The 48517-nt window shown below is 65.0% G+C and carries 42 protein-coding genes and 1 pseudogene (1 of these 43 running past the window's edge); 20 read left to right on the top strand and 23 right to left on the bottom strand.

The annotated features are described in order from the left end of the window. Positions 1-446: 446 nt before the first annotated feature. The 5 genes from ACIRRA_RS37820 to ACIRRA_RS37800 all read left to right on the top strand — a co-directional run bounded on the left by ACIRRA_RS37820 (position 447) and on the right by ACIRRA_RS37800 (position 4449). Positions 447-755, top strand: a complete 309-nt coding sequence (locus ACIRRA_RS37820; RefSeq protein ID WP_402778556.1) for a hypothetical protein — start codon at positions 447-449, stop codon at positions 753-755. Positions 756-1395: 640 nt separating this feature from the next. Then, complete coding sequence (locus ACIRRA_RS37815; RefSeq protein WP_402778553.1) at positions 1396-1722, top strand: hypothetical protein; 327 nt, start codon at positions 1396-1398, stop codon at positions 1720-1722. 9 nt (positions 1723-1731) lie between these two features. Continuing rightward, positions 1732-1854 (top strand): hypothetical protein, encoded by a 123-nt coding sequence (locus ACIRRA_RS37810; protein ID WP_402778550.1) that lies wholly within the window; start codon positions 1732-1734, stop codon positions 1852-1854. Positions 1855-2033: 179 nt separating this feature from the next. Then, on the top strand, positions 2034-2750 hold the full coding sequence (locus ACIRRA_RS37805; protein ID WP_402778548.1) for a TetR/AcrR family transcriptional regulator: 717 nt from the start codon (positions 2034-2036) through the stop codon (positions 2748-2750). A gap of 100 nt (positions 2751-2850) precedes the next feature. Next, a complete protein-coding gene (locus ACIRRA_RS37800; protein ID WP_402778545.1) occupies positions 2851-4449 on the top strand; it encodes an MFS transporter in 1599 nt (532 codons plus the stop codon). 287 nt (positions 4450-4736) lie between these two features. Here the strand turns inward: ACIRRA_RS37800 and ACIRRA_RS37795 are convergent, their stop codons facing one another. The 3 genes from ACIRRA_RS37795 to ACIRRA_RS37785 all read right to left on the bottom strand — a co-directional run bounded on the left by ACIRRA_RS37795 (position 4737) and on the right by ACIRRA_RS37785 (position 6319). Next, positions 4737-5204, bottom strand: a complete 468-nt coding sequence (locus ACIRRA_RS37795; protein WP_402778542.1) for a MarR family winged helix-turn-helix transcriptional regulator — start codon at positions 5202-5204, stop codon at positions 4737-4739. 46 nt (positions 5205-5250) lie between these two features. Then, a complete protein-coding gene (locus ACIRRA_RS37790; RefSeq protein WP_402778539.1) occupies positions 5251-5673 on the bottom strand; it encodes an SRPBCC family protein in 423 nt (140 codons plus the stop codon). 109 nt (positions 5674-5782) lie between these two features. Continuing rightward, positions 5783-6319, bottom strand: coding sequence for a hypothetical protein (locus ACIRRA_RS37785; RefSeq protein ID WP_402778536.1), 537 nt, complete (start codon positions 6317-6319; stop codon positions 5783-5785). Between the two features lie 317 nt (positions 6320-6636). Between ACIRRA_RS37785 and ACIRRA_RS37780 the strand changes: the two genes are divergently transcribed. From ACIRRA_RS37780 to ACIRRA_RS37770, 3 genes and pseudogenes are all read left to right on the top strand, one after another. Beyond that, positions 6637-7209: a hypothetical protein gene (locus ACIRRA_RS37780; RefSeq protein ID WP_402778533.1), complete on the top strand. Its 573-nt coding sequence runs from the start codon at positions 6637-6639 to the stop codon at positions 7207-7209. A gap of 24 nt (positions 7210-7233) precedes the next feature. Then, complete coding sequence (locus ACIRRA_RS37775; RefSeq protein WP_402778568.1) at positions 7234-8529, top strand: MFS transporter; 1296 nt, start codon at positions 7234-7236, stop codon at positions 8527-8529. A gap of 115 nt (positions 8530-8644) precedes the next feature. After that, a pseudogene (locus tag ACIRRA_RS37770) lies at positions 8645-9259 on the top strand (discoidin domain-containing protein); the annotation flags it as partial. Here ACIRRA_RS37770 and ACIRRA_RS37765 read toward each other — a convergent pair. Then, complete coding sequence (locus tag ACIRRA_RS37765) at positions 9224-10246, bottom strand: zinc ribbon domain-containing protein (RefSeq protein ID WP_402778565.1); 1023 nt, start codon at positions 10244-10246, stop codon at positions 9224-9226. The pseudogene ACIRRA_RS37770 and the gene ACIRRA_RS37765 sit on opposite strands and share 36 nt — an antisense overlap. Before the next feature lie 1264 nt (positions 10247-11510). After that, the gene (locus tag ACIRRA_RS37760; RefSeq protein ID WP_402778523.1) at positions 11511-12149 is read right to left on the bottom strand and encodes an IS607 family transposase; all 639 of its coding nucleotides are present in this window, start codon (positions 12147-12149) and stop codon (positions 11511-11513) included. On the opposite strand from ACIRRA_RS37760, the gene ACIRRA_RS37755 reads away from it, so the two are divergent. Together ACIRRA_RS37755 and ACIRRA_RS37750 are read left to right on the top strand one after the other, a co-directional pair. Continuing rightward, a complete protein-coding gene (locus ACIRRA_RS37755) occupies positions 12103-12348 on the top strand; it encodes a galactose oxidase-like domain-containing protein (RefSeq protein ID WP_402778562.1) in 246 nt (81 codons plus the stop codon). The two genes, ACIRRA_RS37760 and ACIRRA_RS37755, sit on opposite strands and share 47 nt — an antisense overlap. A 138-nt stretch (positions 12349-12486) precedes the next feature. Continuing rightward, positions 12487-13983 (top strand): MFS transporter, encoded by a 1497-nt coding sequence (locus ACIRRA_RS37750; RefSeq protein ID WP_402778520.1) that lies wholly within the window; start codon positions 12487-12489, stop codon positions 13981-13983. Positions 13984-14625: 642 nt separating this feature from the next. Here ACIRRA_RS37750 and ACIRRA_RS37745 read toward each other — a convergent pair. Further along, complete coding sequence (locus ACIRRA_RS37745) at positions 14626-14850, bottom strand: hypothetical protein (protein ID WP_402778517.1); 225 nt, start codon at positions 14848-14850, stop codon at positions 14626-14628. A gap of 1002 nt (positions 14851-15852) precedes the next feature. On the opposite strand from ACIRRA_RS37745, the gene ACIRRA_RS37740 reads away from it, so the two are divergent. Continuing rightward, entirely contained in the window at positions 15853-16191 is a 339-nt protein-coding gene (locus ACIRRA_RS37740) for an Lsr2 family protein (RefSeq protein ID WP_402778515.1), read from the top strand. Here ACIRRA_RS37740 and ACIRRA_RS37735 read toward each other — a convergent pair. From ACIRRA_RS37735 to ACIRRA_RS37725, 3 genes are all read right to left on the bottom strand, one after another. Further along, the gene (locus ACIRRA_RS37735) at positions 16188-16466 is read right to left on the bottom strand and encodes a hypothetical protein (RefSeq protein WP_402778513.1); all 279 of its coding nucleotides are present in this window, start codon (positions 16464-16466) and stop codon (positions 16188-16190) included. The genes ACIRRA_RS37740 and ACIRRA_RS37735 overlap by 4 nt on opposite strands. Positions 16467-16856: 390 nt before the next feature. After that, positions 16857-17651: a LuxR C-terminal-related transcriptional regulator gene (locus ACIRRA_RS37730; RefSeq protein WP_402778511.1), complete on the bottom strand. Its 795-nt coding sequence runs from the start codon at positions 17649-17651 to the stop codon at positions 16857-16859. 764 nt (positions 17652-18415) lie between these two features. Then, on the bottom strand, positions 18416-18736 hold the full coding sequence (locus ACIRRA_RS37725) for a helix-turn-helix transcriptional regulator (protein WP_402778508.1): 321 nt from the start codon (positions 18734-18736) through the stop codon (positions 18416-18418). A 47-nt stretch (positions 18737-18783) separates the two neighbouring features. Here ACIRRA_RS37725 and ACIRRA_RS37720 point away from each other — a divergent pair, with 47 nt between their 5' ends. Beyond that, complete coding sequence (locus ACIRRA_RS37720) at positions 18784-19095, top strand: helix-turn-helix domain-containing protein (RefSeq protein ID WP_402778505.1); 312 nt, start codon at positions 18784-18786, stop codon at positions 19093-19095. Positions 19096-19236: 141 nt separating this feature from the next. Further along, positions 19237-19485 carry a hypothetical protein gene (locus ACIRRA_RS37715; RefSeq protein WP_402778502.1) on the top strand — a complete coding sequence of 83 codons (249 nt, stop codon included), beginning with the start codon at positions 19237-19239 and terminating at the stop codon, positions 19483-19485. Between the two features lie 192 nt (positions 19486-19677). Here the strand turns inward: ACIRRA_RS37715 and ACIRRA_RS37710 are convergent, their stop codons facing one another. Then, positions 19678-21366: a hypothetical protein gene (locus ACIRRA_RS37710; protein WP_402778499.1), complete on the bottom strand. Its 1689-nt coding sequence runs from the start codon at positions 21364-21366 to the stop codon at positions 19678-19680. Between the two features lie 864 nt (positions 21367-22230). On the opposite strand from ACIRRA_RS37710, the gene ACIRRA_RS37705 reads away from it, so the two are divergent. Then, on the top strand, positions 22231-23631 hold the full coding sequence (locus ACIRRA_RS37705) for an MFS transporter (RefSeq protein WP_402778496.1): 1401 nt from the start codon (positions 22231-22233) through the stop codon (positions 23629-23631). 887 nt (positions 23632-24518) lie between these two features. Here ACIRRA_RS37705 and ACIRRA_RS37700 read toward each other — a convergent pair. After that, the gene (locus ACIRRA_RS37700; protein WP_402778493.1) at positions 24519-24833 is read right to left on the bottom strand and encodes a hypothetical protein; all 315 of its coding nucleotides are present in this window, start codon (positions 24831-24833) and stop codon (positions 24519-24521) included. Positions 24834-25323: 490 nt separating this feature from the next. Between ACIRRA_RS37700 and ACIRRA_RS37695 the strand changes: the two genes are divergently transcribed. From ACIRRA_RS37695 to ACIRRA_RS37680, 4 genes are all read left to right on the top strand, one after another. After that, a complete protein-coding gene (locus ACIRRA_RS37695; RefSeq protein WP_402778490.1) occupies positions 25324-28335 on the top strand; it encodes a Tn3 family transposase in 3012 nt (1003 codons plus the stop codon). 102 nt (positions 28336-28437) lie between these two features. Beyond that, complete coding sequence (locus ACIRRA_RS37690; RefSeq protein WP_402778487.1) at positions 28438-29841, top strand: IS1380 family transposase; 1404 nt, start codon at positions 28438-28440, stop codon at positions 29839-29841. 187 nt (positions 29842-30028) lie between these two features. Then, positions 30029-30178, top strand: coding sequence for a hypothetical protein (locus ACIRRA_RS37685; RefSeq protein ID WP_402778484.1), 150 nt, complete (start codon positions 30029-30031; stop codon positions 30176-30178). Positions 30179-30698: 520 nt separating this feature from the next. Continuing rightward, positions 30699-30941 carry a hypothetical protein gene (locus tag ACIRRA_RS37680; protein WP_402778481.1) on the top strand — a complete coding sequence of 81 codons (243 nt, stop codon included), beginning with the start codon at positions 30699-30701 and terminating at the stop codon, positions 30939-30941. A gap of 175 nt (positions 30942-31116) precedes the next feature. Here ACIRRA_RS37680 and ACIRRA_RS37675 read toward each other — a convergent pair whose 3' ends face one another. The 5 genes from ACIRRA_RS37675 to ACIRRA_RS37655 form a co-directional block, all read right to left on the bottom strand. Continuing rightward, a complete protein-coding gene (locus tag ACIRRA_RS37675) occupies positions 31117-32172 on the bottom strand; it encodes a hypothetical protein (RefSeq protein ID WP_402778478.1) in 1056 nt (351 codons plus the stop codon). A gap of 114 nt (positions 32173-32286) precedes the next feature. Beyond that, a complete protein-coding gene (locus tag ACIRRA_RS37670; protein ID WP_402778475.1) occupies positions 32287-32445 on the bottom strand; it encodes a hypothetical protein in 159 nt (52 codons plus the stop codon). A gap of 160 nt (positions 32446-32605) precedes the next feature. Then, complete coding sequence (locus tag ACIRRA_RS37665; RefSeq protein WP_402778472.1) at positions 32606-32944, bottom strand: Lsr2 family protein; 339 nt, start codon at positions 32942-32944, stop codon at positions 32606-32608. 130 nt (positions 32945-33074) lie between these two features. After that, positions 33075-33623: a hypothetical protein gene (locus ACIRRA_RS37660; RefSeq protein ID WP_402778469.1), complete on the bottom strand. Its 549-nt coding sequence runs from the start codon at positions 33621-33623 to the stop codon at positions 33075-33077. A gap of 138 nt (positions 33624-33761) precedes the next feature. Further along, positions 33762-34436 (bottom strand): MerR family transcriptional regulator, encoded by a 675-nt coding sequence (locus tag ACIRRA_RS37655; RefSeq protein ID WP_402778467.1) that lies wholly within the window; start codon positions 34434-34436, stop codon positions 33762-33764. Between the two features lie 261 nt (positions 34437-34697). Between ACIRRA_RS37655 and ACIRRA_RS37650 the strand changes: the two genes are divergently transcribed. Then, a complete protein-coding gene (locus ACIRRA_RS37650) occupies positions 34698-35057 on the top strand; it encodes a DUF1707 domain-containing protein (protein WP_402778465.1) in 360 nt (119 codons plus the stop codon). Between the two features lie 7 nt (positions 35058-35064). On the opposite strand, the gene ACIRRA_RS37645 is transcribed toward ACIRRA_RS37650, so the two are convergent. Beyond that, positions 35065-37395 (bottom strand): tetratricopeptide repeat protein, encoded by a 2331-nt coding sequence (locus tag ACIRRA_RS37645; RefSeq protein WP_402778463.1) that lies wholly within the window; start codon positions 37393-37395, stop codon positions 35065-35067. Between the two features lie 234 nt (positions 37396-37629). Further along, positions 37630-39234 carry an amino acid permease gene (locus ACIRRA_RS37640; protein WP_402778461.1) on the bottom strand — a complete coding sequence of 535 codons (1605 nt, stop codon included), beginning with the start codon at positions 39232-39234 and terminating at the stop codon, positions 37630-37632. Between the two features lie 200 nt (positions 39235-39434). On the opposite strand from ACIRRA_RS37640, the gene ACIRRA_RS37635 reads away from it, so the two are divergent. Further along, a complete protein-coding gene (locus ACIRRA_RS37635) occupies positions 39435-40469 on the top strand; it encodes an SPFH domain-containing protein (protein WP_402778458.1) in 1035 nt (344 codons plus the stop codon). An 80-nt stretch (positions 40470-40549) separates the two neighbouring features. Here the strand turns inward: ACIRRA_RS37635 and ACIRRA_RS37630 are convergent, their stop codons facing one another. The 5 genes from ACIRRA_RS37630 to eccE form a co-directional block, all read right to left on the bottom strand. Continuing rightward, entirely contained in the window at positions 40550-45376 is a 4827-nt protein-coding gene (locus ACIRRA_RS37630) for an NAD-glutamate dehydrogenase (RefSeq protein ID WP_402778456.1), read from the bottom strand. 152 nt (positions 45377-45528) lie between these two features. Further along, positions 45529-46137: a hypothetical protein gene (locus tag ACIRRA_RS37625; protein WP_402778453.1), complete on the bottom strand. Its 609-nt coding sequence runs from the start codon at positions 46135-46137 to the stop codon at positions 45529-45531. Positions 46138-46229: 92 nt separating this feature from the next. After that, positions 46230-47261, bottom strand: coding sequence for a hypothetical protein (locus ACIRRA_RS37620; protein WP_402778450.1), 1032 nt, complete (start codon positions 47259-47261; stop codon positions 46230-46232). Between the two features lie 80 nt (positions 47262-47341). After that, a complete protein-coding gene (locus ACIRRA_RS37615) occupies positions 47342-47680 on the bottom strand; it encodes a helix-turn-helix transcriptional regulator (RefSeq protein WP_357004644.1) in 339 nt (112 codons plus the stop codon). 35 nt (positions 47681-47715) lie between these two features. Next, on the bottom strand, positions 47716-48517 hold the final stretch of the coding sequence (gene eccE / locus ACIRRA_RS37610; RefSeq protein ID WP_402778446.1) for a type VII secretion protein EccE. The gene runs 911 nt beyond the window's last position; only the last 802 of its 1713 coding nucleotides appear in the window; its start codon lies off the right edge, out of view — the gene reads right to left on this strand; the stop codon is at positions 47716-47718.

Genomic DNA, 48517 nt, shown 5'->3' with positions numbered 1-48517 from the left:
AGCTTTACGGGCACCCGGTCGAGACTACCCTCGGATGTTACGAGACTACCACGAGGGTATCCGATACGCCCGAATGATGGAGAACCTCCGCACCCACAAGATGAGCAGCGACGCCGCCGATCGGACGCCGACCTGAACTGATCGGGAGAACTGAGCACGTCAATTCAGATTGACATCGTCTGGTCTGCTGTGACCGATCGTCATATCTGTCGCCGGGGATGACGTCCGAGCTGGGGTTGATGCGGGGCTGATCACGGTATCTGTCACCAGATTTCCAACCTGGATGTCACCGGTCAGGGTTCGTCGATCGGAAGTCCGGTGTCGGGGTCTGTTCCATCCGTGTTTACGATGCCCCGCTGGATCATTCCTGCGATGACCCGTCCGAGAGTGGCGAGGTCGGTTTCGGCGAACAGGGCGAGGTCTTCGACGGGGTATGGTCCTCGGCCGTGGCGCTCGACAACGCGCCAGACGCGGCGGAATACTACGAGGTCCTGCGCCTGCTCGACGATCTGTTCCAGCTCCTGGATGCACAGATCGAGCTGAGATACATCGTGGTGCTGAGCGACTTCGTGGGCACGGCCGGCCCGGGCTGTCGCCAGCGCCTGTTCCAGGTGCGCGGCGATGTCGGCGAGTTGCGCACCGCGACGGTCGTCCACATCTCCAGCGTCGTCTTCGCATCGTGCGTCGTCCAGCTCTGCAGACGCTGGCGGTGCGCGCGGCTTCGTTGCTCGGTGACAGAAACCCTGCACAAGTGACAGATATGGCGATCAGTCACATCTGCGTGTGTGCGAGTGCGATTCGCCATCCCGACGTCAGTGCTCTGACCTGCAGATTCGTCATCGAATGTCAGTAGCTCTCGTCACCGGAATGCCAGTAACGGGTCGCGGTGACCTGCGGTCTTCCGAGCGAGAATCGTGCGCGCGCGGGATTCGTAAGTGCGGATGTCTGTTGGGATGCGGATTCGCCCTGTGGTGGCTGCGGCGGGGCGTCATCCAGGGGACTGCTCTGCTGCCCTAGCGTGTGCTCGCGTCACCGTCGGAGATGCGGATGCGCCGCCAACCACCTACCTTCCCTCGATACGCCGCATCCTGCTCGGGGCTGTGAGCTCTATCGCCCTTGTCGGCCCGCACCGCCCGCTGCGGCCAGCGTCTTCCTGCTGATCGAGCACGCCTCGCTCGGCTACAACTCGTTCAAGGCCGAAGTCGTGGGCGTGTTCGCGGTGCGACCTGACGCTCGCGTGCGGCCAACCCGACCGTTGTCCAGCAGTGAAACCGAACGCCCAAAATCCGACATCACCGCTGTTCCAGGCCATTTCGTTGTATTTCGCGCGATTACTACCGGGACCCCGATGAGGGAACACCAGCTCACCGAGTACAACGCATGGGAGGCCAACCAATGAGCGACCCGACCAACCAGGGCTACCCGCGCAACGACGAGGACGCCGCAGCATTCCTCAACGGCCTGACCTTCGACGACACCGCCCCCGTCCCGGAGCTGCCGCCGACCGCCGACGAGATCGAAACCGGCATGGTCACCACCTCCGTGAAGCTGCCCGCCGAACTGCGGCAACGCGTCAAGGCGACCGCCGCCGAGCACTGCATCACCGCGAGCATGCTGATCCGCCAGTACATCGAGATGGGTCTGGCCGCCGAGGACCCCAATCGCATGATCCGGTTCGCCGATGTGGTCCGGGTCCTGTCCAGCCTGCCCGAAACCGCATAAGCACCCGCGGTGAGCGGCGAACGTCTGGACCTCGCCCACGAAGACGAACGACTCCGCTTCGGAGTCGGCAAGACCGGCACCACGCTCGGGCATTGGGCCCGGTGGGGCAACTCGGCCAGCACCACTCCCTGAATAATGCCAACAGCGGCGGCGGATCCGGCAAGAAATAGACATAGTCACAACCATTTTCGTGATGCCCCGGGCCTACGCCTGGGGCGTCACTGCGTTAGCGCCGGATTCCGGCCGGTTGAGCCACTACCCCCGGATAGAACTAGTTGACCAAAATTGGAATCTGGTCATATAGTCAGAACATGCGTGATGTACAACGCCTCCGAGCGGGTTCCGACGCGCGGCAGGCGCGCGCCGAGCGGATCCTCGATGTCACCGCCGAGCTGTTGCAGGTGCACGGCTACCGCCGGGTCACCGTCGACGATGTGGCCAAGCGCGCAGGGATCGGCAAGGGAACGATCTATCTGCACTGGAGAACCAGGGAAGCGTTGCTGTGGGCGGTTCTTCAGCGCGAGACCGGACGGCTGATGGATCGGCTGATCACCGAGCTGTCCGATGATGCGGAGCTGGCACTGCCGCACCGGCTGATGACCGCGATATTCCTCGAGGTATCGCACCGGCCGCTGGTCAAGGCGCTGCTGCTCTCCGATGTCGAGATACTGGGAACGCTCGCACAGGACGAGGCTGTTGCCGCGGCCCAGCAGGAATTGGCGGGCAATAAGAACTACTTCGAGATGGTTCGTGATCAAGGCCTGCTGCGGGCGGACCTGGGCGTCGATGAAGCGGGATGCATTCTCGACGGTGTCATCCGAGGCTTCTTCGCGGCGACGGAATCCCCCGAGCACACCGGACTGTCGCTCGACGAGCGGGCCGGCCTGCTGGCCTACGTGCTGCGCCGCACGTTGGAGAACGACACGCCGCCACCAGTTCGAGCGGTCCAGGCACTGAGCGTCCAGGTCATCGAACTCTTCCGGGCCATCGCCGCGAGTCAGCACGCCGAGGTGCCCGGCGCCCATTGAGTTTGCCCCAACTGCTGGGGCGAAATACCCCCTGGGACCGGGAGTCCGGCAAGACAGGCCCGACCCAGGGGGATGTGTGATTGGCTGAAAGGAGCCAACCGTGTCCAACCCTAGGTCCGCGCTGTCGGATCGGACAACTATCGAATCACCGGCGAGGTCCGCGTCACCGAAGTCTCTGCGATCGGCGGCCCGCTGGTGGGGCCTGGCCGCGCTGACCCTGAGTTTCCTGGTCGTCGGCCTGGACAGCAATATCTTGATCACCGCGTTGCCGACACTGTCGACCAAGCTCGCGGCGTCCACCAGCCAGCTGCAATGGATCACAACGGCCTACAACCTGGTCTGGGCCGGACTGCTGCTGCCGATGGGCACGCTGGGCGACAAGTTCGGCCGCCGCAGGACGCTTCTGGCGGGCCTGGTCCTCTTCGGTGTCGCCTCGGCCGGGGCGAGCCTGGTCGACACCGCCGGCGGGTTGATCGCGATGCGTGCGCTGATGGGTGCCGGTGCGGCGGTGATCATGCCGATGGGCATGGCCATTCTGCCGGTGCTTTTCCCCGCCGACGCGGATCGACGGCGCGCGGTCACGGTCACCACCGTCGGTGCGGTGGTGGCGCTGCCCACCGGTCCGCTGTTGGCGGGCTGGATGCTCGAGCACTTCTCCTGGGGCTGGATCTTCCTGATCAATGCGCCGGTCGTGGTGCTGACCCTCATCGGCGTCCGGTTGTTCGTGCCCGAGAGCCGGAATCCGGCCAATCCGCGCCTGGACTGGCCGGGGGCGGTGCTGTCGGGAGCCGGAATTGTCGCGATGACCTACGCGATCATCCAAGAGCCGATCGATGGTTGGAACGGGCCGGTGCTCGGCTCGTTGCTCGCCGGAGTGGTCCTGGTGGCCGCATTCCTGTATCGGCAGCGCCGCACCGCGTCCCCCCTGATCGACTTGAAGCTCTTCAGTAATCGCCTATTCACCTGGGGCACTATTGCTTTCGCCGTCATCAGTTTCGCGATGGCTGGTGTGCTGTTCCTGCTCACGCCGTTCCTGCAGATCGTGCAGGGCAGCGATGCGCAGGGCACCGGGCTGCGATTGCTGCCGATGATCGGTGCGATGCTGGCCGGTGCGGGCCTGGGTGAGACGTTCGGCGCGAAAATCGGTGTGAAGTACGTGATTCCGGCCAGTATGACGATCGGCGCCTGCGGTCTGCTCGTGCTCGCTCAGGTGCACGTGGGCAGTGGATACGGCATCGTGGCCCTCGGATTGGCGCTATTCGGCGTGGGTCTGGGGCTGGGTCTGCCGCTCGCGGCGGATACGGTGCTGAGCACCCTCTCCGAACATCAGGCCGGGATGGGGAATGCCTTGTCCCGCACCCTGCAGAGCATCGGGGTTGTGCTGGGTACCGCGGTGCTGGGCAGTGTCCTCAACGATGAGTACCGATCCAGGCTCGGCGACATCCGCGTCGGGTTGCCCAACGACGCCGCAGCAGCAGTCGAGGAAAACGTTGCCGGAGCGCACGCGGTCGCCGATACCCTGCCCGCCAGGCTCGGCACGGCGCTCATGCACGCCGCCGACCACGCCTACACACACGGCATGACTCAGGCGGTCTTCACCTGCCTCGGTGTGCTGATCGTCGGCGCGATCCTCACCTTGCTGTTTCTACCCCGCCGGAGCGCAGCGCCGGCAGAAGCGGGGCTTCCGGGACACGATTGACCCGGCCGAACCGACCCCGGCATCGTCGGTCCACGACGGTTGCCGGGGCACCGGCCCCGGCACTCCGTCCTGTGACCACTGTCGGTGCACGCCAGGCCTTTTGCGGCCCTTCCCGCCGCGCCGCCCCTTCCGTCCACCATCCAGAGACGGTTCCGGCAGTGGCTTTCGACTCACGCCCCGCCGAACCGAGCATCGCAGTCAATGGCATAACCAGCTTCTGAAACCTGAGCAGAAGACAGTGGCGCAGTGGTTCGGGCCCCGCCCACTCGCGTCCTGCGTGAGACGGTTCAGCCGGAGCCGCGATCGCGGAGCCGATGCAGGGAGTCGGTGAAGCGGGGGGTGCGGTCGCCGAGGGGGGCGAAGAATTCGCGGTCGCAGGTTTCGACGGCGCCGATGGCCCGATTGACCAGGGCCGCACCGGATTCGGTGGGGATCAGGGATTTGGCGCGGCGGTCGGTGGGGTGGTCGCGCCGTTCCAGCAGGCCCTTGTGTTCCAGGGTGCGCAGCACCTGGGAGGTCATCATGGGGTCGGTGGCGGCGTGGTCGGCGAGGTCGCGCTGGGTGACCGGCTCGCCTGACCGGCTGGTGAGCCAGGTCAGGGAGGCGAGCAGGACGAACTGGACATGTGTGAGGCCGTAAGGGGTCAGCGCCGCGCGGTGTGCGGCCTGCCATCGGTTGGTCACCTGCCACAGCAATAGACCGGGGCTTTCGTCGGCATGCTCGAATTCGGTGCGAGCTACTTCTTCAACCGCCATTGGCCGACCATGTCGCGAGAGATGACGGGGAGCCAGTACCGGCTGCTCATACCAGCACCGCCTCGGCGGCCGCGACCAGCGCCTCGACATCGCCCTGCAGGGTCTTGGCGAGATTGCCGCCCATGATCTTGTTCCAGAGGCCGCGCAGCGGGCCCTCCATGGTGATGCGGACCTTCACGGTGGTGCGCTCACCGTCGGTGATGACCTGGTGGGCGAAGATCAGCCGCGCGCCGATCAGCTTGGACGAGTCGATGAATTCGGTGTCGGTGAGCTTGGTGACGACGAACTTGGTCTTGGGGCCGCCCTTGGGCTTGAGGGTGCCGGTCGCGCCCTGCTCGAACTTCCCATCGAGCCTGGCCCACTCGGTGTCCTGGTTCCACTCCTGCCACGTGCCCATGTCGGCCCACTTGGCGAAGAAGGCGGCGGGGGTGGCGGTCGAGGTGGCGGAGGCTTCAGCGATCAACGTCATGCAATTAGTATGCGCGCTTATTACTTCTTCGTCAACCCCTGATCTTCGATCGGCTTCTCGAGCGACTTCGAGGGTCGGGGGTAGTGGCGCATCCGGCCGAAATCCGGCGCTAGTGAACCGCCGAGATTGAGGGGATGGTCCAGGTGAGCATCATCTGGGCGCCCACATCCGGCCTGCCACCGTTCTCCAGCCACAGGGCCGGCGTCGGATACAGGCCCGGCCTCGGCTCGTAGCCCTGCCGCAGGTGTGCGGCCTCTGAGGAAAGGCCCTTGGTCGTGTTGGATTCCAGTCGATGCGCGCCCGATGCGACCGCGTACAGCTTGGCTGCGTCCATCAAGCTGGAGGCCAGGCTGCGGCCGACGTATCGAGTTGCGCGGGAAGAGTATTGCGGCTCGGTGACCCACGCCTCCATTTGGCCGTAAACGCCACCTCCCGCGTCGGCGCAGACGTCGAGCTGCGTGAAACCGGCCAGTTCCCCCTTGCCATCCATGGCGACGAAGATCTTACGGCGACCGTTTCCCTGCGCTATGTCGTCGAGGAATCGTCGAAAGTTCGCCAGATGGCGCGGCCGCATGTCCTCGATGACACCCCGCACCCATTCGACGCCGCCCTCGCCGCGCGGCAACCGCTCGAGCGACGCCCGCATCCCCCGCAACAGGGCGTCACGAAGGGCGGACGCATCGGCCGGAATCGCCTCCCGGAACGGAATCTCGCGCCGTCGAGGGTGACGATGTCGTCCAGGTCCTCGAGCATTCCCGGATGCCATACCTGCGTGGTGAACTCGGCTTTCCCGGAGCCGGTGGCCCTGCCCAGCATTGGCAATACCCCCGAATCGACTGTTTGTAGCCTGTTTTGATGGTGCAACCGACACCTTCCCAGCCCGCCAGCAGTTCTGCCAGCCCCGATCCCCAGCCGCCAACCGCGCGCCCACTCAGGGGTGTCTGGCCGTACGGCCTGACAGCGGTGGGGAATTCGATCCTGTTCTTCATGATGTTCCAGCCCTGGCTGAAGGCCTCGGGTTGGGACGGGAAGGGAACGGTCAATGCCTTCGGTCAGTTCACCCACACCACCAGCCACCTGAATCTGTGGTCGCAGGCCGCGCCCCCAGGTGTGAAGATCAGTGGCGGCTGGGCGATCTTCATCAGCGTCGCCATCTTCGTGGTCGTCGTCGGGGCGATTCAAGCGATCACCAATCGCAGTGACCTGGCCGGTGGTGTCACGGCCGTCGCTTCTGTAGTGGTCGCGATCCTGGTGCTCGTGGTCATTCTCAACCTCGACACCAACCTGCCGAAGGTGCAGGCAGCGATGGGCATAGGCAACGATTGGGGCCCGCAGGTGGGGCTGGCGATCAGTGCCCTGCGAGGGACGGGCTCCTACCCGTGGCCCGGAAAGAATGTCCCGCTGAGCACAGCCGGATTGACCTCCTGGGCGTTCAGCTCGGCCGGTGTGGCCTTCGGATGCGCAGCGCTCGCGGTGATCACCGCGTGGCGCAATGGATTACGCGAGATCCTCGCGTTCATCGGCAAGTTTCTCTGACGGCGCGAGCGAAATCGATTCGTGATGCAGGGTTCGAACATCTTCGACAACAAGAACTTCCTGTTGTTGTGGTCCGGCAATGCGGTCTCCCACGTCGGTCTGCACGGTGTGCGAATCGCCTACCCCCTGCTGGCATTGATCCTGACGGGTTCACCGGTCGCGGCCAGTGTCGTGTCCTTCGCGACCATGCTGCCCAGCCTGTTGTTCGAGGTACCGGCGGGAGTTGTGGCTGACACGTGGGATCGACGGCGAGTCCTGGTCATGTGTCAGCGTTCGGGTCTGGCGGCGACGCTGCTCGCCGCATTCATCGTCGCCGAGCGGCCACCGGGCCTGCCGGTGCTGCTGGCCGCGGCCGCGTTCATCGAGGGCGCCGCCTACGTTTTCTTCAACACCAGCGAACTGGGCCTGGTCCGCGATGTCGTCACCGCCGAGGAACGCCCGACCGCGCTCGCGTTCCTCGAGGCCGAGCAGCCCATAGCGAATATGATCGGCAGGCTCATCGGAGCGGCGACCCTCAGCATCGCCCGTACCCTGCCGTTCCTGGCGAACGCGGCCTCCTACCTGTACTGCCTGTGGACCCTGTCGAGAATCCGCGCGCGAATCAAGGGAAGCCCGAACATACGCGCCCGCAACGACATCCGCGTCTGGGATTGGAACCAGGCGTGGGCGGGAGTCCGCAGCCTGTGGTCCGAACCCTTCGTACGGGGCGCGACGGTGATCCTCGGAATCACCAACGCGATCTTTCAGATCCTCATCCTCTCGATGACGGTGGAGATCAGGCAGGGCGGCCACTCGACCTGGACGATCGGCGTAGTGCTGGGGGCCACGGGGTTGGGCGGTCTACTCGGAGCCGCCCCCGCCGCAGCGCTCGCCACTCGTTTCGCGCCGCGGGCCCTGCTCACCGCCATGGTGTGGGCGTGGGTCGTGCTCAGCCTCCCCATGGCGGTCGACGCGAGCCCGGCAGTGCTCGCGCTGTGCTGGATGGGGATGGGCTTCGTCGCCCCTATCGGGAACGTCGCGCTGGCCCTGCATCGGCTGCGCGCCTTCCCCGAGGACCTCGTCGGCCGAATCTTCGCCGCCACCAAACTCATCAGCCACGGCGGCACGGCCGCGGGATCACTGCTCGCCGGTATCCTGCTCTCGACACTCGGCGTCTCCACCACGGGGTGGGTGATCCTCCTCGGCATGGTCGTCATGGCCCGCAGCGCGCGGCGGCTGCCCGAGGCCCGTTCCGCACCTGGTGTGCCACCCCCGGCCGCGCCGCGTTCAACCACCTGGATCGCCCAGGTGTCCCGACAGAATCGAATTCCTGACCAGTGAGGTGTTTGTCGGTGCGTGCGGCACGGTCCGACCGGACCGGCTCAGCGCCGGGGTTTCCCATTCGTGGGGATTCTGCTCCGAAGCTGAGGCTCACCCGCCGAGCCATACACGCCGCATGCGTTTTGGCGTGCTCGTGACCGTAGACGTTGTGGTCGCTTCCACCGGGTTCGTCCTCGGCGGTGGGCCTACCTCCGTCGGCTCGGCGGAGGATCTGCCGCGTCAAGACGGCAATCCGGTTGGACGCATCGGCGGTTATACCGTGGCGGTCAGCACCGACGGAAAAGTATTCACCGACGTCGTGGCAGGGACATGGCAGGACGACGTGAACCGCAAAAGCGCTGCGTTCCAATCGATCATGGCCCGCTACGTGCGGCTGACCGCGTTGACCGAGGCCGGTAACCGCGCCCCGGTCGCGGCCGCGGCCGAAATCCGGGTGCAGGGGCGGCCAATCGAGCCGTCGGCGGCAGTTGGGGCCCGCTCATCCCGTTTCCGATCGTTCCCGTCGCTTCGGCCGTGCTGCCCGACGGAGATCCTCACCTGGTCCGCGTACGCCCCCGACGCCTACGGCACCGGTCGCGGCTTCACCATGACCGCGACCCTCGGTCCGAATACCGGCGTCATCAACCAGCAGCGCATGTCCGACACCGCCCACGAGATGTTCTGCCCCGGTACCGCCAGGCTGCCCGACGGTCGCCTACTCGTCACCGGCGGCAGCGACCCCGGTCAGACCAGCATCTACGATCCCGCTCACGACGTGTGGCAGCACGCCTCTCCGCTGACCATTCCCCGTGGGTACCAAGCCATGACAGCGCTGAGCGACGGCCGCGTCTTCGTGGGCGGTGGCGGGTTGTGCGCGGTGTGCGGAACAAACCACTTCGATGGCCAAATCTATACCCCTGCTTACCTTCTCAACGCCGATGGATCTGCGCGCTCTCGGCCCTCCATCGTTGCCGCGCCTACAGCAACGGAACCGGGTGCCGGTATCGCCGTCACCACCGACCGGCCAGTGAGTTGATTCAGCGTCTCTGATCGGCTGTGTGATCCTGTGTGATCCCACGGTTGTGGTGGGGTCGTGGAGGGTCGGTTCCCATCGGGGTGGGGTGGCGTGGGCGTTGCGGTGGAATCCCGCACCGAGTGCCGCTCCGCCCGGCTGATGCCGGGTGACGGGTTCACAGCTGATCGCATTCATGTCCTGGTTCCGGTGTGCCGCACGCGGCAGGCACCGGTCCGTGGAGACACGTCCCTCCGGACGCTGACCCATCCGAGACCGGCTGGGGGAGGGAACCCCGCGTCGCCTGGGCGCGGGGCGGGTGTTGGTGGGACCGGTCTTGGACCGGTTCCGGGACACGCGGCCAGTGACGACCGCGTGAGCTTCGAGGGTGTCGTCGACGGCGCGGACGATGAATGTCGGTGTGGCACGGTCGGTGACGGATCTGGACTGGTGGGTCAGCCCGCGGGCGGCGATGCGCTGCCAGGCGCCAGTGTCACGGTCGCCATGCCACCCGCAGTCGGGGTTGGGGCAGATCGCCCATTTCCAGCCGGGTTCGGTGACCCGGTCGGGGGCCTTGCGGTGCCGGAGCGGTGTCAGGCATGCCGGACACTGTTTGGAGGTGTTGCGGGCCGGGACGGTCACCACCGCGATCCCGACCTCGGCGGCCAGGTGGCGGATGCGGTCGGCGATCTTGCCCCTAACCTGTTGGGACAACCGAGTGTTCATGGTGCGGCCCATCCCGCGCGCTTCCATCGACCGCAAGTCTTCGAGGTAGATGACGGTCGCATCGGCGGTTATGGCTTGATCCACGGCCCACCGTGCCGCCGACCACGCCAGGGCGTCGTTGAGGTTCGAACGGCGGGCCGCGACGCGACCGATCTCGACATCGAGCTGGTCTCGTTTCCCGGCGAGGGGATGGTCAGGTCGGTCGCCGATCAGGCGGGTGTAGTGCTCGTGTTTGGCATGCAGAGCCTCGCCGAGGCGGCGCAGACGATGTTGTTTGGCCAGCACCCCGGCGGCCCGGTACTGGGCTCCGCCGCCGCGGGCGGTGATGGTGCCGTCCGGGTTTCGGGTCACCGCGCCGGCCGAGAGCAGGGTGTTCAAGCCCCAGTCCACTCCGAGAGCGACACAGTGACCGGTCCGGACGGGTTGGGGGACGATCTGGGTGAACGACAGGTCCAGCCAGGGTTGTCCTTCGTGGCAGCGGATCGTGGGCAGGTGCAGGGCCGCAGCATGAGGGATGGTGGGCGGCAACAGGATCGGGATCGCGACCCACGACCAATCCCTGTAGCCGGTCGGGTCCGGTCGCATCGGCAGCTGCAGGCGTAGCAGCGCCCGCCCCGATTCGCCGTCGACGCGTTCGATGCTGGCCTGCTGCCGGTCCACGGCCGCCAACACCAACAGCCGCGCCACGCGCGGGATGTCCTCGAGGTCGAACACGTCACCGGGCAGATGCCCGTGAGCGCGAACGAATTTGGTGATCTGGCGGGTCTTGGCACCGATCACGCTCGAGGGCAGATGCTCGCCACCATCGATCGCGGCCCGCACCGCGTCCCATTCCTCGAGAGTGCGTTTGCCGGGGTCGGCGGGCCAGGTCACGAGGATCGCGGCGGTCACCTGCGCCCGCCAGTGCGCCGAGCGCAGCGTGCGCCCGGCCTGTTCCTGGGCCATGCGCACGATCCGATCGTTGACCACCGCACCGGGTTTCACCGCCCACTCCAGCCGCCGCAACGCCATCCACGCACTCGACGGCAACGCCTTGCCCGCCGCATCGGTCCCGGCAGCCAACACCGCGACATCGGCGGCGTTCCAATGCTCGGCCAGCAGGCGAGTTGCCATGTCCGCGACCAGATCCACACACCACGAGATCCGTTCGGCCAGTCTCTTGGCCGCGAGAACTTCTCCGCTCACATCGTCGATGCCCCACCGCACCGGTATCCGAGCCGCCGCCGTCCGCGTCGTTTCCCCTTGCTCGGGAACAGGCTTCGACTTACGCGCCATCGGGCACCGCCCCGGCCGGGCATTGCCCGGACTCGGCCAGCAACCTCGCCCGCGCCGCAGCCGACCGCATCCCGTACAAGCGACCCGCGAACGTCGTCACCAGCGACACGAAATCCTCGAGCAACTCCTCACGCCCACCAGAACGCTTCGGATGCAACACCTCCAACTCGGCCCCGTACACCTGAAACAGCCGGGTCAGCCAGCCGACCCCGAACCGCGCCAACCGATCCTCATGCGTCACCCGCACCACCGTCACCGACCCATCGGCCACCGCCGCCAACAACCGGTTCAACCCCGGACGGTTCTCCCGCAACCCCGAGGCGCGATCCTTGAACACCCCCACCACCTCACCGGTCGCGGTAGCCCGCAACTCCGCCTCCTGCGCGGCCACCGAAGACTCCTGCCCGCTCGACCCCGACACCCGCACATACAAGCCCTCCAACCGGACCCGCGGCGCACCGCCACCCTCGGGAACTACGCGCATCGCCTCGACATCGGCCGCCGCGAACCGCCGCTCGCGCCCCACCCACGTCACCGGAATCTTGCCGGTATCAGCCCACAACCGCAGCGTCTGAGGATGAATCCCCAACCGCTGCGCCGCCCGAGCCAACCGCAGAAACTCTGCCACAATCCTTGAGGATACAACAGGATCACTAAGAATTCCTGTTAGCCTCGTCCGGGCCGGTGCCGCCACCCACACCATCGACAACGACCAGCGCAGGATCCCCCTGACCGTTACTGGCACCTCCGGCACGGCCTATCAACTGCTGAAATGCGAATGGCTCCGGGGATGCCGCCTTGTGCATATGAATCCATCAGGGAGGTAACGGGTTTCGTGTCGGCTCGAGCCTCCCAGCGCTGGGGACGGCCTACGCTCGAAACATCAGCAGGGGATCGGGGCGGGCGGCGGCCGGGGTTCGCGGCCACTGTGTCCGGGGCATCGAGGGCGTAGCTCGGGAGTTGACATGGCAGAGAAGACCGGCGTGGCCGGTGCGGTCCGAACGACGATACCGGCGCGTATCGACCGATTGCCCTGGTCGCGATTCCACACCCGGATAGTCATCGCCCTCGGCGTGGCATGGGTTCTCGACGGGCTTGAGATCACCGTGGCCGGAGCGGTCGCCGATACGCTCACCAAGCCGGAGACGCTGCACCTCTCGTCCGCCGCGGTCGGCCTGGTCGCGACCATCTACCTCGCCGGTGAAGTCTTCGGCGCACTGTTGTTCGGCAATCTCTCCGATCGCCTCGGCCGCCGCAAACTGTTCGTCATCACCCTCGCCGTCTACCTGCTCGGCAGCGGACTCACCGCGCTGACACTGGGATCCGGGCCAGGCTGGCTCGCGTTCCTCTACCTCACGCGCTTCGTGGCCGGGACCGGCATCGGTGGCGAGTACGCGGCGATCAACTCGGCCATCGACGAATTGATCCCTGCGCGTCACCGCGGCCGCGTGGATATTGCCGTAAACGGAACCTATTGGGCCGGAGCGATTCTCGGCACATTGGGAACGTATGTACTGCTCGAGTACGTGAATCTGTCCGTGGGCTGGCGTCTGGGCTTCTTGGCCGGCCCGGTACTCGGGCTGGTGATCCTGCTGGTGCGCCGCGACCTGCCGGAAAGCCCACGCTGGCAGATCATGCACGGCCACGCTGCCGAGGCCGAGGCCACGATCCGTGCGATCGAGGACCAGGTCCGGGCCGACGGTGTGGACCTGGTCGACGTCGACGAATCCCGTGCACTGCAACTCCAGCCCGCCGACCGTATGGGCTATGCGGCGCTGACCCGAATCCTGTTCCGCGAATATCCCTCTCGCGCCCTTCTCGGCGCGAGCTTGATGATCAGCCAATCGTTTCTCTACAACGCCATCTTCTTCACCTACACCCTGGTACTGGGCCGCTTCTACGGTGTCCCCGCCGCCACCACGCCGATCTACCTGATCGCCTTCGCGATAGGAAACCTGCTCGGCCCCTTCGCAATAGGCCATCTGTTCGACACCCTCGGCCGCCGCGTCATGATCTCGGGAACCTACATCCTCTCCGGCGCCGCCCTCGCGATCTCCGCCTGCCTGTTCGACCTCGGAGCCCTCAATGCCTACACCCAAACCCTGTGCTGGTGCGTGATCTTCTTCTTCGCCTCCGCCGGCGCCAGCGCCGCCTACCTCACCGTCAGCGAGATCTTCCCCCTCGAGGTCCGCGCCAAGGCGATCGCCGTATTCTTCGCCATCGCACAATGTTTCGGCGCCCTGGGCCCGGTCATCTATGGCGCGCTCATCGGCGACGGCACCCACCCCGGCCGCCTGTTCATCGGCTACCTGGTCGGCGCGATAGTCATGATCGGCGGCGGCCTGGTCGCCCGCGCCCTCGCCGTCGACGCCGAAGGCCGCTCCCTGGAAGACATCGCCCCACCCCTGGCGTCCACCGAACATCATCACGTCGACCTCGCCGATCGGCGAGACAATCGGTGAACCGTCGGTGACGATATTATGTGCACCTTCTTCCCACACTTGGGAACCGGGTGAGGGTGAGATTGGTCAGTGGCTGGCTAGAGTTCGCTCGCCTGGGTCGCATCTACGCGGACCTGCGGCCCAGGATCGCGACTTCGCTTCCGTGTCACCAGGTCACCCACTCCGGTCCCGGTGGACGGCAACGCGAAGCCCGGTGCGAAAAGCGGATATCGCATCGGGTGTCCGTCGTGATGTGCCTCGCCTTCCGGACGAGAATCTCGGACCACCCCGGGGTTGGGAGGCGGGGCCGCCGGGCTGCTCACTGCCGATTCGAGAGCATCCAGTTCCCACAACGGGGAACAATGCCCGAGCCGATCGCACGGCGGGGATCGTACGATTTGCTCGCGCGATCGCTGGCATGCTGCGGGTGCAAACACCCATGTGCCGCACCCGCCTTCACCGCTCCCCTAGCGGTTGGTTTCAGACGCAGACCAGCTGAATCGGATCGGTGGCACCGTATGAGCAGTCGATCACGCAGATCCACGACCGCGCGCGTGTAAGGGTCAGGGCCACCCGCGCGGTCGTGGAGCGGTCGGTAGGCCAGCGCCACTGCCGTTTCGACTCACTATTATCGAAACAGCCAGTGCGAAGACGGTTTTCCTTCTACTGCCGTTCGTCCCACAGCGCCCCGTAATGCATTCCCAGGACGTCGCCGTTGGTGAGGCCCGGCATATCGGAAGGCGCGTCGGCGATATCGTCCACGATGCGGTGGACCGCCCGCTCGCGCGCCAGCACGCTATGCTGAACATCATCGAATCGCCGCTCGGTCTTGCTGCCGAGATGCACGTGGACGTGAGGACCTCCCGCGGCGGCACTCTCACGACTCACCTGAACGGAGGTCAGACATCCGTCCGCGTGTGGTTCCAGGTGCGCGTCCACGCACTCCTGAATCCACGCTTCCCGGGACACACCGGGCCGGATTTCGGGGAGAGGGGTGGTGGGGAGTCCAATCGCCGGACGGCCCAACCGACCTCCCGGGTGAACATGCCTACGGTAATACTGCACTCGGTCTGGTGCGGCGCCACCGCGATCGTCTTCTGATCGAAATCGCCCAGAGACCAAGCAATGCCATCCTCGAGCAGCGGAGCGATATGGAAACTCCAACCGCGATCTTGTAACAGCGCACCAAGCTCGACAAGGTCGGCGGCAGTGCCACGACGGTGTCGATGTCGTCGCCGAGACCGGTCCGCGTTCGCGGACCGGTCGTTTCTCGAGCCATCGAATCCGTCTGGAGCGCTGCGACTCGAGATGGTTCCCGGCCGATGCCTTCCGGCGGGATCGGCCGATCGGCTCGGGTCCTATCCTCCCGGCGGAGGTGGCGGACACGATCAGGACCGCCCTCTCGCAAGGCTGGGTGCCGACCGCCAGCGGTCCGTCGTTCCATCTCGATCAGTCACAGGGGTTCGAGGCTCCCCTTCCGTAACACGGCAGGAGAATTCGAACCTCGGAAACTTCCCAGCCGGTGGGCCCGATCCAGTTGCCGAGGTGCGTGCGATCGGTTGTGACAACTAGGACCGAAACATTGAATTCAGCGAGCTCGACCGCGTACGCGCAGGGTGTCCAGCCAATGCCTTGGCTGTAGGTCGGCCTCCCCCGCAGTTTCCACCGGTAGGTAACGCCGTCGACGGTGATACGTCGAGAACCTTTGCGAGTAAGCGTCATTCGTGCTCCTTGCACGCGATCTTCGGGTGGGCATGCACTATGCCGCGACGAGACGATCTATGGGCAGTATCGCAGTCTTCGTACCCGATCTCGGCCTCGACGGAACCGGTGTGTAGAACTGACCGAGCGTACTGCACTCACGATGAGGAAAGACCCGGGAGGAAGATCGTGGCAAGAAAGGTAGTCGTCAGCATCGTCGACGACTTCGACGGCGAATCGGTGGCCGACGAAACCGTCAACTTCACCCTCGACGGTGTCGAGTACGAGATCGACCTCTCCCACTCGAACGCTGAGCAACTGCGATCGGTATTCGAGCCGTGGATTCTGTGTGCCCGCAAGGTGCGCGGAAGCCGCCGCAAGCCCGCGGTGGTCAATCAGCGATCGACCACCGACCGTCAGGAAAGTACGCAGGCTCGGGAGTGGGCCCGCGCCAACGGCCTTCAGGTATCGGCACGGGGCCGCATCCCGGTCGAGGTGCTCGAATCCTACCGTGCGGCAACGAACTAGCCGCCGACCAGACAGCGCCGGATCGGGCTACTGCCATCGATCAGGCGGTTCGTCAGCTGCGGGTAGCATGGTCCGCGTCCGATGCGCGATCGGCCCTCGTCGGTCACTCTCCGATCTTGGATGTAGTAGCCGAGTTTCAGAAAGAATCCGACCGGTGAATCGTGGTAGATGGTAATTCCCGTGACGGCGGCGGTGTCGGTATGGTCGGTGAGATGCTGTCGGATGACCTCCCCCCAGTCCGGATCCACCAGCGGCCGGGCGTGCCCATTTCTCATCCGTGGAAAAGTTTGACGATCGTACTACCGTCGGAAATTGGAATGGTCACGGTGTGAAAATCCTTGCCGGAAAAGCATTGCTATTCCCAGCCATGGGAATACGAGGCTGAATCGGCTGCCTGGGTCGCCTAGCCTCGGAATCGGATCCGGTGTCCTGAGCGGCCTCCCCTAGAGCGAAGCCCGGATTACCACGGATCGGTTTCACCGGTTGGACGCGCTTTCACTCGCGGGTCGCCCGACTCGGTAGACGTGATCAGAAATGCGTGACGCGGCTCAATCGAGCCCGTGCCACGTCGTGGTCCGTGTCCGCCTCTGGAGTCCTTGCCGATCTCGGACACCAGAGGCGGATCTGCCCGCAGATACTTCCAATTACGTTGCTGCGCTTCAGGTCTACCGACCGGCTTGGTCGGGGTGTTCGGTGGGTAGCAGCGGAATGATGTCCTTGCGGGAGCCGATCATCAACTTGGACAGAACCGATGCGACCTGGGCATCCACTGTGCGAGAAGATGTTCCGCGGCGCTCGGCGATCATGGTGTTCGTGAGCCCGGCGGCGGCCAACAAGGCGACCTCCTGCTCAGCATGGGTCAATCCATCCCATGGTCGCGATTCGCCGATGACAGCGACCACGCGGGTGCGGCCCGCTTCGGCGGAGTGCAGGGCCGAAGGGATCTGGTCGGCCCCTGGCCTGAACTCTCCCTCTCGCATGGCCGCTTCGAACACCGTGTGCCCCAATACCTTTGTCGCGACGTCGATCGCATCATCGGCTTGTTTCGCGACCGGGCGCAGGTTCGTCAGCTCGATGCCGAGTCGTCGGCGAATCGCCGCGGCGTTGCCGATCAGCCGGGCGACTTCCAGCGCCTGCCGGACCGCTTGGTCGTCGAATCCGCCGGTGGGCCGACTTGTGATCAGCCGCGAGAGGATTCGGGCACGAATGCTGAGTCCCCATACCCCGCCCCAGTGATCCCGCATCGGGATCTGCCAGGCCAGTGCCGAATCGCACAGGGCCAAGCCGGCGGTGGGATCGCCGTGCGCGGAAACCGCTATGGCACGGGCGAAGCGGGCCCACGAGAGCGCCCACTGCGGCCCGGCTGCGACGATCGCATCGAGATGTCGACGCGTCACCGTCAACGCGTCCTCCGCGGTGCCGAGGAGCGCTGCCGACAACGACTCGAACAGCTCGCTCATCGTCGCGGCACCCGTATCACCGGTGGCTTCGAACTTGCTCCGCCGAGTCCCCGCTGTCGCCTGCCGGATTCGACTGTGTTGACATGACACTTCCTGGCGTGGGAATCGGGTAACAGGGTGGACGCCGACAGCGAACCCGTCGGCGGTACCCGTTGTCAGCGGTGAATCAGAAGGAGCCGGAAGAGCTACCGGAGGAAGGCGGGTACGGGTACATGGGGGACGGCGGGTAGAACGGGTAGGGGGGGCAGAGCTCCGGCCGGTGCCGAGGGTGATCGAAGCCCGGATAGCCGCCCGGGAGCAGACCCGGGTAGCCGCCGGGGGCGAAGTCCCGCCATCCGGTGTCCTCGGCGCGGTCCGGTAGATCGCGCCATGTGCTTGCTCGCAAAGCGTCAGGGACGGACCAGTTGTCGGACGGCGACTGCGAATCACTCTGCCGATTCGGTGCCACGTTCTGTGAATTCGATGGTTCCAGCGCGATTTCAGCGGACGCGGGCGCCATGGAGGTAACCGGTGCGAGCACGATCGCGGCGGCTGTCGTGGCATAGGCGACGGCTCGGGACGGTGTTACTCGAAAAGCCAAGGCTTTCATGTCAGGAACTCTCCGGACTCGGTGGGTTGTCGTCCGCGTGATCACCCCCGATGACCGGACGGCGCCGCGGAGCGAAGGCCTATCGACCGGCTTCAATGTATCGCCGGACACCAGCGTATCGACTTGCCACTCATGGCAATAGGCAGGTATCGCATTCGGACGCCGAGAAGGCCATTCAGTGCGCGGGATGTGATCGGCGTCGGGCCTCACGGTCGGCCCGATCACGCTCCGCGACAGGCAGCAGCGGCATGATGTCCCTGCGAGAGGCGAGCATCAGTTTGGAAAGGACCGACGCAACCTGGGAATCCACCGTGCGAGAGGATGTCCCGCGGCGCACCGCGATTGCGGTGTTCGTCAGCCCGGCCGCAACCGGCACCGCCACCTCCTGCTCAGCGAAGGTGAGTTCATCCCATGCGGGCGACTCGCCAATCGTCAGGTTCAGGGCTGTGGCGTGTGCATCTTCGCGCGATGATTCGCCATCACGCGGAGCTGACACAGGCGGCCGCCCGACCTGCCCCCACTTGGCGAGAAACCCTGCAAGCAATGATCGCCGACCAACTCCAGGACGGCGATCCCAGCCTCGATGCAACGGCCCGAGAACTCACGATGAGTCCCCGCACGCTGCAGCGCCGCCTGCAAGCGATCGGAACCAGCTGGCGACAAGAAGCCGAATCAGTCAGACGCGAGAACGCGATGCGGCTGATTCGCGACACCGCCCTGCCCGTCCAATCGGTGGCCGCCCGGCTCGGGTACACCGACGCCCGGGCCTTGCGCCGCGCCCTCCGCCGCTGGACCGGTCACAGCGCGGCCGAATTCCGGCACCGACTCCTGGATCCAGGCCAAACCTGCGCCTAGGTCGACAACCGTGGAGCCCCGATTCCCAGAACGGGGAACAACTGGAGATTTACGCCACACAGTAACGTGCCGTTAAATGACGGTACGTTATTGAAGGTTCGTTCCTGAGGATCGTAGGAACGACCGTGAACGGAGAACCACATGACCACATACCTGGCGAAGAAGTTCCTCGCCGCCTCTCTCATTGCCACCGCCCTGACGGTGGCGACCGCCGCCGCGGCACCGCTCGCTCTCGCCGATCAAGGTTCTCACTCGAGCAGCCGGACCGAAGGCAGCAACTCCCTCGGCGAAGGCGCTCGCGGCAACTTCCGATTTCCCAACGGCGCGGTAACGCCGCTCGGATGCTTCCCCGGTTCCAGCGAACATCCCTGCGCACGGGGCAACCGCTGAGTTGCTGCGGGCCGGAGGCGTTCACCGGTTTCAGCACGAAGACCGTCTCTGATTGCAATCCGGCCGCCCACCCCGCCGCCGCGGATGATGCCCTTGTCGCCGCGCCGCGCCGTCGCCGACTCCCGGCGGCCCGAGATGACTTCCGCCCCTGCGCTTTCTGGAACCTACCGTCCTTCGCGCTGGGAACAGAGCCTATAGTGCGGGGCGGGCAACGCCGAACCTGTCCGTCCAGTGCGAGTGGTCCAACCACGCTTGAATGTAGTCTTCGGCAAAGATCGGGCCGGGTACGGCAGGGGTGTCGAAGGCAGCCACCATCGTCGACAGATTCTCGGCCAGAACCGTGTGGTGGAGACGTAGTTCCGCAGTGATTCTGACGGCATGATCGGCGGGCAGCAACGCGTGCTCCGCGTACCAGGTACCGCGGGCATGGATGCGGTCGAGAGCGTAAGCGGCGGCCAAGGTGGCGAGAAGGGGGCGGGCGAGGGGATCGGGGCAGTGCAGCGCATCGATGAGCAGTGCGGTCGTGGCGAGCCGTTCTGCGGTTGCCGTAGCCAGCTCGATCGCCGCGGCGTCGGGTCCCCGAGCGACACCGGCGGATCCGTAATCCTTCGTGTTCATGCCCTCCGCGATAATCCGTTCGCGTTCGACCAACATCTGGCCGTACCACGGCAACGAGATCAGCGGGTCGGAAAGCTGCGGCAGGCCGAGATCGGCAACCAGCCGTCCCGCTGCCGCCTGCATGATCGGGTTCTCACCTTCCGCAGTGGTGATCGCGGTAGTCGCGGCGATCCAGTCGACGAGATTGTCGATGCGCAGCGATCCGTGCGCTGCGGCATGCTGCCGGCACATGACCAAGACCTGGTGCGCGGTGTCGGACAGCAGCGGTTTCGTGAGCATCAACCACAGTGCCTGCTGCGTATCGGCGGGGCCCGCGGAGGTAGCGCTTGCTTCACGGAGACGCCTGCCCAAAGCTCCGATCGCGTAGACGGCGGCCACTCCGGTGATCAGGTCGTGTTGTACCGCGTCACGCTCGGCCACCAGCACCCCTGTGCCAGGCTGGCATTGCCGACCGGAGTTGACCAGTCCCGCCAGACCGGCACGCGCCATGGCTACGCTCGCGTTGGCCAGATCCAAGCGTCCGTTGCCGCGGATACCGATCGCCCGATGGAACCGTTTACGTTGCGGCAGTGCGCATTCGAATCGTCCGCGGCCGTCAATACGAGCCCAATCTCCGCCGAGCAGCGCCTCGCGTGGCAACCACACCCGGTCGAACCGAATCATGGCGTGATCCATGGGCATGCCGAGTTTCTCAGGCGGCCGCACCACGTTGACGCCGCGCGCCATCCCTTCGCCCGTGCACAGTTCCAGCACGAACGGAAATACCCCTTCGTCGCGGCCGTCGACGAGCACGAGCGCGGTGACAACGACGGTTTTGGGTGTTTGCACATCCGCGACATTGGCCATCATCTTGATCGATTCCGGTGTCGGCGATGTCAGCCAGAACCCATTCGCTTCGGGATCCCACGTAGCCGTCGTCTGCTGGTCCGCGCCATTCGGACCACCGAGTTCGGTCAGCATCGGAACGCCGACCGCCGCACCGGTATCCAGCGAGGCCAGACACCGCTGCTGGTACTCCGATCCGTTGCCCAGCGTCAAAATGGCCCCGACCGCCAGGTCGAAATGACCGGTCAACATCAACAGCGATCGTGGGGCCGCGACCGCCGCCCAGTCGATCAGGGCACCACGCAGATGCGTATCGGCGGCGATCTCCCGGGCGGGCCGACCGAGTGATGCGATCACAGTCCGCACAAGCGCAGATGCGGTGGCCGATTGTTCAGCGTGGGTGAGATCCGAACGAGGTGGATCGGGATGGTCGGCCATTGCTCCCCAGACGTGCGCGTGGACACCCTGGGAACCGAAGACCACCTCCTCGAGAGCATCGACTGTGGTGTCGGTCCGCCCGTGCGGTCCATGTGCAGCGGATCCCGTGGGAAGGTCCGTCGTAGTCATGTGAATTCTCCTGTGCCACAATCGATCACGGACCGATTGCCAGCCAGTACGCAGCGGCGATCGCGTCACGATTTCCGACGCTCGGGTGTCTCTCAGGGGGTTGGCCGGCCGGTCGGCCGGTCTTCGCGGAGGACTTCATCCGTCCGGGTACGGCAGTAGCGCAACGGAAATCGACGGTCTGGCGCTTCACGCACAATATCCCCGGGACCGACCTGGCACCGGTAGCCAGGCGGAATGAGCGAGACGGTATGTCGTGGGGAGGACCGTGAGATGGCGGGCATCATCGGTGTCGGTCCGATCCTCTCCCCGAGCGCCGACACCGGTTTACCAACGCTGGCGTAGCCAACGGTCGACCCGACATCGAACTTCCGATTAAATATCGTCCGCTGCAGCCTATTTCGAGCCACGAGTCAGTACGGCCCCGCATATCCCCAACCTTGAGAAGCCCTACCCGGGACATTCACCCGCAGGCTGCGTCGAACTACATGAGCGCCAACGGATTCGATCGATCGACCCAGGAACCGCGTCCTCCCATCCCTGGGGACGCCATAGAGTTCTCGGTGCAGGTGGGGACGGAAGTACAGGGTTCGGGGGGCCGGACCGAACTGCGCAATCGGGACAGACGAGTCGAACTCAGGAGTCGTGATGGCGGAGGTGGCTGGGCAAACCACTACCGTGAGGACATTGATACCGGCGCGGATCGATCGGCTGCCTTGGTCGAGTTTCCATACCCGCATGGTGACCGCCCTCGGGGTGGCGTGGATTCTCGATGGGCTGGAGATCACCGTCGCCAGCGCGGTCGCCGACCTGCTTACCAAACCCGAGACCCTGCATATGTCCTCCGCCGCAGTCGGTTTGATCGCCACTGTGTATCTGGCGGGTGAGGTCGCCGGGGCACTGGTCTTCGGAAGTCTCTCCGACCGGCTCGGCCGCCGCAACCTCTTCATGATCACACTGGGGATCTATCTGCTCGGTAGCGGCCTGACCGCATTCACCCTCGGCAGTGGCGGGGGGTGGCTGTTGTTCCTCTACGCGACGAGGTTCATCGCGGGCATGGGTATCGGCGGTGAGTACGCGGCCATCAATTCCGCGGTCGACGAGCTGATTCCGGCACGTTACCGCGGGCGCGTGGATATCGCGGTGAACGGAACCTATTGGGCCGGGGCGATACTCGGCACAATAGGCACTCTCATCCTGCTGAATGGCCTCGATCCACGCCTCGGCTGGCGGCTGGGTTTTCTCCTCGGCCCGGTGCTCGGCATGGTGATTCTGCTGGTACGACGAAATCTTCCGGAAAGTCCGCGCTGGCAGATCATGCACGGCCGGGCCGACGAGGCCGAGGCCTCCATTCGCGCGATCGAGCACGAGGTGGTGACGAGTGGTGCCATCCTGCCCGCGGTGGACGTATCGAAAACCATCGGAATCACACCCGCGGACCATATCGGCTACCTCGCGCTGACCCGAGTTCTCTTCCGCGAGTACCCTTCTCGCGCCATACTCGGTGCGAGCCTCATGATCAGCCAGTCCTTCCTCTACAACGCGATCTTCTTTACCTACACCCTGGTTCTCGGCAAGTTTTACGACGTCCCTTCGTCAGCGACCCCGATCTACCTGGTGGCCTTCGCGGTAGGGAACCTGGTGGGCCCGTTGGTCCTCGGCCGCTACTTCGACACCATCGGCCGTCGCATCATGATCTCGAGTACCTACATCCTGTCCGGTGTCCTATTGCTCGCCTCCGCCGCACTGTTCTACGGCGGCTTCCTGAACGCCGTAACCCAGACCGCCTGCTGGTGCCTGATCTTCTTCTTCGCCTCGGCCGGAGCGAGTTCCGCGTACCTCACCGTCAGCGAGATCTTCCCCCTGGAAGTACGGGCCAAGGCAATCGCCGTATTCTTCGCCGTCGCCCAGCTTTTCGGCGCCCTCGGGCCGGTGGTCTACGGCGGCTTGATCGGCGACGGTACCCGACCGGGCCGCCTGTTCATGGGGTACCTGCTGGGCGCAGCCGTGATGATCGCGGGCGGAATGGTCGCTCGCGCCCTGGCAGTCGACGCCGAGGGCCGCTCCCTGGAAGCCATCGCCCCACCACTGTCCACCGGTCGGGTGAACGACGATGTGAGCTCGAACCCCACGGCCTGAAACATCGTGGGTAACAAGCATTTCAAACCCAGCTAACGTCGTACATACGACATTGTCTACGACAATCCGTAAGACGGTATGACCGCTGTTCCGGCGGACAAATCTTCGAGGGGGGCAATCAGAGTGATGGACAGCGGTCTGGACGCAGTATGGCGGTCTGTGCTCGGCGCAGCGGCCCAGGGACGCCAGCTCCGCGTTCTCCGACCCGTCCGGCGGGATCGCCACCACCACAACGCCTTCCACCTACACACGCGGCCGCGATCTGATCGACGAGGCGGACTACAGCACCCTTCGGCAGACGCGGAAAACCAGGTCGCTGGGGACCCCACCAATACTCGAAGAGATCCAACGACTGCAAGGATCCGACGGCCGGACCACCATCGCGACACAAGACGAGATCGACGCGGCGATAGCAGCGGGCGGGCAAGAGCTGTTCCGAGGGTTCGATGAGGATCGCTACATCGACGCCTTCGTCACCGGCCCCGTGCGACCTGGCGGCGGCACCACTGGATCCGGCACGTATGTCTCGCCGCAGAAGGAGATAGCACTCCACTACACCGACCGCTTTCGCACACAAGACCTGGCCACCAGGCAGGCTCGAGTGGTGCGGATGGCGCTACACCCCGATGCCAAAACCATCACCCTCCGCGAACTCGAAGCGGAACGAAACCGCACCCTGGCCCAGGTCACCCGTGAACTGAAGGCCGTGCGCAACATAGCGAAACCCACGGCCGCGGACACGGCTCGCTACATCGCGCTATTGAACAAGGAGCTGACGTTCGCCGACATCGGCCACTACGGTGCCTTGCGCGACTGGGACGCCATCGACGTACCGATACCTGGTCGAACAAGGAGTGGGCGGTACTCAACCCGACCGCCCTGTTGGTTCAACGGTGAGCGCCCATCCTGCGAACCTTTTCTTCGGTATCGGCGGCGGTCACATCGGCGATCTCACTGATCTCGACCGGCACCATCGCGCCACCGAAATGCCTCAGCGATGGCACGAAGATCGCTTCGGCCCCGGTGCGGATAGCCACGGTGCGCAGCCGCTGCATCGGGCTATCGGTCGTCGGCCCGAACGCTACGACCTTGCACAGGTCGTATCCCGATCGTGCCGCGAGACTGCGGATCTGGGTCTCATCCCAATCCTGGCGCATTCCGGATACATCACGCCTGAGAAATCCGATCGCTTTCGGGATCATCTCGATATTTCCTCTCGCCCTTGTCGGCCTTTGTCTTTCGCTGCGCCGACGCCGGTTCTATATGGCTGTGAGTGCCCTCGAAACAGCTTTCCTATAGCACAGCACCAATCTCAATGAATTACCGCTCCGGCTATCCAGCAGTGGGGATACTCGGAGATCAGGGTGTCCGACGGGCCCCTACCCTGGCCGTCGTGAGATCACTCAACATGTTGATTGCCGCCGCGGCATGTCTGCTCGCGCTGTTCGCGCAGCCGCCCGTGGCCGCCGCACAGTCGCCGACCTCATAGGTTGTCTGGCAATGGAACGTGGCCGGAAACGCGATGAACAAGGATTCCACAACCAGGGGTTCCGGTAGTAATCGCCGAGAAAACAACGGATATGCGTAATCGGTTGGTAGATAGCTAGTTTCGTGCTCGTGATGCGGGTTTGGGCTGGTGGTGCTTGGCTGGGGTGTTGATGGGGTTCGTTGGCGTGGTGGAGGTCGGGGTTCGTGGCGACGCGGGTGTTCGCGGATGAGGAGTTGGCGCGGTTACGGGAGTTCCCGGAGATCAGTCGCGAGGAGTTGTACCGGTTTTTCACGCTGACCGGATCGGACTTGGCGTTCATCGCGCCCGGGCGCGGGCGTGGCCCGGCAGATCGGTTGGGCATTGCTGTTGCGCTGTGCACGCTGCCTTGGTTGGGGTTCGTGCCGGACAAGGTGTCGACGGCGCCGCCGGTGGCGGTGGCCCGGCTGGCTGCCGAGCTGAATGTGGATGCGGGCGAGATCGGTTCCTATGGCCGTCGAGCGCAGACGCGAACTGATCACCTGCGGTTGGTGGCTCAGTATCTGGGCTGGCGGGGGCCGGGGCCGATGGAGTTGAAGGAGCTGGACGAGTTTCTGTTGGCGCGGGCGATGGAGCACGATTCACCGACGTTGCTGTTTCGGCTGGCGTGTGAGTATCTGATCTCGGCGAAGGTGATCCGGCCGGGCCCGGTGGTCCTGGTCGAACGGGTGGCTCACGCCCGCGAGCAGGCGCAGCGCGAAACCTACGACCGGCTCGCGCATGAACTCACGCCCGAGCGGTGCACGCAGTTGGACGGGTTGCTGGTCACCGATGTCTCGCTGAAGATGTCTCGGTTGCGGTGGCTGTCGACCGGGCCGGTGGAGGCGTCCGCGGCGGCGGTGAAGGCCGAGGTCGACAAGCTCGGGTTCCTGCGCAGCCTGGGTGCTGATCGTTTGGACATGTCGGTGCTGCCGGCCGAGCGGCGCAGGTTCCTGGCGACGTTGGGTCGTCGGCTGACTCCGCAGGCGTTGGAGCGGCGGGAGCCGCAGCGGCGTCATCCGATCCTGCTCACGGTGCTGGCGCAGTCGGGCGCCGATGTGCTCGATGAGGTCGTCGGGTTGTTCGATCAGGCGATCTCGGCGAAATTCAGTGCCGCCGAGAAGCGGATGAAAGACGATCTGGCCGAACGCGGCCGCTCCGGTGAGGACCGGCAAGCCCTCCTCGATGAGCTGCTGGCGATCATCAATGATGCCGCGATCCCGGATGAGCAGGTCGGGGGCTTGGTGCGGGGAGAACAGATCGGGTGGGAGCGGTTGCGGGTCGCGGTCGCCCAGGCCAAGCCTCGGTTGCCGCGTGATCACGGGCATCTAGCCGCTCTGAACACGTCCTACAGTTATTTGCGGCAGTTCACTCCGCACGTGTTGTCGAGTGTGCGGTTCGCTGGCGGTACCGCGGCGACGGAGTTGCTGATCGCGGTGAACATGCTGCGGGAGTTGAACGCGACCGGTCGCCGCAAGGTGTTCGACGAGGCTCCGACCGGGTTCGTGCCGACCAAGTGGCGCGGCTACCTCGAGCAGGCCCGCAGATCCGGCAATCCGACTGCCTACCGGCACTATTGGGAGCTGTGTGTGCTGCTCGGCTTGCGGGACGGGCTACGCAGCGGGGACGTGTTTGTGCCCGGCTCGCGCCGCTACGCCGATCCGGCGGCGTATCTGCTCACCCCGGCCCAGTGGGAGCCGCAACGCGCCGAATTCTGCCGTCTGGTCGGCAAATCCGCCGATCCGGCCCGCGCGCTGGCCGACGCGGTCGATGAACTGCACGAATCGGTCGCAGAGCTGGAGAAGGTCCTGGCCGGCGGCGATGGCCCGGTCCGTCTCGATGACGAGGGTGACCTCGTGATATCTCCGCTGAGCGCCGAGGATGTACCGGCTGAGGCGGCCGAGCTCAAGGCGGAGCTGACCGAGATGTTGCCGTTCGCGCCGATCGTGTCGCTGTTGATCGAGCTGGACAAACGCACCGGCTACCTGGACTGTTTCACCCACGCGGGCGGCAAGCAGACCCGCAGCTCAGATCTGAAACGCAACCTCATAGCGGTCTTGCTGGCCAACGCGACCAACCTCGGGCTGCACAGCATGGCCGATGCCTGCGGCATCTCCTACGACATTCTGCGGTGGACCGAGGAATGGTATGTGCGGGAGGAAACGCTGCGCGCGGCGAACCTAGCGATCATCTCCTACCACCAAAAGTTGCCGCTCACCACGATTTTCGGCGGCGGCACCCTGTCTTCCAGCGACGGGCAACGGTTCCCGACCCGCGGCAAATCGACCACCGCTCGCACGGTCCCACAGTTCTTCGCTGACCAGGGACTTTCCACCTACACCCACATCACCGATCAGCACACCACCTACGGCACCAAGGTGATCGTCACCACCCGGCGCGAGGCCCACTACGTGCTCGACGAGATCCTGGGCAACGCCGAAGACCTGCCGATCACCGAGCATGCGACCGATACCCATGGCGTGACCCTGGTCAACTTCGCGTTGTTCGACCTGCTCGGGATGCAGCTCTCGCCCCGGATCCGGGATCTGGGCAAGATCACCCTGTACCGGCCGGGGTCGCGGGCCGAGGCCGAGTCGCGGTTCCCGTGCGCCGGGCCGCTGTTGACCCGCAAACTGAACCTGGACCTCATCAGCGAGCATTACGACGACCTGCTGCGGTTGAGCGGGTCGCTGAAGTTCGGGCACGCGACCGCGTCGCTGCAGGTGGGGAAGCTGTCGGCATCGAGCCGGCAGAACGCGCTGGCGGCGGCGTTGAAAGAGTATGGGGCGCTTCGCCGTACGATCTACGCCGCTCGCTATTTGTCGGATCCGGACTATCGGCGCAAGATCGCACGCCAGTTGAACCGGGGCGAGTCGGTCCACGCGCTCAAGCGGGACCTGCTCTACGCTCACGAGGGCACGATCCGGTCTCGGCATCTCGAGGACCAGTCCGAACAAATGTGGTGCCTGACCCTCGCGACGAACGCTGTGATCGCCTGGACCACAGAATATTTCGGTCTCGCGGTGGAGCAGATGCGGCGCGAAGGCCGCCGGGTCGATGACGAGGTGCTGGCACATGTGTCCCCGGCCCACTCGGAGAACATCAACTTCTTCGGCGCGATCGAGGTCGACATCGACGCCGAGTTGGCGCAGCTCGGGCCGACCGGCTATCGGCCCCTAAGCCTCGATCCACTGACGTAATTGGGAATCGAGGGTGCGGTGAAATAGCGAAAGTGCCCTCTGACCTGGAATGATTGGTGTTCTTGACGCAACAATCAGATCCAGTTCGGGAAGACACTTTCAGTGCGATTGTTCCACACGTTCGCCGAGGACTCGGCACGCTTCGATGACGACAACCTGGTGTCGGTGGCCGGGTTGGTGCCGGTGATGACCCTGGCCGAGCAAACCGGCCTGACCAGCATGTTGGCCGACAAGGTCGCGATCACCGCGCCGCGGATCAAGTCCGGATCGGCGAATCCAGGCCCGAAGTTGGCCACCTTGATCGCCGGGATGTGCGCCGGCGCGGACAGCATCGATGATCTCGACCTGCTGCGCAGCGGCGGCGGCAAGAACCTGTTCGGTGGGGTGTATGCGCCCTCGACGGTGGGAACATTGTTGCGGGAGTTCACCTTCGGGCACGGCAAGCAGTTGGAGTCGGTGCTGGGTGAGCACCTGTGTGCCTTGGTCGATCGGGTTGATCTGTTGCCCGGCAAGCAGGTGCGGTGTTTCGTCGATATCGACTCGTTGCTGCGTCCGGTCTACGGGCACCAGAAACAGGGTGCGTCCTACGGACACACCAAGATCGCGGGCAAACAGGTTCTCCGCAAAGGACTTTCACCGTTGGTCGCCACGATCAGCACCGACCTCGCGGCCCCGGTCGTCGCGGGGATGCGGTTGCGCGCGGGCAAGACCGGCTCCGGCAAGGGTGCCGCGTCGATGGTCACCGCCGCGATCAACACCGCCCGAGCAGCCGGGGCCACCGGGCAGATCCTGGTGCGCGGCGATTCCGCGTTCGGCAACCGGAAAGTGGTGCGGGCCGCGCTGCGCGCCGACGCGCGGTTCTCGGTGGTGATGACCAGAAACGCTGCCGTGGGGCGCGCGATCGACGCGATCGGCCCCGACGCGTGGACCCCGGTGAACTATCCCGGTGCGGTCCGCGATCCCGATACCGGGGACTGGATCTCCGATGCCGAGGTCGCCGAAATTGGTTACACCGCTTTCGCTTCCACCAAAGACAAAACCACCGCCCGCCTGATCGTGCGCCGTGTGAAAGACGCCCGCTATCCTGATGCATTGTTCCCGGTCTGGCGGTATCACCCGTTCTTCACCAATTCCACCGAGCCGACGGCCGACGCCGATATCACCCACCGTCGACACGCTGTCATCGAGACCGTGTTCGCCGACTTGATCGACGGACCGCTGGCCCACATCCCGTCGGGGAAATTCGGTGCGAATTCCGCCTGGGTCCTCGCCGCCGCGATCGCCCACAACCTGCTGCGCGCCACCGGCATCCTCGCCGGCGGAAACCACGCCCGCGCTCGCGCGGCCACCCTGCGCCGCAAGATCATCAACATCCCCGCCCGCCTGGCCCGCCCGCAACGCCGCCCGGTCCTGCACTTGCCCAGCCACTGGCCGTGGACCGATGCATGGCTCACCTTGTGGCACAACACCATCGGCTACACACCACCACAACCCGAAGCTCTCTGACCACCCCGGCTGCAACGGCCCGACCCGAGATTTACGTGGAAGAGCTGGGCAGACCAGCGGTTACCCCACACCTAAAACCGGTTGGTCTGCGCGCCTTCGGCGCGCAGACCAACCCGAAACCCGGGTCGGTGGATCGAGGCTTTAGCATGTGGCGTATCCGGGCGGTCGTCGAGGAAGAAGGTGAGCAATGAGCGCATTGACGCAAGACAACCTGCACCCTGTGCGACGGCAACTGACTCCCGAACAACTCGAAGCTCGCCAGCGCCAAGCCGAGAAGATCCTGGGTCGTGAGCTCCCTCGTAAGACGACAACGACCGTCGGCCGCCGCGACAAGTAGGACGAGTAAGCGATGCCTGGGAAGTGCCCCGGTCAGGAACTGCCCATTCCTTGGCGGCGTCAATCCGGCTGACTGAAGCCGGAGGTGGGGCGACTGGAATACGCCAGAAGCCAGCCGTGCGGGTCAGAAGTAGTCGACTGGGCGGGGTTGTTCAGCAGGTGGATCGAGGCCGGAGCCGTTGGGAGCCATTGGCTTTGATGACCTGCCGCGGCCTGGCCACATAGCCGAGCCCCGCATACTGACTGGACATCATCGCATCGAACGCAGGCCTCACGATCTCCCCTACCCTGACCGCTGCATCCGCCCTACGGTCACCGCGCCAATTCTGCTCTGACTCTGTAGTGTCGGGACGCTGACGGTTCCAGCGTATCGGGAGGTGATGTTCCCCAATCCTGGTGGCACCACCGCAGCGGTGACAAATTACTAGCACTACTGTAAAAAGTGTGGCAGTGACGGCGATTTCCAATGTCGAGCGGTATGCCTCCATCCCTTCCACGCCGATACAGGGGAACCGGAGTATATGAGCAGGCGCGACGAATACCGTGTCAGCCTCGCTGATGAGTTCACCGAACTGACAGACGCCACGCGTGCAGTCAGATCGGCGCTGGACAAGTGGGTAGACGGCGGTATCGCAGAGCGACTACCCCGCCCCGAACGCGCCAGTGCTGCCTCCAACGCATTGCTCGAGCTGGACAGACTGATCGGTAGGCTCAATACCTACCGACAGAGATTGTCGCATGCAATGGACGATCTCGGCGAGTGACGTCACGATCGCCAAGAATCCCCTCGGGGCGGGTCATGACCGTATCAATTCCCGTGGAATTGGAGGATGATCCCCGTACGCGCGCGGATGAAACTTGCCGACATCCGAGGCCCGGAATGGACCCACCATTTTCGTCAAGTCACAAGATGGCGGGTTCGTTGATTGCCTCCCGGCGTCAGTAGCCTGCCGACGGTCGGTTCGGATCCGCTTGCTGAACCCTTTCGGCCAGGTTGGACCCATCCATTTTGACGTAGTACTTGTGGACGGGGTCGTGCATTACATAGTTCATGCTCGCGACTATGTTAGCCACCGGATCGTTGATATCGGCGACCGATGCCCCCTTTGGCAGGTTCGCCAAGAAGACACTCGGAATCGTTTGAGTAAGACCTTGCGAAGGATGCCCGGCCCTAGCGTTGCTGTCGGTAGTGTTCACGCTGTCGGGGTCGCCACCAGATTCTCGGGATATGAGTGTTAAATAGCCTTTTGTCCAATTCTCACGGGCGATGGGATCCTTGATCCCCAGATAGTCGAGCGCCTTGCCGATCTCTATCGTCAATTCCGCTTTACTCAGCGTGATGTGTCTCCCCTTGCGCCCCGAGGTATCGTATCCCTCATCCTGATATGTGCCTGATCCTCCCGGATTGACAGGTGCATACGCTACATACTGATTGTCAGCATTGCCGGAATAGGACGGAGAATTGTAGCCGCTCGGAATGAAGGGCGAAGGCCCGTCCGTGGCGGGTGTTTCATTGCGAACGGCATCAGAATTCGCGTTGAGCTGCCCATAGGCTTGATCGAAATCGTTTTGAGCCTTCGTCACGATACCCTCGAGAGCCGCACTCGCACGGACTTGATCCGAAACCGGTGGGTTCTCGTCGGGCACTGTGGCGAGAGCGTCCTTGACTTGTTGGATATATCCCGAAGTCTGCATCGTGAAGTTGTTCGCGACGGTGGCCGACTTCGCGGTGACATCGGCGATGCTCGCGTCGATCGAACCCAGGTCGGTTTCGAGCTTGTCAGCCTGTGCCGCACTCAGCGAGTAGTTGGTTTGAAGTTCACCGGAACCTGGCATGACGGCGGGGGTCACATTCAAACTCCTGGCCGTTGGGGCTACGGCATTACCACCGCCGACTACCGCCAGTATCGTCCGGAAGAATTTTTGAGTTTTGTCGATGGCAGGATTCAGAATTGGTGCGTTTTGCTTGTAGTCAAGGGTGAATGGGGTTGTCATTGCTCACGTTCCGTCGCATTCTAGCGCGGTCAATGGGGCCCGGATATGGGCGAGCGCGAAACGTAGCCACCGGCTACGTTTCGCGCTCGCTGTACATCCTGCCAACAAATACTTCTACGCGTCGATGAATGAATTGAATGCGTGGATACCGGTATCGCTGCCGCCGTCGGTTCCGCGCTGCAGGGCCGATCGCAGGGCCGGTGTGGCCGAGTCGAGCAGTTCGGTGAGTTCCATCGTCGACAATTCGGACAACGATAGGGTACTGCGACTCATGAGGGCCTCCTCCTTGATCTCTGGTCAGCTCCGGTGTGCGCTGACTCTGATGTCTCCCAGTATGGGCTGCACCGCGATCGGCGCCCTCCCGCTCATGGGAAGGTGGGGGAACTCCCGTGCTATGGGCGCTCGGATCTCAGGCGGGTACCACACACCCTCGTCAGAATTGCTCGTGATGTGTGTGGTAGGCGGTGACTATCTCCGAGAGGATTCGGCCGCGGTTCTGTACGTCGTAGCCGTTGTCGCGAGCCCATTGGCGGATGACCGAATTCTGGCGAGTGTCCGCTGGTTTGGATCTGGTGCTCCTGCTGCGCGGGGAATGTCCAACCCTGCGGGCGTGTGTAGTCCATCGAGAAAGCGCAACACGCAAATCATTGGCGTTCGGGGCGGAAAGATCGAGTTCGTAGGACACTCCGTCGAGCCCGAATGATATGGTCTCTGCCGCCTCGGACTCGCCGTCGAGATCATCGATGAAGTTGACGACCAGCTTGCGTACCATGTACGGGATTTCCTTTCGGTTCGTTACGGAGATCAGAATATGTTTCCGGCGGAGGTGATCAGGGAGTCTGCCAAGAAATTCGACCGGCGAATGAACCGTATTCCCAATCATGGGAATCAAGGGATGACCGTCAGCTGAGAACGCCATCGATGCATAGACTGGCCGAGCGCCAGGTGGGCGCGGGACGAGTGGATTCGGCGTCGAATGCCCACTGCGAGACCGGGCCAACCGAACGCCACATGAGGAAGCCGCCGGTGGAAACGACCTCGAAGAGGTCTTCGGAGCCGTCGATGAGCTGACTGCCCGAACAGTAGTCGTTGTAGTCCGTGCCCGGTTGACGGGCGCCGGGGCTGAACTGCCCGGCCGGATTTCGAATGGACCCGGGGCTCACCACGGTGCTCGCATGCCCTTGCGCCGATCGCATGATCCAACGCGGTGCGCCGAAAGTGTCTGTCTGACAAGTGAATGCGAGGCCACCCGCATAGACGGATGCCCCCTGGCCGTAACTGGCACCGGCCCATAGGCAGTGTGCCCCCGGCATGTCCGCGGAGGCCGGGGTGGTGGCTGCGGCGATCCCGAAGGCGCCGAGGAGGATGGCGGTCGCTGCGGCGAGCCGGGCTCGTAGCCGGGAGACCGGGTTGAGGTGGTGGCTCTGATTGCGTTTCGCGTTCGTGAACATCGACGTCTCCGTTTCGTCACGTGTGTTCCGCGCTGGTGTTGGCCGGAATGTTGGCACGTTGACTGACGTAGTGAATGTACCGATAAACAACGGCACATTCGGACGATGCGTATCCACCGGTGGGAATAACCCGCGGGATCAAGCCTTGTGCAATACCTCGGAGATTTCGCTGTCCTGGTCGATCTGGCGCTCGATGAGGCGGTTCACCAGATCGCCCGTGGCCTCGCCCGGTACCCGCCGAATCGCTGCCACCTGCGCGGCGAGTTGCGCCAACTCGTCCGAGCCGCGATTGGACGTCGCGTAGGACTCCCACGCATGGCGATGCAGCAGGTCAACCAGACGGCGGGCGATCCGGTCGCAGTCGGCCTTCAATCGTTCCAGTTCGCGAAGTCCCTCCGCGCAGGGCACACCCAGGGCGGCGGAGCAATCGAACAGCGTGGCCAGCGCCGGATCGGCCACACGATAGGTCGTGGCGTTGACCGGCTCGAACACGCCGATGGCAACAACACGCGCGAGCCCGTTCGGGACGTCGCCGAACCGCGCCTGCAGTTCGGTCGCGGAGATGGTGGAGTCTTCGAGCTCGTCGACCGCCGCGGGCTCGGGCTCGACCACACCGAGCACGGCCCCCAGGTCGTCGCCGCGATCCCAGGCGGCAAGCAGTTCTTTGATCCCGTTGAGCTTGATGCCGCGGTCGAGGAGCCGGCTGATCGTGCGGACCCGGTTCAGGTGTTCGTCGCCGTAGTAGCCGGTTCGTCCGCGCAGCTGGGGTGGGGGCAGCACACCTCGCTCGTGATAGACGCGCACACTGCGCACGGTCGTCCCGGCGGCCTGCGCGAGTTCGTCGATGGTGTATTCGGCCGCTGCTGCCATGGGACAAGGAAACCACATCATTCGCGCGAGGTCCCACGCACCGTTGTGACGTCGATTATCGTGCCGATGGATCTTGATCTCGATTCGAGCAACACCCGGTGGGCCACGTGGACGCCGTCAGCGCTGGTCACCGACCCGGAAATTCTTCCCTCCCTTGGTGATTCGACAGATTTTTCTCCTCGTGCCCTGACCTATTCTTGGCCGATGAACGACTCATCGCACACCCGGGTGAGTTCCTCCGAACGTGACCGTGCACTCGACGAGCTGGCACAGCACTTCGCTCTGGGCCGGCTGTCGGTCGAAGAGCTGGAGGAACGCAGCTCTCGGGTGTGGCGGGCGATCACCGTCCGGCAACTGGCCGAGACATTCGCGGATCTTCCGGCGGCACCCGCCTCCGCTGAGGGTTCGTACCTGACCGATGGCGCACTGCCCCGGACGGTGGTTCGGGTCGGTGCGATCGTGGTGTCGGCCGTCGTGTGCCAATTCGTCTTCGGTAACGCGTGGTGGTTGTTGCTCCTGTTGGCCGTACCCGCGGTCATGACACTCGGCCTGCGCAGCCGGTGAACCGGGACTACCACAGCGTTCTGGGCCTGACCAGGTTGGCCAGATCGATCAATCGGTAGCGATGTAAGCGTTCCGGGGCCAATCGCGCCACGGCGCGCAGGCAGGCCTCGAGTCCCTGCCGGAGCGGCTTCTCGAGGAACGGATAGCCGAGGATCTCGAGGTCGGCCCGCTGCTGGTGGTATCCCTTGCGCAAGCACTCCAAGGCGGCGCCGACCACCAGCACTCGCACTTGTGGGGTGCGGGGTTCCTCGGTGAGTTCGTCCAGTCGCGCCGCGGCCGTGGCGAGTTCGTCCTGGGTGATGTGGGCGGGTGGCCGTGAGACGAGCAGCAGGCTCCCGGTGAGCCTGGTCAGTGCGAAGTGGCGCGATGAGGTAGGTACCTGGTCGAGAATCTCGACCGCGGTGAGCACGTCACCCGCGGCGACCAAGCCCCGGGCGAGGCCGACCGCGGCGCTGATAGCGCCGTGATTGACCTGCCACACAGCGCGGAAGTTGTCGAGCGCGACGGTCTGCCAGCGGTCCCGATCGCCGCCGGGTTCCTCCGAAGCCAGCTCCGCCGAGGCCGCCAATGCCAGCGCGGGGGCGATCTCACCCGGGAGCATGGCATGGACCGCGTCGAAGTGGCGATGCGCCCGGTCCGGATAGTGGTCGAGCAAAGCCGCGATTCCTATGTACCACTCGATCCGCCAGTCCTTGCGATATCGCGGGCGTAGTTCGGCCAAGAGCTCGCACGCCGGCACCGTCTGGCCGAGGTCGAGGTGCGCGCGGACGGCGGTGAGGGCGCCTTCGAGCTCATACGACGCCGGCGCCGGGATCGTCCCCGCGAGGATTCGACTGTGCGTGCGATACAGGGCGTCGAGTGCGTGGCGGGCTTCGCTGTGCAGCAGGGTCGACAGCAGTGGCGCGGCGGGATCGTCGGTGTCGATGAGCGGAATGGGCAGCGCGGCGGCGATGGCCTGCGGGTCGAGCTCGGCGGTGTGGTGGAGACCGGTGACCATGCCATCGGTCTTGGCCACGAAGGTGTCGATGCCGAAATCGCCACGCATGGAGCTGAATTCGACCGAGGCCTGGGGATGCTCGGTTCCGGTGTCGGTGGCCAGCACCATGCGGAGTACGCCGGCGAGCTGGCAGTACATGGCGTAGGCGGAGGGAAATCGGCGTTCGGGGTCGGGGTCGGTGGCCCGCTGGAGCAGCCGCCGCAGCGCGGGATAGCGGCGCAGCACCGGCTGTTCGGCCGGATCGGGGATGCCGGGCGGGAATCCGTCCGTGTCGTCTCGGCGTAGATCGAGAACGAGCGCGGCCAGTGTGCGGCCGACCGCGTGGATATCGGCGGCGATCGTGGGTCCGGTTTCGGTGAACTCGGGCGCCATGTACCCCGGCGTGCCGTAGATGCTGCCGTAGGAGTCCATGGCCGCGACCGCGCCGAGGTCGATGAGTTTGACCTCCTCGCCGGTGACCATGATGTTGTCGGGTTTGAGGTCGTTGTAGGCAAGACCGAATGAATGCAGGTAGTCCAGCGCCGGAAGGACTTCCATGACATAGGCGATGGCCTCGGCGACCGGCAGCACGGCGGGTTCGTGTTGCTCGACCATCGTCTTCAGGGAACGGCCGCCGACGTATTCCATCACGATGTAGCCGTGGGGCGATTCATCGGCGTTCGCGTGCTTGACGAAGTTGTAGATCTTGACGATGCCCGGATGCGCCATCTCGGAAAGGAATTGGCGTTCGGCGACCTCGACGATGTGCGCCTCGAAGTCGAGCGGGTTCTGCAAGCCCTTCAACACCACCCAGCGGTCGCTGACGTTGCGGTCGATGGCCAGGTATATCCAGCCGAGCCCGCCGTGCGCCAGACAGCCCTGTACCTCGTATTGGTCGGCAACGACATCCCCGGTGTGCAGGTGGGGGCGGAAGTTGAACGGCGATCGGCAGTGGGGGCACACCCCCGTGACGGCGCCGGGCCGTCCTTCTTCACCACGGCCGACCGGACGCGCACAGTTCCAGCAGAAGCGTTTGGCCTCGGGAACTTCGGGATCGGTGAGCACCACCTCGCGCGGATCGATGGGCATGGCCCTGGGCAGTTGCACCAGGCCACCGCCCAGACGGCGGACGCTGGGACGCGATCGAGAGCTGCGCCCGGACAGCGAATCGGAGTCGAGGTCCTCGTCATCGGGGTCTTCGATATCGATGAGGTCCACGGACGCGGGTTGCTGATTCGCTCGCTCGTCGGGCGAGAGTCGCCGGGTGACTTCGGTTTCCGCGGGTGCCGCGCGCAGTGATGTGGTGAATCGCTGCCCCGGTGTGACCGCGACCGATCGTCGGGTCGACCAGGGATTCGGCACCGGCCGGGGTATCTCGGTGCCGCGCATACGCCGGTTGGCCCAGGGGTGTGACTGTGGACCTCCGACTGCGCTGGGTTGGTCCGGCATGGAACCCTCTCGTGCCCACCGTGCAATCGAGGTCTCATTCTCGGGTTCACTGCACGACCGCGCAGCGGGGTGTTCTCTGCAGCGGGAAGGGCGCCCCAGCACCGAGTCCGCCCCGGTGTTCGGCACCGGGGCGGACCTTGTGGCCTGCTACTCCCCCGCCGATTGATCCAGCGTCGCACCGACCTCCGCGGCCGCGTCTTCCCGACCCGGGCCGGGCCGCGAGACGACGGGATACGCGAAGGCGCTGCCGTCGCCGGAGTCCGCGGAATCCTGCAGCCGAGGCGGCAGCTCGACCACCACGGGATACTGACCGGTGAATCCCTGGCGCTCGGCGGCGAGGCGGAGGACTCGGCCGCGAACCGCGAACCAGCCCACTACGAACGCCGGCGCCATGACGAACAGCATGGCCACCACCGCGTAGCGTTGCACGTGGTCCTTACTGCTGGCCATCAAGACGACCACGACGGCCAGGAACAACAGCGTCGCGTAGCTGGTATAGGGCGCACCCATCAACCGGAACGACGGTCGGTCGGTGCGACCATCGCGCCACCAGTAGTACAGCCGCAACTGGCAGAGCACGATGGCCGACCATGCGGTCACGGTTCCCATGGCCGCCATGTTCAGCACGATCTCGAAGGCCTGATCGGGTACGACCGCGTTGAGACCGACACCGAGCAGCGCGATGGCACCGGTGGCGAGGATTCCCACGTACGGGACACCGGTGCTCGACATCCGCGCGGCCACCTTCGGTGCGCTGCCGTTCATCGACATCGATCGCAACACGCGGCCCGTGGAATACAGACCGGCGTTGAGACTCGAGAAGGCGGCGGTGAGCACGACCAGGTTCATCACCGAACCCGCCGCGGGCACTCCGAGTGTGGAGAAGAACGTGACGAACGGGCTGACACCTGCCTTGTACGCGGTGTACGGCAGCAACAGCGCCAGCAGCACGAGCGAACCCACATAGAAGAGGGCGATTCGGGCGATGACCGAGTTGATGGCCCGCGGCATGATCTTCTCGGGGTTTTCCGTCTCACCGGCCGCCGTACCGACCAGTTCCACTGCGGCATAGGCGAATACGACACCGGTCGTGACCAAGACCAGTGGCGCGAGTCCGGTCGGGAAGAGTCCGCCGTGGGCGGTGATCACGCTGGGTCCGGTGTGGTGCCCACCGACCGTGAAACGCCCGACCAGGATGATGCTGCCGACGACCAGGAACAGGATCAGCGCCACGACCTTGATGAGCGCGGCCCAGAATTCCAGTTCTCCGAACCACTTCACCGAGATGAGATTGATGCTGACCACCACGGCGAGTGCGATGAGCGCGATCAGCCACTGCGGTACCGCCTGAAAGGCGTTCCAGTAGTGGATGTAGGTGGCGACCGCGGTGATGTCGACGATGCCGACCATGCACCAGTGGAAGAAGTACATCCAGCCGACCACGAAAGCCAGCTTCTCCCCGTAGAACTCGCGCGCATAGGAGACGAACGAGCCGGACGACGGGCGATGCAGGACCAGCTCGCCCAGTGCTCGTAGGACGAAGAACACGAAGATGCCGCAGACCCCGTATACGAGGAACAACCCCGGACCGGCGCTGGCCAGACGTCCGCCCGCGCCGAGGAACAATCCGGTGCCGATCGCGCCGCCGATGGCGATCATCTGCAGTTGGCGCGGGCGAAGTGCTTTGTGGTAGCCGGCGTCCTCTGCGGCTAAGGCCTCCGCAGGCGCATCGGGAGGTCGAACGGTTGTCATGACGGAAGACCTTTCACGTGACGCGTGCCATACCCGTGTCAATGTACCGTTACACAACGGGACGATCAATAGGTGTCTGTCCGTTGATCGGTCCGGCGGTCCGACAGCCAACAGGGGATCTCCACCCGTGAATACCCCTGATTGAGTGAGCCGCCAACTATCGATACGCTCAATGGGTCAGATAATGATGGAGTAGCCGGATGGCATGGTTCGAGCGCGAGTTCATCGCGGTGCCCGAACAAAAGAAGAACCAGTTGGTCTTCAAGTGGCCGGATGTCAATATCCGCCGCTTCTCGCGCGTCATCATCAATGCCGACGAGGTCGCCGTGTTCGTGCGAACCGGCCGTGTTCTCGCCACCCTCGGTCCCGGACGGCACCGCATCGACGCCGAGGAACTGCCCGTTCTCGGCGCGCTGATCGACACCTTGACCGGAGGCAATTACTACCGGGCGGAGCTGTACTTCGTTTCCACCAAGGAGTTTCCCCGGGTCAAGTTCGGAGGGCGGCTGTCGGATGTCCTGGATCCGGTCAGCGCGCAGGTGGTGACGCTGCGATCGTTCGGCGAATTCGCGCTGTCGGTGCGGGATCCCGCTCAGTTGATCACGGCGGTGACCGGCAGTGCGACTCCGACCGACCCGACGGCAACCCCGGCCTGGTGCGCCGAACAGCTGCTCAAGGTGATGAAAATCGCAGTGACGCAGGGGGTATCGCGAGGCGATTGGCCCATCCTCGGCCTGTCCGCGCATCTGGGCGACATCGAGGAGGCCGTACTGCGACCGGCGAATCTGCAGCTCTACGAGTACGGGCTCCGGGTTCCCCGGCTGGGCAACTTCGACATCACCGTTGCTCCCGAGGACGCGGAAAGGCTCAAGCGCCTGGCGAAGGACACCACCTACGTGCGGCTGGCCGGGGACTTCCAGCGGTACGCCGCCGGCGAGCTCGCGCTGGGGGCCGGCCAGGGATTGGCGCGCGGCGTCGGGGACACGGGGTTTCTGGGTGCGGCGCTGGGAATGAACGCGCTGCACCAGCACACGGCGCCACCGACCGCACGGGCGCCGATCGCCGCGGCCGTCGAATCGGCCTGTGCGGCCTGCGGCACATCCCATTCCCCGACTGCTCGGTTCTGTACGCACTGCGGCCTGGACCTCCAGCAGGTTCGGCGGTGCGGCCAATGTTCGGCGGAACTCTCCGAACACGCGAACTTCTGCGGTCGCTGCGGGGCCCCCGCCACCTGAAGGGCGGCAGTGGATTTCGTGGTGGCTCGTCGAAGACGCCCTTCACGATGGGGGCCGGGCTCGAAGCCCGGCCCCATCGCTCAGACCAGAGCGGTCGGTTCGACGCCACCAGCCAGGCTGCGCACCTGTCGTGCAGCGACCGAGAGAGTAGCCAGATCCATTGTCCCGGCGGCGAATATCTCGTCCAGGGCCACTCGGGCGCGGGCCAGTCGTGAGCTGTTGAGCGATTCCCAGAACAGAATCTTCTCCGCGACCGTGTCAGCGGGCGCGGTCACCCGCAGCACGTCGAGTGTGAGCGATTTCAGCGAATCGTAGAGATCGTCTCGGACCGCGAGCCGTGCGAGGGTGTGCCAGCGGTCGCCGCGCTCGAGGCGGACGACCGCATCCAGGAGGCGTTGAAAATCGAATTGCCGCTCGAGGTGGTAGTACAGGGCGACAACTTCACGCTGCTCGCGTTCGGCTACCTCGGCGATATCGACGATATCGAGCAGTGGGAATCGGTAGATCAGCAGATAGACCTCCTCGACCAGATCGCGCGGGCCGCCACGGTCGATGGCAGAACCGGCACGAGCGAGCAGCTCGTCGCTGATGACCCCCCGCCGCCACTCGGGCACCAATGTGCTCATCGCTCGTACGCCGTGCCGGTAGCGGGCGATATCGGTGCCGATCGCGAGGGGCTGTGGACGATTCGTCAGCAGCCATCGAGACGCACGGTCGAGGGTTCGTTTGGTCTCCAGTTCGAGTTCGTCGCGGACTGCGGTGGGCATCGGAGTGGTCCGGATGCGCAGCCACAGTTGGTGGAGATCGAAGATCTCGGTCACCGCCGCGAACGCGCGCACAGCGTCGTCCACGGTCACGCCCATCTCCTCGACGAGGCGGAACACGAATGTGGTGCCACCGTAGTCGACGACGCGGTTGACGACCGTCGTGGCGACGATCTCGTGACGCAGCGGGTGGTGGCGCATCGCACTGCCGAATCGTTCGCGTAGCGGCCCGGGAAAGTAGTTCGGCAACACCGACGCGAAGGCAGGGTTATCGGGCAGCTGCCCGGCGAGAAGTTCTTGCTTGAGTGAAAGTTTGACGTGGGCAAGAAGATTCGCCAACTCGGCCGATGTCAGCCCGGTTCCCGCAGCGATCCTTCGGGCCATTTCCGTGTCCGAGGGCAGCGCCTCGATGTCGCGGTCGAGGCCGTGCCGGTCCTCGAGATCGGCTATCAGACGACGATGGACGGCCGCCATGGCCGGGGCATGTGCGCGGGAAAGGCCGAGGCGGAAGTTCTGGGAGACGTTGTCACGCAAGACGTGTTCGGCGACCTCATCGGTCATCGAGGCCAGGACCGCATTGCGATCCGAGATCGACAGACTTCCTTCGGCGACCACTCTGTCGAGCAGGACCTTGATGTTGACCTCGTGGTCGGAGCAGTCCACGCCCGCGGAGTTGTCCAGGGCATCGGTGTTCATCTTGCCGCCGTACCGGCAGAACTCGATGCGGCCCAACGCGGTCACACCCAGGTTGCCGCCCTCACCGATCACCCGCAGCCGCAACTCGTTCGCGTTCACCCGCACCACATCGTTGGACTTGTCACCCACATCGGCATTGGTCTCGACCGACGCCTTGATATAGGTACCGATCCCGCCGTTCCACAACAACTGCACCGGAGATTTCAGGATCGCCCGGATCAACTCCGGCGGCGACAGCACCGTGACCTCGGGAGCCAGGCCGAGCGCCTCGCGCACCTGATCGCTGATCGGGACGGACTTGACGGTCCGGTCATGGACACCGCCGCCCTCGCTGATCAACGACCGGTCGTAATCGGCCCACGACGAACGCGGCAACGCGAACATACGCTCACGCTCGGCGAACGACGTCGCCGCATCGGGATTCGGGTCCAGGAAAATATGGCGGTGATCGAACGCCGCGACCAGCCGGATGTGACGTGAGAGCAGCATGCCGTTGCCGAACACGTCACCGGACATGTCACCGACACCGACCACCGTGAAATCCTCGGTCTGGGTATCGATGTCCATCTCGGCGAAATGCCGCTTCACCGACTCCCACGCGCCCTTGGCGGTGATACCCATCGCCTTGTGGTCGTAACCCACCGAACCACCCGAGGCGAACGCGTCACCGAGCCAGAAACCATAGGACTGGGCAACATCATTGGCGATATCGGAGAACGTCGCCGTACCCTTGTCCGCCGCCACCACCAGATAGGTGTCGTCGCCGTCGCGGCGGTGGACGTGCGGCGGCGGGATGACCTCACCTGTGATCCGATCGATGTTGTCGGTGATGTCGAGCAGACCGGAGATGAAGATGCGGTAGCAGGCGATTCCTTCGGCCTGCAAGGCCTGGCGGTCGACGACCGGGTCGGCGGTAGCCTCGGGAGGATTCTTGACCACGAAACCGCCCTTCGCGCCGACCGGCACGATGACCGCGTTCTTCACCGCCTGTGCCTTCGCCAGGCCCAGGATCTCGGTGCGGAAATCCTCCAGGCGATCCGACCACCGCAGGCCGCCACGCGCGACCGGGCCGAAGCGCAGGTGCACGCCCTCCACCCGCGGCGAGTAGACCCAGATCTCGAATTGCGGTCTGGGCTTGGGCAATTCGGCGATCGCGCGAGGGTCGAACTTGAACGACAGGAACTCACGCGGACCGCCCGTATCGTCGACTCGGAAGTAGTTGGTGCGCAGGGTCGCACGGATCAGCCCATGGATCGCGCGCAGGATGCGGTCGGTGTCGAGACCGACCACCGATTCGATGTCGGCGAGGAGCCGCTCGTCGAGCGTGCGGGCGTCCTCGATGGCGATATCGGTGGGCTCGCAACGGGCGGTGAAGAACTCCATGAACGCGGAGGCGGTGGCCGGTTGGCTCAGGAGGACCTTGCTGATACTTGCGAAGGAGTACGAGAATCCCGCTTGCTGTAGGTATTTCGCATAGGCGCGCAGGACCGAGATCTCGCGCCAGTTCAGTCCGGCGCTCAGGACGAGTTCGTTGAGTGAGTCGATTTCCGCGCGGCCGAACCACATTGCCTCGACGGCTTGCGCGAAGAGTGTCCGAGCCTGGGTCTCCTCCGACCTCGATGCCTTCGCCGGTGTGGAGGGGATGCGCAATCCGAAGTCGTAGATCCATCGGTGGGTGCCGTCGGGCAGCGTCAGCGGGTAGGGGCGTTCGTCGACGACCTCCGCACCGACGCTGTGCAGTATCGGCAGAATCCGGCTCAGCGAAATCCCCGCGCCATGGACATAGAGAGTGAATCGCCACTCGCCGTCCGGGGCGTCGACCTCCCGGTGCAGGTCGGTGTCGATCGTGCCGTCGTCGAGGCGATTGAGCCGCCACAGATCGGCCAGCGCTCGCGTCGGCGTGAATTCCTGCTGGTAGGTGGCAGGGAACGCGGCCGCGTAGTCCCTGGCCAGTTCGCCTGGAACAGCGCGGGTGACAGCGGCCTGGGTGATCAGCAGGTCGGCCCAGGTCCGGGTCGTGGCGAACAGCAGGTCCTGGACCCGCTCGAGATTGGCCGCGGACGTGTCGACAGGCGCGGCGTCCGCGCGGCGGTGGACCGTGAAGTAGACGACAGCGAGTTCGGATTCGCTGGCGCGCGCGGAGTAATCGATCTGTTCGGCGTCGAACTCGTCCCGGAGGATGTCGCGCATGCGGAGTCGGACATCGGTGGAGTAGCGGTCGCGCGGGAGGTAGACCAGGCAGTAGAGTGCCGTGCTGCGCGCGTCCGGCCGCAGGAACAGCCGTACCTGTCGACGCGGACCGAGATCCATGATCGCTGAGACGGTTTCGAACAGTCGGCGGGTGTCCGCACAGAACAGTTCGGCCCGCGGCAGCGTCTGAAGTGTCTGGAGCATGGCCTGGCCGGAGAAGGAGTTCGCTCCGAATCCGGCCCACTCGATCACCTGACGTATGCGTCGGGAGATGACGGGGATGTCAAGGATGTTCTCGTGCTGGCCCGTGACGGTGAAGGACCCGATGAAGATGTGTTCGCCCCGCACGGTATCTCCGAAATCGGACACTGTGACGACGTAACCATCCGCCGCGCCCGGCAGCAGTGGATCCAAGGAGATGTTGGACAGGCGCAGCACCGGCCGGCGGGGACCGGACAGCGGAATGTCGATCTCGTTGTCGAGGCGTTGGTGCAGGATTCCCAGGCCCGCGGTCGGCCGCAGCTCCGTCGTCGCGACCGTGTCGGAGCTCCCGGCTTCGAGTGCATGATCGGAATCGATGGCGTGATAGCCGTATCCGAGCAGTGTGAAGCGACCGTCGGCGAGCCAGTTCAGCAGATTGGCATTGTCCACGGATTCGGAGTCCGCTCCGGCGCCGCGGCCGAGGGCGGCGGCAACGGCAAGCAGTGTGGTCGTCATCGCCGGGGTATCGCCGGCGATGCTGCGGAGCGTGGCCAGCAACTGCGGGAGCGCCTGCTCGATGTGGCGGAGTTGGTCGGCGCCAACGGATTCCGCCAGTTGTATGTGGATCCATGATTCGGCGACGGTATGGTCACCGGGGCTCGGCTCGGCGCTGCGCGAGGGAGCGATGGCGCGTAACACTCCCCGGTTGTCTCGAAGCGCGTCGATGATCGGGTGGACGATATCGGTCACCACGACACCGACCCGCCGCAGCATGGACGACACCGATTCGACCAGGTGTGGCATATCGTCGTTGACGATCTGGATGGCCGGTCCCAGCCCGGTGGGGTCGTCCGGCCGGTAGACCCGCAGCCTCGCCGCGCCCGGTCGGCGCAGAGTCGCCAGCTCCAGGTGGCACTCGAAGATCCGGCTCGCTCGCGTACTGACCGCGGGCGTCGTCGCCGCGGGCTGGGTCCAGCGGTAGTAGACGGCCTCGAAGGCCTTGGGATCCTCGCGGAGTCGTTGCAATGTAATCGTCTGAAGCGTGGTTGTCGCCATCGCCCGAACCTTCCCCGGATCTGGGCCGTATCCCACAGCCACAGTCACCTATTTAACGTACCGTTAAATAGCGGCACATTATCCAATGTAGCAAACTGACGCGGTCTGGGCGACCACGCCGAATCAGAACCGGCTTGTGATGTCGGCCCGCGTCATCCGGACAGCCCGGCCCGTTGCAGGAAGGTCCGGGCGGACGACTGATCGTTGAAAGCCGCCGTCTCGATACGCAAACCACTGCGGAGGTCGGCGTACCAGACAACGAAGCGTGGGCCGATCGCGGCGAACACCGCACTGTCGGAACGGATCGACGGCCCCGCGGCGCGCCACCGGCGAATGTCGTCACCGAGTTTGTCCTGCTCGACCACTCGAATGCTCAGGGTCAGATCGCGACCACCGCTGAGTCCGCCCGCCAGCAACGAGGCGCGAGCGGGAATCACGCACTGATCGCCGTTGATCGAGGCACTGCCCGGGCACGAGACCGCCGCCCGCAGCGTCGCGGGCAGCGAGTCGGCCGGATCGGCCGTGCCCAGTGACGGCAGTCCTGGCAATCCGGGTAACCATCGCAGCACCACGAACGCGAGCACGGCCAGCACGATCAGTCCGCCGAGAACAGTGCTGAACCGCGCGAGCAGCGGCCGAGCCGCGTGCTCGGTGCCCGTTACGGCCGCCATGCCCACCTTGGCGACGGCCTTTCCCACGGCGACCGCCGTCTTCTCGGCTCCGGCGAGCACTTCACCCGGCAGTGATGATCCCGCAGGCACGGCAGGCGCCAGTGGGGCGCCGCAGTGCGAACATGTCGATCCCGCACCGGAATCGCGGTGCTGGCAGTACGCGCACAGAGAATGAGAAGCGCTCAATGTCCGGTGATCACAATCGATGAGAGGGCCGTGATGTTCTGCGCCGGATCACCTTTGGACTGCAAGACGGTGAGGACGATCTTCGACGCGTTCACCGGCGGATTCATCCTGGTGACCACCGGACCGCGCTGATCGAGGGTCTGTTGGATACAGGTGGTGGCACCGGCATCGTCGAACCGATACGAAACTCGGCTGGCGGTACGGTATTTCGTCCACTGATCGGTACCGTCCGCGCCGATGGCGTCCCATCCGGGTACCAGTCCGATCGACTCGACCGTGTAGGAACCACCCAGGTCGATGCTGAGGATCTGCCCGTCGACCCGGTGTGCCCGCGAACACGACCAGGCTTTGCCGGGACCAGCGAAGGCGTCCATACCCGGCGTCCCGCCGGGCGGGCAGTGCGATACCGCGGACTTGACCTGGATCGTGCCGCCCGCCGGAGCGGTCGGCGTGACACTGGTTTGCGCGGTGGCCGGAACGGGGCTCGGCGTCATCGAGGCCTGCGCGGATTCCCGCTCCGAGCCGTGGTCACCGGTCGTCATCACCAGGGCAAGGATGACCACCATGATGACGGCGGCGCCGATGACCAACGCCACCTTGGGGTTTCGCACGACGGTGAGCAGGTCTCGCGCTCGCTCGGCCAGTGGTGTGGCCGGTGGTCGCGACGTCTCGGGTTCGGCTCGGGTGTCGGGCTCCGGTGCGGATTCCTTCGAGGCGAGCGAGGACAGTTTGCCCGAGAGATCGAGACCGGCGGATTCCGCACCCGCTCCGCCGTTGAGCAGTGCCAGGATGCGCTCGCTGGCCTTCGGGCCGCTCGAACCCGCCCCGGCGGGCGGCGGCGCGGCGGGGGCGGAGCTCGGGGTGATGGCCTCGAGGCCGGCGTCCGGTTCGAGGCTGAAATCCGTTCCGCTGAACGATTGTTCGGCCTCGGGTGGGGCGGATCGCCCCAGTGCCGGATCGGCGAGCAGCGCGTCCAGGACCGCTGCTCTGTGACGGAGGAAGCCATCCCCCGGATCCTCGTCGGGCACAGCCGGAATCGTATCCGGGTGTCCACGAATATCGATGCTTCGTTGTTCCCCGCGATGGGAACCGGAGGTCGCGGTATTCGCTACTTTCTTTCGCCGGTGACGAAATAGTCTGGGGGAACGTCGAATACCCGGGCCAGTGCGATGATCAGGTCCAATCGGGGAATCGCGTCTCCATGGATGAGCCGATAGAGACCGGATTGCGAAACGGGAACATCCGGATAAGCCAGCTCGAGATGCTGGGCCAGTGAGTAGAGGGTCAGCGAGCGAGTCGCTCCGTCTTCGGTCGAGACCATCGACTCCGAGATCAAGGCCGACAAGCGCCGTGAGAATATGGCGGCCGCCGCCTGGCGTGGCGTGAGTTCGTCTCCGTCGCCGAGCGGTTGGACCTGATCGCTGTACGGCTCGGAATCGGCTACCACATTCGCAGACATTACCGTCCCCTCTCTAGCTGACCTCAAAACCCTGCCGTCGGAACCGAAGGCGGCGCGGGTAACGATGGCGGCCGGTGTCTTTCGCCATTGACGGCCGCGGTGTTGATCGGTTCAAAGTAGCGGGTTTCGCCGCGAGGCTCGATGAGATCGACTCGGACGGTCCGCATCGGGATACCGATGTCGACGGTGTGCGCGTCGACCTGTTCGATCGCGAGGTCGACGGCACGGCTTCGAGGCTCGCCGGGCTCGTTGATCGTCAACGTGGTCGGGGCGTCGGAACGCCCGGGCGGCAACTGGTCGTACACCGCGATGGTCGCGTTCGGCGTGACGGCGACGTCTTCACTCGCCTCACCGGGGCCCGGCGCCAACCGCAGCGAGTCCGGGTCACCGACCGCCGCGACCAGTTGCCGCCAGCGGTCCGGGCGGGCGGAGTGGATCACCACATCCGCGCCTACGACCACGGCCCGCAGGATGATCTGCTGGGCGACAGGCAATTCCGCGCGGATATCGACGCTGCGGCGCTGCGGGTTGTAGCGGGTCGGATCGAACAGCGGTAGCGCGAAGGTATGCATGGGCTGTCCGCTGATGACCCCCAGGATCTGCCCGTTGGGGCCGATGGGTACGGCCAACTGGGACATCACATCCGCAGGGGCGGTGTCCAGACCGGGCGCGGTCGGCAGGTCTCGGGCCGACGCCGTGCTGGGCAGGGTGGCCAGCAGCGCGGCCGACTGGCGGCCGACCAGCGGACGCAGGAAGACGGGTGGGGTCTCGTCGACCGTGGGACCGATGAACCGTACGAGACCGCGCGGGCCCGCGGCCCGGCCC

The organism is Nocardia sp. NPDC101769, from assembly GCF_044766925.1.
GTDB lineage: Bacteria > Actinomycetota > Actinomycetes > Mycobacteriales > Mycobacteriaceae > Nocardia.
This window is presented reverse-complemented; position numbering and strand designations above follow the sequence as displayed.

Bases quoted from the DNA above. Each gene is read 5' to 3' on its own strand.
- ACIRRA_RS37710 (WP_402778499.1), bottom strand. From the start codon at position 21,366: ATGGCCGACCATCCCGATCCACCTCGTTCGGATCTCACCCACGCTGAA.
- ACIRRA_RS37640 (WP_402778461.1), bottom strand. From the start codon at position 39,234: ATGACAACCGTTCGACCTCCCGATGCGCCTGCGGAGGCCTTAGCCGCA.
- ACIRRA_RS37720 (WP_402778505.1), top strand. From the start codon at position 18,784: ATGATCGCCGACCAACTCCAGGACGGCGATCCCAGCCTCGATGCAACG.
- ACIRRA_RS37665 (WP_402778472.1), bottom strand. From the start codon at position 32,944: ATGGTACGCAAGCTGGTCGTCAACTTCATCGATGATCTCGACGGCGAG.
- ACIRRA_RS37735 (WP_402778513.1), bottom strand. From the start codon at position 16,466: ATGAGAAATGGGCACGCCCGGCCGCTGGTGGATCCGGACTGGGGGGAG.
- ACIRRA_RS37775 (WP_402778568.1), top strand. From the start codon at position 7,234: ATGCAGGGTTCGAACATCTTCGACAACAAGAACTTCCTGTTGTTGTGG.
- ACIRRA_RS37635 (WP_402778458.1), top strand. From the start codon at position 39,435: ATGGCATGGTTCGAGCGCGAGTTCATCGCGGTGCCCGAACAAAAGAAG.
- ACIRRA_RS37785 (WP_402778536.1), bottom strand. From the start codon at position 6,319: ATGCGGGCGTCGCTCGAGCGGTTGCCGCGCGGCGAGGGCGGCGTCGAA.
- ACIRRA_RS37715 (WP_402778502.1), top strand. From the start codon at position 19,237: ATGACCACATACCTGGCGAAGAAGTTCCTCGCCGCCTCTCTCATTGCC.
- ACIRRA_RS37805 (WP_402778548.1), top strand. From the start codon at position 2,034: ATGCGTGATGTACAACGCCTCCGAGCGGGTTCCGACGCGCGGCAGGCG.
- ACIRRA_RS37765 (WP_402778565.1), bottom strand. From the start codon at position 10,246: ATGAACACTCGGTTGTCCCAACAGGTTAGGGGCAAGATCGCCGACCGC.
- ACIRRA_RS37680 (WP_402778481.1), top strand. From the start codon at position 30,699: ATGAGCAGGCGCGACGAATACCGTGTCAGCCTCGCTGATGAGTTCACC.
- ACIRRA_RS37705 (WP_402778496.1), top strand. From the start codon at position 22,231: ATGGTGACCGCCCTCGGGGTGGCGTGGATTCTCGATGGGCTGGAGATC.
- ACIRRA_RS37730 (WP_402778511.1), bottom strand. From the start codon at position 17,651: ATGAGCGAGCTGTTCGAGTCGTTGTCGGCAGCGCTCCTCGGCACCGCG.
- ACIRRA_RS37750 (WP_402778520.1), top strand. From the start codon at position 12,487: ATGGCAGAGAAGACCGGCGTGGCCGGTGCGGTCCGAACGACGATACCG.
- ACIRRA_RS37815 (WP_402778553.1), top strand. From the start codon at position 1,396: ATGAGCGACCCGACCAACCAGGGCTACCCGCGCAACGACGAGGACGCC.
- ACIRRA_RS37700 (WP_402778493.1), bottom strand. From the start codon at position 24,833: ATGATCCCGAAAGCGATCGGATTTCTCAGGCGTGATGTATCCGGAATG.
- ACIRRA_RS37630 (WP_402778456.1), bottom strand. From the start codon at position 45,376: ATGGCGACAACCACGCTTCAGACGATTACATTGCAACGACTCCGCGAG.
- ACIRRA_RS37660 (WP_402778469.1), bottom strand. From the start codon at position 33,623: ATGTTCACGAACGCGAAACGCAATCAGAGCCACCACCTCAACCCGGTC.
- ACIRRA_RS37675 (WP_402778478.1), bottom strand. From the start codon at position 32,172: ATGACAACCCCATTCACCCTTGACTACAAGCAAAACGCACCAATTCTG.
- ACIRRA_RS37795 (WP_402778542.1), bottom strand. From the start codon at position 5,204: ATGGCGGTTGAAGAAGTAGCTCGCACCGAATTCGAGCATGCCGACGAA.
- ACIRRA_RS37650 (WP_402778465.1), top strand. From the start codon at position 34,698: ATGAACGACTCATCGCACACCCGGGTGAGTTCCTCCGAACGTGACCGT.
- ACIRRA_RS37790 (WP_402778539.1), bottom strand. From the start codon at position 5,673: ATGACGTTGATCGCTGAAGCCTCCGCCACCTCGACCGCCACCCCCGCC.
- ACIRRA_RS37685 (WP_402778484.1), top strand. From the start codon at position 30,029: ATGAGCGCATTGACGCAAGACAACCTGCACCCTGTGCGACGGCAACTG.
- ACIRRA_RS37670 (WP_402778475.1), bottom strand. From the start codon at position 32,445: ATGAGTCGCAGTACCCTATCGTTGTCCGAATTGTCGACGATGGAACTC.